Here is a 57,671-nt window from a genome sequence, read left to right as displayed (position 1 = left end):
GAATTATAAAGTTAAAAGGAGAGGTTCTAGGCATGGATAAACAATGGTTAGAAATTGAAATTGTTACTAGTAGTGAGGCAGCTGATGCTGTAACAGGTATATTGTACAATACTGGAGTTCAAGGAGTAGCTATAATAGACTCTAAAGATGTAGAGGAAAAAAAGCAAAGCTCAGATGGATTTGATTGGGTAGAAGTAGATTTCTTAGAAATAAAAGATGGAGCTATAGTAAAAGCTTATTATAAAGAGGATGAAAAATTTAATGAATATCTTCAATATGTGAAAGAAAGCGTTATGAATCTAGAAATGTTTGGGCTAAATAAAGGAGAAGGAAAAATCACAGTTAAGAAGGTAAATGAAGAGGACTGGGAAAATAACTGGAAGGTATATTATAAGCCTACTAAGGTTGGGAAGAGAATAGTAGTTAAACCTACATGGGAAGAATACGAAAAATCAGAGGATGAAGTTATAATAGAATTAGATCCTGGTATGGCTTTTGGAACAGGAACTCATGAAACTACTAGACTTTGTATGCAGGCTCTTGAAAAATACGTGAAGAGCGATTCTACTGTGTTTGATATAGGAACAGGATCTGGAATACTTGCTATTACTGCTGCAAAACTAAATGCAAAGAAGGTTATAGGAGTAGACCTTGATCCAGTGGCTGTAGACGCAGCTAAAGAAAACGTAGGTTTAAACAATTTAAGTAATATAGAAATACTTTACGGAAACCTAATGGATGTTGTAGATGGCAAAGCAGATATTGTAGTAGCAAATATTCTTGCTGATATAATCAAAATACTAGCAGAAGATGTTAAAAAATTTGTGGTAGAAGGCGGATGTTTTATAGCCTCAGGAATCATTTTGGATAGAAAAGATGATGTAATAGAAAAACTTAATGAATGTGGATTTAGCATAGAAGAGGTAAATACAGATGGTGAATGGTGTTGTATAGTTGCTAAGGCTTAAGAAAAGGAGAATTCAGCCATGCATAAGTTTTTTGTAAATATAGACAAAATATATGACAATAAAGCTATAATTGAAGGCGATGATGTAAAACATATATATAAGGTTTTAAGATTAAAAGAAGGAGAAACAGTAAATATAAATAATTGTAATGGAGAAGAATTTCTTGGTACTATAGAGAGTATAAGCAAAACTAAGGTAGAAGTTAAACTGTCAAATAAGCTAGAAATAAATAATGAAAGCCCTATTGACATTTATTTATATCAGGGCCTTCCAAAGTCTACTAAGATGGATTTGATAGTGCAAAAATGTACAGAATTAGGAGTGAAAGAAATTACTCCTGTAATAACTGAAAGAGTTATATCTGCCTTAGGAGATATAAAAAAAGATAATAAAAAAGTAGAAAGATGGAATAGGATAGCTTTTGAAGCTTGCAAGCAAAGTAAGAGAACTCTAATACCAAATATTAATGATTCTATAGAATTTATAGAACTTTTAGATAACTTAAAAGAAATGGATTTAATAGTAGTAGCATATGAAAATGCTGAAAATTACGGAATAAAGCAAATGGTTAGAGATATAAATAAGCAAGTTAAAAAAATAGCAGTAATAATTGGACCAGAAGGTGGATTTGAGGAAGAAGAAATATTGAGTTTGAAAAATCTAGGTGCTTATATTGTAACGTTGGGTCCAAGAATACTTAGAACTGAAACTGCAGGATTTACTTGTGTAAGTTTGCTTATGTATGAATTGGGAGATTTAGGAGGAGAAATTTAATGAAGGTTGCTTTTGCTACATTAGGGTGCAGAGTAAATCAATACGAATCAGAAGCAATGGCTGAAAAGTTTATTAAGAGCGGATATGAAGTAGTATCTTTTGATGAAATAGCTGATGTATATGTAATAAATACTTGTACTGTTACAAATATGAGTGATAAAAAATCACGTCAAATGATATCAAGGGCAAAACGAAAGAACAAGGATGCTATAATTGCAGCCGTTGGTTGCTATGCTCAAATAGCACCTGATAAGATATCTGAGATAGGGGATGTAGATGTAGTTTTAGGTACTAGAAATAAGGGAGAAATAGTCTATTGGGTAAATAGAGCTAAAGAAGAAGAAAATCCTATTATTGCAGTTGGAGATGTTTTAAAAAATAGAGTATTTGAAGATTTGAGAATAGAAGAATATCAAGATAAGACTAGAGCCTTTTTAAAGATTCAAGATGGATGTAATAATTTTTGTTCCTATTGTTTAATTCCTTTTGCTAGAGGTGCAGTATGCAGTAAATCTCCTGATGTAGTGGTAAAGGAAGTAAAGGAATTAGCTAAACATGGGTTTAAAGAAATAATTCTGTCTGGAATAGATATATCCTCTTATGGAGCAGAATTAGAAGGGGACTGGAATCTATTCCGTATACTTCAAGAAATTGATAATATAGATGGTGTAAATAGAATAAGAATAGGTTCAATAGGACCAGAAGCCTTCCAGGAAGGCATAATTAAAGATATGGGCAAATTAAAGAAATTATGTCCGCATTTTCATTTGTCTCTTCAAAGTGGATGCGATGAAACATTAAAAAGGATGAATAGAAAATATAATACAGAACAATATAAGAATATAGTAAATTCACTTAGGGATAGCATTAGTGATGTTTCCATAACAACAGATGTAATTGTTGGATTCCCGGGAGAGACAGAAGAAGAATTTGATATAACCTATAAATTCTTAAAGGATATAAAGTTATCTAAAATGCATATATTTAAGTTTAGTCCAAGAACGGGGACTAGAGCAGCGCTTATGGAAAATCAAGTTGATGGTAATATAAAAGATGAGAGAAGTAAGGCTCTTATAAAACTTAATAAAGAAAATGAGAAAGAGTTTATGGAAGGTTTTATAGGAAGAAACATGGAAGTTTTGTATGAACAAAAAAGTAGTGATATAGAATCTAGTTATGAAGGATATACACCAAACTACATAAAGGTAATAGCTAAGTCTGAAAAAGATTTAAGAGGAAAAGTTATACCTACTAGATTAAATAAAATTGCTGATGATTATATTGCTGGAGAAATAATTTAAGAAAAAAGTAAATTTTTTAGAAGGAAAAATAATAATAATGTTGAATATAAAACACATGGGTAAGGAGGTGATCAGCATGGAAGATTGCATCTTCTGTAAAATTATTAATGGAGAAATCCCTTGTAAAAAAGTGTATGAAGATGATATAGTGCTAAGCTTTGAGGATATTAATCCAGCAGCACCAGTGCATGTCCTCGTAGTACCTAAAAAACATATAAAGGATTTAAATGAATTAACAAGTGATGACTTAAACATAATGTCTCATATTTTAGGAGTAATTAAGGATATTGCAAAAAAGATGAATATCTGCGAAAATGGATATAGGGTAGTTGTAAATTGTGGCAAAGACGGAGGTCAAGAAGTACCACATATTCATTTTCATATATTAGGTGGAAAAAGTTTAAGTTGGCCACCAGGCTAGCTATATGAAAATTGAGTTAAGCTGTGAAAATAGTTGACAGGTTGTAAAATAATGTTGTATAATTACCAATGTGCTATTTTGCCCTCGTAAACTTCGAATACTTAGGTTTCAATACTGCTAGGGAGGGAGGGATAATCGGTGTCAGAAGTTAAAATAAGAGAAAATGAATCATTAGAGAGTGCACTTAAGAGATTTAAAAGATCTTGTGCAAAAGCAGGTGTTTTATCAGAAGTTAGAAAGAGAGAACACTATGAAAAGCCAAGCGTAAAAAGAAAGAAAAAATCAGAAGCTGCAAGAAGAAGAAAAACAAAGGTAAGATAAGAATTATTGAAAGAGGGTATCTCAAGTATGTCTCTTAAAGAAAGATTACAAGAAGACTGGAAGAACTCAATGAAAAGTAGAGATAAGTTCAGAGCCAGTACTATAAGCATGGCAAAAGCCGCTATTTTACAAGCTGAAAAAGTTGATAATAGAAGCTTAGATGATGATGAAATTATTGATATTTTATCAAAAGAAGTAAAACGTAGAAAAGAAGCTGCTGCCGAATTTCAAAAAGCTAATAGACAAGATTTAGTTGATGAAGCTAATTCTGAAGTAGAGATATTATTGGAGTACCTTCCTAAGCAGTTGACCGAAGATGAAATTGCTGATATAGTTCAACAAGTAATTTATGAGACCGGGGCAAATAGTATGAAGGATATGGGAAAAGTAATGTCAGCTGCTATGACTAGATTAAAAGGTCGTGCAGACGGATCACTTGTAAGCTTAATTGTAAAACAAAACTTAAATTAAAATAATGGCTGAAAAAGCTTGTTTTAAGGTCCAGTGAAAACTGGATCTTTTTATTTTGCGCTAATTTAGTAATTTATTATAACTGAAATTCATAAATTATTATGGAAGAAATTATTAGGGGAGCATAAATGAAAAATAAATTTTATAGGACGAAGGAAAATTTTGCACAAAAACTCGGCTTGCCAAGAGATGTTGTTTTGGATATTCCTAAAATAATTATAACTGGTGATAATGAAATAGTTATCGAAAATCATAAAGGAATAATAATGTTTAAAGAAAATGAAATTAAAATAAATTCAAATGTAGGTGTTATATCGCTTCAAGGTAAAAGTTTAGAAATACTATTTATAGGGGGAAGTACTGTAATTATAGGTGGTAAATTTAAAGATATAAAATATGAGGGGAATATGTTATGAGTAAGTTTAATTTTAATAAATATAAAAAGGGAATAATAACTATAGAGATTAAATCTATTATTCCAGAAAAGTTTATAAATCTTTTATGGAGAAATAATGTTAGCATAAGGAATGTAACTAGAAAAGATATTACTACATTCTGTTTTGATACAAGCCTCAGCGATTATAGCACAATAAAAGATATAGCAAAAAGAACAGATACAAAAATAAAAATAGTTAATAGAAGAGGCATAGCCTTTTTCATGATAAAGAATAGAAAAAGACAAACTTTATTAGGGGGTATAATTTTATTTGTAGGAATTATATACTATCTTTCTACTTTTCTATGGCATATAAATATTACCACAGAGAAAAATATAACCCCATATGAAGTTAGAAGTCAGTTGAAAACCCTTGGAATTAAACCTGGTATAAATAAGAATAAGGTAGATGTGTATAAGCTAGAAGAGAAAATTATGAGTGAAAACGCAGATATAATGTGGGTTAGGGCAAGAGTTGAAGGCTCTAGGCTAAATATTAGCATAGCTGAAAGACAAGAACCTCCAGAAGTTTTAAATGACAAATCTCCTTGCAATGTTGTAGCTAAAAAAGACGGAGAAATAATAAGAGTATATAGTAAAGCGGGTACTTCAATTATAAAAAGTGGAGATGTGGTTAAAAAAGGAGATATTCTTGTAAAAGGGGAGCAGGGTAAAGAGGATAATATATACTTAGTACATGCAGAAGCAGAAGTAATCGCTAGAACTTTTTATGAAGAAAAAAAAGAGATACCAACAACTGTTTTAGACAGAGAAAAGACGGGGAATACAGATAAAGATATATATTTAGATATATTTGGTAAGAAAATTTATCTTAAAAAAGGTAAGAATAAATTTAAAGTTCATGATACAATATTAATAGATAAGCCTATACTAAAACAAAATGTATATTATGAGGTAAATGAAAAAAATAGAAGTTTAGATAAGAATGAGGCTATAGATAAGGCATCTAATGAACTTTTCTCAAACATAATTGTAAAGTTAGATAAATCTGTTAAAATAGTAGATAAGATAGTTGATTCTAAACAAAATGGTGATAAGTATGAGGTAAGGGTTGTTTTAGTTGTAGAAGAGAACATTGCTGAACTACAAAAGATAGATGAAGTTATAGAATATGAAAACAAAAATATTAAAGAAGAAAAAAAGCAATAAAGAAGAATAAAGTAAACATCCTAAGATAAACCTTAATATGAACAAGGACGTGATATATAAGTGGGTAATATTAAATATGCTATAGAAAATAATCATGTTAAAAAAATACTAACTTTTATATTAACCTTTATTTTCATTACTGGTATAATAATAACCTCTTTAGTTACTAAAAAGTATATCTTAAAAGAAGGAGATATAGCAAAGTCTGATATAAAAGCACCAAAAGAAGTAACAGATACACTTAATACAAAAGAAAAGCAGCAGCAAAAAGAAGAGTCTGTTCCACTACAATACAATAAGAATTTAGAGATTAAAAAAGAAGCTTTAGAGCAGATTGATAATCTATTTTTTCAAGCTAATAAATTATTGGAAACTACTTTAAATGAAGAGGCAAAGATAGAAAAGCTAAAAAAAGATGTGCAAATCAGTTTATCAGAAGAGGAAGTTAAAACTCTAGTAAGTCTTGATAAAGCACAGCTTAAAGTTCTGCAAGAAAAATTAAATGATATAATGAATAAGGTTTTAGATTTTGATATAAGAAAAGATAATGAAGAAGACTTGAAAAAAGCTCAGGACGTTATATCAGTTAAATTTAATAGTTCTAAGCTTTCAAGGACTCTTAGAGATCTAGGAATCAGAATAGGAACTTTAGAAATAAAACCTAACTTCTTTTATGATGAGGAAAAAACTAACGAATTAAAAGCTGAGGCAAGAAAATCAGTGCAACCAGTTACAATTAAAAAAGGTCAGATTATTATAAAAGAAGGAGAGCCAGTAACGGAAAGGGATCTGGTAATACTTGGAGATTTAGGATTGCTTGATAATAATGATAACAAGTACATATATATTTCTGTAATTGCATTAGTACTTTTATCTATGTTTTTACAGTGGTTCTATTTGTACAAATACTATAGATATATTTATAACGATTCAAATAAAATAGTTTTAGTTAACGTTTTAACATGTGTTTCTATACTATTGGCAAGAACACTATCCATAATTTCGCCATTTTTAATACCTCTGGCATGTGTACCAATGCTATTCACTCTTTTGATAAATTATAAGGTTTCAATAACTTCTAATATAATAAATTGTATTCTTATAAGTGCTGTTGTTCAATTTAATATTGAAATAACTCTACTAGCAATATTAAATAGCATACTTGGAGCTGTTGCATTAAAAAAACTACAACAGAGAAATGACATTCTCTATGCATCTTTATTTGTGGGAATAATGAATTTTATACTGACTTTAAGTGTAGGATTCCTATTGAGTAATAACGTATTAGAAGTACTTAAGAAGGGTGGATATTCTTTTGCAGGAAGCATAACTGCAGCTATATTGACAATTGGATTTTTACCTCTTTTTGAAACTACTTTTGATATTGTAACTACCATAAAGCTTTTAGAGCTATCAAATCCAAATCATCCACTGCAGAAAAGGTTGCTTTTAGAAGCACCGGGAACATATCATCATAGTATTCTAGTTGCAAATTTAGCTGAAGTGGCAACTGAAAAAGTAGGGGGAAATCCAGTACTTGCTAGAGTTTCTGCTTATTATCATGATATCGGAAAAATTAAAAGACCTATGTTTTTTAAAGAAAATCAGGTAGGTAAAGATAATCCTCATGATAAAATTAATTCTAATTTAAGTACTTTAATTATAACATCTCATATTAAAGATGGACTTGAATTAGCAAAAGAGTATAAACTTCCTAAAGTTATAGGAGATGCAATACAACAACACCATGGAACATCTCTTGTAAAATATTTTTATATAACTGCTAAAAATAATAGCGATAAACCTGAGGAAGTTAAGGAAGATGATTTTAGGTACCCAGGCCCAATACCAGAAAGTAAAGAAGCTGCAATTCTTATGCTGGCAGATGGAGTAGAGGCTGCAGTAAGATCAATAAGCGAGCCGACTAAAGGTAAAATAGAAGAAATGGTAAATAATATAATAAAGGATAGACTAAATGAAGGGCAATTGGATAATTGTGATTTAACTCTTAAAGAATTAAATGAAATAAGGACATCTTTTTTGAAAGCACTATCGGGAATATATCATCAAAGAATAGAATATCCTACTGAAAAGTAATATATTTCAGCAACAATCTTACAAAGGAGAATGGATATGGTATATATAGACAATAGACAAAACAAAATAGAAGTTAAAGATGAAATAATTGATAATGTAGATAAAATAATAAACCATGCTTTAAAAGAAGAGATGGTAAATATAGAGACTCAAGTAAGTGTAATATTTATTGATAATCATCAAATAAAAGAAATAAATAAAGAGCAAAGGAATATTGATAAAGTTACAGATGTATTATCTTTTCCAATGTTATATTATCCAGAAGGTAAAGTTTACAAAGAAGTCTATTTAGATTATAAATTTGGAGCTGAAGACATAGATGATGGAGAATTGGTTTTAGGGGACATCGTATTATCACTAGAGAAAGCATTAGAGCAAAGTGAAGAATATGGTCATTCTTTTATGAGAGAAGTGTGTTATCTTACAGTACATTCAATTCTGCATTTACTAGGATATGATCATATGAATGAAGAAGACAAAAGCAGAATGAGAAAAAGAGAAGAGGAAATATTAGAAAAATTTAATGTGAAGAGATAAGTATAGATAGTAATAATTTAGTAGTTAAAAGTATTTATATTGTGATTAATTATGTGACATGCACCATTGTAAGGTTGCATGTCAATATTTTACACAAAAACGGATTACTATTTAGATATTCTAACTTAATTACAATTATTTATTATACCCAAAGGATTAGGTGGTGGTTTTTATAAAAAAGGTAAAAAAACTTGTAGATAGCTTTAATTATGCTATTGAAGGAATGATATATACAGTAAGAACTCAAAGAAATATGAAAATACATATGGTATCAGCCTTAATAGTTTTAAGTGCATGTTTTTTCTATGATTTAAGCAAGTTAGAACTTTTAATTTTAACCATAACAATTACTATGGTATTGGTATGTGAAATGATTAATACGGCTGTAGAGTGTGCTATAGATGCAACTACAAACTATTACCATCCTTTGGCCAAGATAGCTAAAAATGTAGCAGCAGGAGCAGTACTTATAACAGCTATAAATTCTGTATTAGTAGGGTATATTATATTTTGGGATAGATTATTACCATTTACTTTTATAGTAATTAATAAGATAAAAGATTCTAACCCTTATATGATTTTTTTAAGCTTAGTTATTGTATCTTTAGCAACAGTTATAGCAAAAGCGATTTTTGGAGAAGGAACACCTTTAAAAGGTGGAATGCCAAGTGGACATAGTGCAATTGCATTTTCCATATCAACAACTATAGCATTACTTACGGCAGAACCTACAGTTATTATATTAAGCTATATTATGGCATTTATAGTAGCTCAAAGTAGGGTTGATTCTGAAGTACATTCTATATTTGAAGTTATTGTAGGAGGAATTTTTGGAACGCTTTTAACACTACTAATTTTTAAAATTTTATGATATTTTTTAAAATACAGTTAAACATTTTGAAATATAATTAATACGTGGTATAATTTAAATACTAAGAGAGTCAATAAAGATTAATCCTATGGAGGGATATGATGGAATATAAAGATTTAATAAGAGAAGCATTAAGATATAGAGAAAATGCGTATGTACCTTATTCAAATTTTAAAGTTGGCGCAGCTGTACTTATGGATGATGGAAAGATCTATGGAGGATGTAATGTAGAAAATGCATCATATGGCGCAACTAATTGTGCCGAGAGAACTGCTATTTTTAGAGCAATAGCTGAAGGTAATAAAAAATTAAAAGCAATTGCAGTAGTAGGAGATTTATCTACACATACGTCACCTTGTGGTATATGCAGACAAGTAATTAGTGAATTTGCAGATAAAGATACAGATATAATTCTTATTAAAAATGAAAATGAATATTTAGTGAAAAAATTAGAAGATATACTGCCAGGTGCATTTACAAAGGAAGACTTAATTAAATAAGGAGGATTTATGTTCAAATCAGGATTTATAACTATTATCGGAAGACCAAATGTAGGTAAGTCTACGCTTATCAATAATGTAATTGGAGAAAAATTATCAATAGTATCATGTAAACCTCAAACTACAAGAAATAACATAAGAGCAGTATTAACAAGAGAAGACTGTCAACTTATATTTTTAGATACACCAGGTATCCACAAACCAAGGCACAAGCTTGGAGAATATATGGTTAAAATTGCAGAAGAATCTACTAATGAAGTTGATTTAATAGTATTTATGACAACTCCCCAGGAAGAGATAGGAAAGGGAGATGAAATGATTTTAGAAGGTTTAAAAAATATAAATAAACCTGTATTCTTAGTTATTAATAAGGTAGATGAAAACCCTCCAGAATTAGTAGCAAAGACATTACAAGTATATTCCAGTTATATGAACTTTACTGAAATAATACCTATATCAGCTAAGAGAGATAAGAATGTTGACTTACTAAAAGATTTAATGATTAAATATATGCCTGAAGGTCCTAAGTATTATCCAGAAGAGATGATTACTGATCAACAGGAAAGATTTGTTATTTCGGAGATAATAAGAGAAAAAGCATTAAAGCTTTTATCAGAAGAAGTACCCCATGGTATTGCAATAGAGATTATATCAATGAAAAAGAACAATAAAGGAATGTATAATATAGATGCCAATATACTTTGTGAAAAAGATTCCCATAAAGGTATAATAATAGGTAAAGGTGGGCAAATGCTTAAGAAGATTTCAACTTATGCAAGACAAGATATGGAGAAATTTTTAAACGCTAGAGTAAACCTTCAAGTATGGGTAAAGGTAAAAAAAGAGTGGAGAGATAGTAGCTTTATGCTAAAGGAATTAGGATATAAAGACTAATATATTATAAAATATAGAAGATATTTTGTTATTTACTTTCATAATTAGGATATAATATATATAGGAGATGGTTTTCTGTCAATATTTAAGACTAGAGCTATAGTAATTAAAACTCAAGATTTTAAAGAAAATGATAAATTAATATGGCTCTTTACTGAAAAGCTTGGCAAAGTATCAGCTATAGCTAGAGGTGCAAAGCGAAGTAAAAGTAAATTTTTATCATCTACGCAACCTTTTTGCTTTGGAGAGTATATATTATATAGAGGAAAAAATTTATATAATATTAATGAAGTACAAATAATAGATTCATTTCAAGGAATACTAAAGGATATAGATACTATTACTTATGGTTCATATTTATGTGAGCTAATTTTAATTGGATTACAGGAAGAAGAGAGTAATAGAGATTTATTCAAAGACTTCATAAAAGCTTTTTACTTTATGAAAAATAATGTAGTAGATTTGCAGATACTAGCTAGAACTGTGGAACTAAGACTTTTGAAGGCTACAGGTTATGGATTTAATTTTGAAAAGTGCTGTGTATGTGGTAAAAAGATAAATAAATCAAGTTATTTAAGCATACAATATCATGGTGGAACCTGTGATGAATGTAATAAGATGAATGGTTTAAACATAAGTTATTCAGCGTATAATGTATTAAAATTTTTAGATAATACTTCAATGGAAAACATACACAGAATAAATGTATCAGAAGATATTAAAAAAGAAATATATAAAATTTTAAATATATTTATCTCGCAAAGCTATACAAAAAAACCAAATAGCTTAGAAATGTTGAATTATTTAAAAGGGAGTGAATAAAATGAGTGAGATTTCTTTAGAAAAAATCGACATAATCAGAGAGAGAACAGGAGTTAGTTATACTGAAGCAAAAGAAGCTTTAGAAATATGTAATGGCAATGTTGTTGATGCACTTATTCATATTGAGGGCAAACAAAAAAGCATGAAAGATGATTTGTATACAACAAAAGACGAATTTATGAAATGGATGAAGGAAGTAGTTAAAAAAGGAAATGTAACAAGAATAAGAATAAAGAAAGATGATAAAACAGTTACAGATATTCCAGTTAATGCAGGAGTTGCAGCTGGTTTAGTAGCTCTTATATGGCCACCGCTAATTGCATTAGGCGTATTAACTGCTGTTTTCACCAAAGTAACAATTGAAATAGTTAAGAGTGATGGATCTGTTGAAGTTGTTAATAAAATTATAAAAAACAGAGCTAAAGATGTAAAAGAAAAGGTTGATGATTTAACATATGATGTAAAAGAAAAAGTAGATGACTTAACAACTGAGGTAAAAGAAAAAGTAGAAGATATGACATCTGAAGTTAAAGAAAAACTTGATAAAAAAAATAATTCAGCGAAGGATGAAAATGTATATAAGTATACTGTAAGTTTTGAAGAGGCTGATGACGAGAAAGAGGAAAAAAATGAAGACGGCAGATGATACTGTCGTTTTTATTTTTAGATATTAGATTGGCAGATATTAGTATAATTTATATGTATAAAAAATAGGATTATTAGTAGCGTTAGAATAGCTCATTTAAGGATAGGTAACGATAAAAAAATAAGAAAATTTAAGAAAAGTATACTATTTACCGAAATAATCACAAATAATGACTCATAAATAAGAAAAAGTGATATACTATTTATATAAATACGTGGTATAATGTGAAGGTAAATGTATGAAGGAGGTAGGAAAAAATTAATTTATCAACTAGACAAAAAGAGATAATTGAGTTAGTAAAGGAAAATCAACCCATAACAAGTGAACAATTAGCAGGTAAGATTGGCGTTACCAGAGCGGCATTAAGACCAGACTTAGCAATCCTTACTATGACTGGTATACTTGAGGCTAGACCTAAGGTTGGGTATATATGTTCTCAAAAACCATCCTCAAGTTTAGTTTATGATTACATAAGAAAAATAAAAGTTAAAGACGTAATGTCAAAACCCGTTACCCTAGATGAGCAAACTACTGTATATAACGCTATAGTAAATCTGTTTTTAAATGATGTAGGTACTATATTTGTAGAAAATAATGGATGCTTAGTTGGAGCAGTTTCAAGAAAGGATTTCTTAAAAACTGCTATTGGAGGAACAGATATAAATAAAGTTCCAGTAGGAATTATTATGACTAGAATGCCGAATATAGTATATGTTGAACCAGAAGATTCTGCTTTCGAAGCTGCAAAAAAGATTATCGAGAGAGAAGTTGATAGTCTTCCAGTTATTGAAAAGGTAGCAGAAGAAAACGGGGATAAGGTAAAAGTTATAGGTAAACTTTCTAAAACAAATATAACACGTCTTTTTGTCAAATTAAGTGAAAACTCTTAAAGAATTAAATGGGGGAACCCTAATAATATAAAATTACGACAAAAAAAGGGGATGTTTGAAAATGGACAATAACAAATATGTTTACCTTTTCAACGAAGGTAATGCTAGTATGAGAAACCTTCTTGGAGGCAAAGGTGCTAACCTTGCAGAAATGACTAATTTAGGAATTCCTGTTCCTCAAGGTTTTACAATTACTACTGAGGCATGTAACAAGTACTATGAAGATGGAAAAATGATTTCTGATGACTTATTTGAGCAAATAATGAAGGCATTGGCTAAGACTGAAGAAGTTACTGGAAAGAAATTTGGAAATAAAGAAAATCCTCTTCTTGTATCAGTAAGATCGGGAGCAAGAGTTTCAATGCCTGGAATGATGGATACAATATTAAACTTAGGTTTAAATGATGAAACAGTTGAAGGCATTGCTAAACTTACTGGAAATGAAAGATTTGCATATGATTCTTACAGAAGATTTATACAAATGTTTTCAGATGTAGCTATAGGAATTGAGAAGAGAAAGTTTGAAAATATATTAGATGAAGTAAAAGAATCAAAAGGTGTTAAATATGATACAGATTTAAATTCTGATGATTTAAAGGAAGTAGTAAAGAAATTCAAAGCAATATACTTAAAAGAAATGGGAGTAGAGTTTCCACAAGATCCAAAAGAACAATTAATGGAAGCTGTAAAGGCTGTATTTAGATCATGGCAAAACCCAAGAGCTATAGTATATAGAAGATTAAATGACATACCATCTAGTTGGGGAACAGCTGTAAATGTACAATCTATGGTATTTGGTAATATGGGTGATAATTCAGGAACAGGTGTTGCATTTACTAGAAATCCTGCTACAGGAGAAAATATAATCTTTGGTGAGTATTTAATTAATGCTCAAGGAGAAGATGTTGTTGCAGGTATAAGAACTCCTCAACCAATAAGCAAACTAGAACAAGATCTTCCAGAGTGCTATAAAGAATTTATGGATATAGCTCATAGATTAGAAGCTCACTATAAAGATATGCAAGATATGGAGTTCACTATAGAACAAGGAAAGCTATATTTCTTACAAACTAGAAATGGTAAGAGAACAGTTCAATCTGCTCTTAAGATAGCTGTTGACTTGGTAGAAGAAGGAGTTCTAACAAAAGAAGAAGCACTACTTAAAGTAGAGCCAAAGCAATTAGATACTCTACTTCACCCAGCATTCGATGCAGATGAATTAGAAAAAGCTATTCCTATTGCTAAGGGGTTACCAGCTTCTCCAGGAGCAGCTTGTGGTAAGGTATATTTTACAGCACAAGATGCAAAGAATAATCATGAAAAAGGTGAAAAAGTAATTTTAGTAAGACTTGAAACTTCACCTGAAGATATAGAAGGAATGATAGCAGCTGAAGGAATACTTACAGGCAGAGGCGGTATGACATCTCATGCAGCAGTTGTTGCTAGAGGAATGGGTACTTGTTGTGTAGCTGGATGCGGAGAAATAAAAATCGACGAAGATAAAAAGATTTTCACTGTTGGTGGAAAAACTTATAATGAAGGAGATTATATATCTCTTGATGGAAGTACTGGAAATGTTTATGGTACAGCAATAAAGACTGTAGCTCCTGAAATAACAGGATATTTTGGAACATTCATGGCTTGGGCTGACCAAATTAGAAAGTTAAAAGTAAGAACTAATGCTGATACTCCAAGAGATGCAAGGCAAGCAGTTGATTTTGGAGCAGAAGGTATAGGTCTTTGCAGAACAGAGCATATGTTCTTTGATGAGGCAAGAATACCAGCAGTACGTGAAATGATAGTTTCTGAAAACGAAGAACAAAGAAGAAAAGCACTAGCAAAATTATTACCTATGCAAAGAGAAGATTTTATAGGGATTTATGAGGCTATGGAATATAGACCAGTTACAATAAGATTCCTTGATCCACCACTACATGAATTCTTACCAAATGAAGAAGAAGATATAAGAGAATTAGCAAAGGATATGGGATTAGGCTATGAAGAGCTTAAGTCTACAATAGAATCTCTTCATGAATTTAACCCAATGATGGGACATAGAGGATGCCGTTTAACAGTTTCATATCCTGAAATTGCTGAAATGCAAACAAGAGCTATAATAGAAGCGGCAATTAAAGTTAAGAGAGAAAAAGGATTCGATATAGTTCCAGAAATTATGATTCCTCTTGTTGGAGAAGTAAAAGAATTAAAATATGTAAAAGATGTCGTTGTTGAAACAGCTAATGAAATTATTGAAAAAGAAGGAATCGATTTAAAATATGTTGTAGGAACAATGATAGAAATTCCTAGAGCTGCTCTTACAGCAGATGAAATAGCAACAGAAGCTGAATTCTTCTCTTTTGGAACTAACGATTTAACTCAAATGACATTTGGTTTCTCAAGAGATGATGCTGGTAAATTCTTAAATAGTTATTATGAGAAGAATATATATGAATTTGATCCATTCCAAAAACTTGATCAAAATGGAGTAGGTAAACTAGTTAAAATGGCAACTGAACTTGGAAGAGGAACAAGAGAAGATTTAAAGATAGGAATATGCGGAGAGCATGGTGGAGATCCTTCATCAGTTGAATTCTGTCACAATATTGGTCTTAATTATGTATCTTGCTCACCATTTAGAGTTCCAATAGCAAGACTTGCAGCGGCTCAAGCACAAATTAAAAATTCAAGATAGTTAATATATAAAGTCACCTATAATTGGTGACTTTATAATTTTATTTATTGAATATGAAATTTTTTATTTATATAATTATTAAAATTATCTATAAATTCTATTTGTGAATCTAAGTTTTCAATTGATTTATTAAGCATGCGAACAAAGATTTTTTTATTGCATTTTTGTATGTTTCTATAGTAATCCCTGGATATTTTCCAGTATTTTTGAGGAAAAGCTAAATACCCTAATAGATATCTGTATTCATCAAGATTTAAAGGGTGAATCTTTTCATAGGACTCTAAACACTCTAAAACAGCATCTAGGTTCCAGCTTATTCTATCTCTTCTCAAAAATCTTCTTAAAAAGTATCCTATATCATAGATACAATAGTCTATTCTACATTTATCAAAATCAATAATCCATAAATTATCTCTATCATCAACAATTAAGTTTTTGCTTACATAGTCCATATGACAAAGGGAGATAGAGAGTTTATTGAAGTTTGTTAATCCCAATGCTTCTAATGAAGCTCTTGCTAGATAAACACCTTTATCAAAAGAATTTAAGTAAATTTTTGAAAAGTTATCTTTATATTTAAAAGCTAAATTAGAATTTAAAAGTAACCTTTCAAAGTGCTTGTTTATTGATTGGAATAAATCATTGCATCCTTTTCGGAAAGTGCTCCCTGGAATAGGGAAAAAGTTTTTAGACAGAATATGAAATTTACCTAGATTAGAGCAGGCCTTTAAAGTATGCTCTTTTAAACCATAATCGCATTTTATTCCATCTATCCAAGGAGTTAAAATAAATAACATATTTTCATACTCAACATAGCGACTCTTGTATTTATTAGGCAGTATCCTAGGTACATTTATATTGTTTCTATAAAGCCATTCTATTGCTGAATAAACAAAAAGCAATTCACCTTTATCAAAATAAACTTTTTTTAAACAATACTCTTTATTAGGAGTAGTTAATTTGTAGACAGCCCTTTGTTTATCTGTATCTTTAAATTTTATAGAAGTAATTTCAGAAGTTTCAAGATTGTAATATGGAAGTACATATTTTTTTATGTTTTCCTCAGATAATAAATTTAAATTATATACTTTAGCCGATTCAGGCATAATAACACTCCTTAAAAAAAATCTCATTATAAGCATATTAACAAACTTTATATATTATACGTGAATTTAAAAAAGGATTTATAATATTCTTATAGAAATACTACATTATAGATTATGAATGAGGACTTTATACTTTATCCGATGACTACCCGCTCTAATACTCCCATCTCCTTCAAAGTGGGAGTAAAGAGCGGCTACGTCCCTGGATAACGATTTCCCCTAAAGGATAACGACTTCTAAGGAGTGAAACTCCTAAGAATTCTGTTAATAAGCTTCAGTGGGAGTAAAAACTCCCTCTGAAGCCAAGAACTTTGTTTATGTAAGAGGAGGAGTTTCTAAATGAATGTTCGTGAAAGAATAGAGAGTAATGAAAAAAAGACTTTGATAAAATATGCAACTTTCTCTTCTGAAATTTTAGAAAGAGAAGTATTTGAGGAAAAAGATGATATAAGAACAGCTTTTATGATTGATAGAGATAGAATAATTCATAGCAAATCATTCAGAAGACTTAAGCATAAAACTCAGGTGTATATAAGAACTTGGGGAGATCACTATAGAACAAGGCTTACTCATACCCTAGAAGTTGCCCAGGTGGCAAAGACAATAGGTAGAGGTATTGGGTTAAATGAAGATTTAATAGAGGCAATTGCACTAGGACATGATATAGGACATGTACCATTTGCTCATAATGGTGAAGAGGTTTTAAATATGCTGAATCCTAAAGGATTTAAGCATAATGAGAATAGTGTAAGAGTACTCACTAAAATTGAGAAACAAGGTAAAGGATTAAACTTAACTAAAGAAGTTCTAGATGGAATATTGCATCACAGTGGATTTTCCAATGGTTCCACTAGAGCATATACCTTAGAAGGTCAGGTAGTAAGGTATAGTGATAAAATAGCCTATGTTAATCATGATATTGATGATTCTATAAGAGCAGGTTTGTTAAGTGAAGACTCTATACCAAAAAAATTTGTTGAAGTCTTAGGAAAGGATCATGGGCAAAGAATTGGATGTCTAGTAGAAGATTGCATATATGAAACTCTTAATAACATTGAACATGGAATTATAAGTGTTTCTCTAAGTAAAGAAATAGAAAATGCTCTTTCTCAGCTTAGAAGTTTCATGTTTAGAAATATATATAATGGAGAGATCCTTAAAAAAGAGAGAGATAAGGCTAAATTTGTTTTAGAACAGGTATATAATTATTTTTTAAAGAACCCGGAAACTATGCCTAAGTTTTATTTGAATATTGTGGAAAGAGATGGACTGTATACAGGAGTTACAGACTATATTGCAGGAATGAGTGATGATTACTGTTTGTATTTATTTAACGAAATATATGTTCCTAAGTTTGTTATTTATTAAATATAGGAATATTATTTACAAGTATAGGAAAAATATATTTGTCAATAGTAAATAAAGAAAAAGAAAAAAATTGAAGGATATTTGTATTTTATAAAGAATATATATATATGCAGATAAAAAAATAAAATTAAAGAAGGATAATAAGTATTTTTGTCGAATATATTTAAGGTTCATGTAAAAATTAAAATCTTAAAATGGGTGGGAATGCTTCATTGATAAGTGAAGAAATAATTCAAAAAATTAAAGAACAAAATGATATAGTTGATATTGTTTCAGAAACTGTAAAGTTAAGAAAGGCTGGAAGAAATTATACAGGACTTTGTCCGTTTCACCACGAAAAAACACCTTCCTTTAGTGTCTCGCAAGACAAACAAATATATAAGTGTTTTGGATGTGGAGAGGCTGGTAATGCTATAACCTTTGTAATGAAAACAAAAAACTTATCATTTGTTGAGGCTGTTAAATATTTAGGTGAAAAAGTTAATATTGAAGTTGACCCATATACACCGCAAAATTCTGCAATTAAGGACAAAAGTGAGAAACTTTATAAGATTAATGTTGAAGCGGCTAGATTCTACTTTAAAAATTTACAAACTAATAAAGAAGTAATTTCATACTTCAACCGGAGAGGTTTAGTAAATAAAACTATTAGGAAATTTGGGTTAGGATATGCTCTTCCTGGTTGGAAAAACTTAACAAATTATTTAAAGAGAAAAGGCTATACAGAGCTAGACTTACTAAATGCAGGATTAATTATAAAGGGCAAAAATAACACCTTTTATGATAGATTTAGAAACAGAGTTATATTTCCAGTGTTTAATCACAGAGGAAAAGTAATAGGCTTTGGTGGAAGAGTTTTAGATGATTCTAAACCTAAGTATTTAAATTCGCCAGAGACAGAGGTTTTTAAAAAAGGTATAAATTTATATGGGTTGAATTTTGCTATAAGGGAAAATATAGACAGAACTTTAATTATTGTAGAAGGTTACATGGATTGCATATCTTTACATCAATATGGGATTACTAATGTTGTAGCTTCATTAGGTACAGCATTAACTACTGAGCAAGCAAAACTTCTCAAAAGATATGCAGATACAATAATAGTGTCTTATGATGCCGATATAGCAGGACAAAGTGCTACAATTAGAGGGTTAGAAATATTGAGAAAAGAGGGATTTGACCTTAAAGTATTGACAGTACCTGAAGGTAAAGATCCAGATGAATTTATTCGAAATAATGGAAAAGAGGCTTTTATAGCTCTTATAAAAGATGCAATGCCTTTTATAGATTATAAAATTAAAATTGCAAAAAAGGGTCTTGATTTAAAAGACAATGAAATGATGATTAAATACATAGATAGGGTTTGTGGAATTATTTCAGAATTAGACCCTGTAGAAAAAGATGTATATATAAGGAAGATAGCTGAAGAAACAGAAGTTAAAGAGCAGGCTATATATGACTTATTGAACCAAAAAACTAATAAAAATGTAAATAAAATGGAAAAAGTGTATAGTAAAGATAAATTTGGACAAAAATTATACTTAGAACCAGCTTATATAAAGGCAGAGCGCAATTTATTAAAAATGATGATTGAAAATAAAGAGAACTATAATTACATTTTAAAGAATATAAGTAAAGAAGAATTAATATTAAATAGTCATAAAAAAATATTTAGATTAATTACAGAAGGTATTGAGGAAGACATTAAAAATCTAAATGCACATATAGAGGCTAAATGTGACGATGTAGAGAGTTCAAAAGAATGGATAAACATACAGCAAACAGAAGTTTTATATAGTGATAATGATAAAGAATTAATCGAGGATTATATTAAAGAAATCAAAAAATCTAAGCTAGAGGAGTCGAAGAAGGAAATCATGAAAAGAATTAAAAAATACGAAGAACAGGGACTTTTTGATGAATCTCTGAGACTGGTAAAAGAACTTGAGATAATTCAAAGGCAAATAGTAGAAATTAACAGTTGCGAAAGGAGGTAGCTTCATGTCTGATAAGAAGAAGGATAGTATGAAAAAGCCAAGTGTAAAAGATAATAGTGAGAAAATGAAAATAATAAAGAATCTAATTGATAAAGGAAAGAAAAAGGGCAGTTTATCATATAAAGAAATAATGGATGAATTGGACAATGTAGAATTAAGCCCTGAACAAATAGAAAAAATTTATACTGTTCTTGAATCAATGGATATTGAAATTATTGGTGATATGAAAGACATGGAAATAGAAGAGGAAGAACTTGATCTCTCTATACCAGAAGGAATTTCAATAGATGATCCTGTTAGAATGTATTTAAAAGAAATAGGTAAGGTACCACTGTTATCTCCAGAAGAAGAAATTGAACTAGCCAAAAGGATAGAAGATGGAGAAATGGCTGCGAAAAAGAAATTAGCAGAAGCTAATTTAAGACTGGTTGTAAGTATTGCAAAGAGATATGTAGGTCGTGGAATGCTTTTCCTTGATCTTATTCAAGAAGGAAACTTAGGATTAATAAAGGCAGTAGAGAAATTTGACTATAGAAAAGGTTATAAATTCAGTACTTATGCTACATGGTGGATAAGACAAGCGATTACAAGAGCTATTGCAGATCAGGCTAGAACTATAAGAATACCTGTTCATATGGTAGAAACAATAAATAAACTTATAAGAGTTTCAAGACAACTTCTTCAAGAGTTAGGTCGCGAACCTCAACCAGAAGAAATAGCTGAAATCATGGAAATGCCAGTGGATAAAGTAAGGGAAATTATGAAGATAGCACAGGAACCAGTTTCCTTAGAGACACCAATAGGGGAAGAAGAAGACAGCCATTTAGGAGATTTTATCCCTGATGACGAGGCACCAGCACCAGCAGAAGCTGCAGCTTTTACAATGTTAAAAGAACAACTTATAAATGTACTTGATACTCTAACACCTAGAGAAGAGAAAGTTTTAAGATTGAGATTTGGTCTTGATGATGGAAGAGCTAGGACTCTTGAAGAAGTGGGTAAAGAATTTAATGTAACAAGAGAAAGAATAAGACAAATAGAAGCAAAGGCATTAAGAAAGCTAAGACACCCAAGTAGAAGTAAAAAGCTTAAAGATTATTTAGACTAGTATAAAAGGCATAAAAATAGGAGTAAAGTTTAACTTTACTCTTTTTTTATGATATAATATCTAAAAAAGAGGGTGATAAAATGGAGTTTTGTAAATTTGAAAAAGGCATAAGTCCTTCTGTAATACTTCTTTCAATGATATTTATAGACTTTGCAGTGTTTTTTCTAAGTAGTTTTATTGATTTATATATGACTTTGTCTTTAATTAGAATTTTCTTAGTAGTATTTAATATTTACGGAATCTACTATTTTTTATTATCTATATCCATAAGATATACAATTGATGAAGAAAACTTGTATATTGTAGGTATTTGGGGATTGAAAAAAGTTAAAATTCCATTTAGTGATATAGAAGGTTATAAAACATCTAGAGGAATAATAAATGGAGTTAAGCTATCAGGAGTGGGAAAAGATAAATTTGCATTCGGAAGGTACGTATTAGAGAAGATTGGGACTACACGTATGTTTGTTACTTCAAAAAATGATGTCGTATATTTGAAAACTCGAGACATAAATTATGCAATTTCACCAGAGTCTATTGAAAATTTTACAAAGGTTTTAAAATCGAAAAACATAAGCCCGATAGAATGGGAATATTTAAATAAAAAAGAAATAAATCTACATAAAAAAAAGGATTTTATGATTCCTTTTATAATTGTTAGTGTAATTATTGTTTTATTTACCATTACTCCACTATTTTTATACATAAAAAATCTTATTCCAAATGAAATGCCATTAAGCTTTGATGCTAAATTCCAGCCGGTAAGAATGGGGACAGGCAAGCAATTTGCATTTAAACAGACTACATATGGTGTTTTAAATATGGCTATTTTGTTTTGTATGTATTATGCAGCTCATTTTCATGCAAAATATGATAGAAAGAGTGCTAATAGATACATATACGCATCATTAATAATATCAATTGTATTTTTTGTAATGCAGATAAAAACAATTTTAAATTTTATACTCTAGGAGACAAGCAATGAATATAAGTACTAGATTAAAAACAATAGCATCATTAGTAGATAAATGTGATAAAATTGCTGATATAGGAACTGATCATGGATATCTTCCAATTTTCTTAATACAAAATGGAGTATGTAAAGAAGCTATTGCTTCAGACATTAATAGAGGACCAGTAGAAAGAGCAAAAGATAATATAATTAGAGAAAAATTAGATAGAGTTATATCCTGTAGATTAGGTCCAGGATTCACAACTATTGAGCCTTTTGAAGTCGATGGAGCTATTATTGCTGGAATGGGCGGAAACTTAATTAGGGATATTATAGAAGAAAAGAAGGATGTTTTTAAAAGCCTTAAATTTCTAATTTTGCAGCCAGTGCAAAATCCTGACATACTAAGAGAATATCTTTATAAAAGTGGATATAGTATATTAGATGAAGAACTTTGCTTAGATGAAGGTAAGTATTATGAAATAATAAAGGTAAAATATGGTACTAATATTCAAGTTGTAGATAGCATATACTATGAGATTAGTAAGAAGCTAATTGAAAAAAAGCATCCTCTAATTAAAGATTATATAAATTATAAAATAGAAAAATATAGTAACATATTAGGATACATATCAGAGGATACAGAACTAGCGGATAATAGAAAAGCTGAATTAAATGAAAAAATTAAAAAGTTGGAGGAAATATTAAAATGTCTTTAAAGGTTAAAGATATAAAAAATATAGTGGAAAAAATGGCTCCAGTAAATCTTAAAGAGAGCTATGATAATGTTGGGTTAATGGTAGGTGATTTAAACAAAGAAATCACCTCTATACTTTTAGCATTGGATTGTACTCTTGATGTTATAAGAGAAGCATCAGAAAAAGGTTGTAATTTAATTTTTACTCATCATCCATTACTATTTATAAAACCTTCCTCCATTACTTATGAAACTCTTAGTGGAAGAAAGATAAATGAACTCATTAAAAATGATATAAATCTATATTCAGCACATACAAATTTGGATGCAGCTGAAGACGGAATAAATGAAATATTAATGAAGATGTTAGGGTTTAATGATTATATAACTATGGAACTTTCACCTAATAGAAATTCTAAAGAAAATAAAAGTGGTATTGGAAGAATTGCTGCTTTAAATGAGCCTGTTACATTAATAAGTTTATGTAATAAAGTTAAAGAAACATTGAATATTCCATATCTAAGATATGCTGGAGAAGATTTAATGGGAATAAGTAAAGTTGCTGTAGTAAATGGCAGCGGGCAAGATTATTTTTCACTGGCAAAGAATATGGGAGCAGATTGCATTATAACAGGGGATACTACTTATCACTATGTTAGCGATTATTCAGAAGATGGAATTGGAATAATTGATGCAGGACACTTCGGAACAGAATGGCCAGTATTTAAGTTGATGGGAAAAGTCTTGCAGGACAAAATAAGGGGATTAGGATATGATAATACTGTTATTATATCAGAAAGCTTAAAGGATCCATATAAGATAATTTAAGGGGAAGTCATGAGGTAAGAGCTAAGAAATAATAGTTGTGGTGAAAATTCAGCCTTGCTGAATTTTTTCATAAACTCTTACTTTTTACCTATTACCTATTAGTTCTTACCTAAATAGCAAATTGTATAGGGAATCATTTCTTAGCATGGAATTAAAATAAATTTGATTTTTATAAAATAATGTGTTAATATAAAATCTGCGAGTAAGCCAGATGATCGCTGCTGCACAATGTGCAGGAGAGGAAAGTCCGAGCTCCATAGGGCAGGGTGCTGGGTAATACCCAGTGGAGGCAACTCTAAGGAAAGTGCAACAGAGATATACCGCCCTTCTTATGAAGGGTAAGGGTGGAAAGGCGAGGTAAGAGCTCACCAGCGCAATGGCGACTTTGCGGCTATGTAAACCCCACCTGGAGCAAGATCGAATAGGAAGACATATGGGGCTGCCCGTCCTGTCTTCGGGTAAGATCGCTTGAGCCCATTGGTAACAATGAGCCTAGATAGATGATCGTCAAATACAGAACTCGGCTTATAGACTTAGTCGCATATTGAAAACACTACCTTTGTGGGTATGTGTTTTATTTTTTTACAGACTTTTTCATTGTTTTCTTTAATATAATTTTCAATCCAAATAGATATATAATTCTGTTATAATAGAAATGCATGTATTATTTTGTATTTTGTTAAACTAAATGATAAAAATATATGCAATCTTTTTTACTTAATAAGCGATAGTAAAATATGAGGAAACAGATAATATTTATGAAAGGGTAATAGGAACATGGATATAAGAATAATATCGCCTGAAAACAGGAAACAAATTAATGATTTTATTAGTTCCCATTGGTTTTCCACTGATATGGTAATTAGAGGAGAATTAGTTGATATGACAAAATTGGACGGTTTTGTTATATATGATAAAGAAACCATTATTGGATTAATTACATATACAATTAAGAGCAATGAATGTGAAATTATGTCTTTAGACAGTTTGAAGGAAAATCAAGGAATTGGCACTAATCTTGTAAATAAAATTATTGAAATAGCAAGTGAGAAGAAATGTACGAAAATAAAATTGATTACAACAAATGATAATATAAATGCTATACGTTTTTATCAAAAACGAGGATTTGATATGGTAAATATATATCGTAATGCATTGGATACTTCGAGAGAATTAAAACCATCAATCCCTTTACTTGGGGATTTTAATATACCTTTAAAACACGAAATTGAATTTGAAATGGATTTGTTTAAGTAATTATTATTTTTAAGATGGTAAGATCGTATTATTCAAATTGTGACTGATAAAAAATTTTGTTGGTTGGAAGATATTACAGCATGACAAAATATATTATAATAAATTATCAATTAGGATAGGTGAAAAATGAGAATAAGATACGTAATAATTAGCTCAGTAGTTGCATGCATAGTATTATATTTTGTTGAACAATTTCTTCAGGTAAACTATGCGTTAAAAACAGTATCAAAAATTATATTATTTACTATGATACCGTATATGTATATAAATTTATTTGAAAATAATAGTTTAACTAAAGCTATAAATATTAAAAAAATAGATAAAAAACATTTGAAATTAGGATGCCTATTTGGAATAAGCTCATTTTTAATTATATTAATAGCTTATTATTTTTTAGGTCACTTTATAGATTTTCAGAGCATATCAAAAGAATTACAAAACAAGTCTAACATTACTCCAGCAAATTTTGCTTTTATAGGAGCTTATATTACTTTTGGAAATTCTTTTTTAGAAGAGTTTTTCTTTAGAGGGTTCATATTTTTGAATTTATATAAACTAAAATATAAAAAGATAGCTTATGTCTATTCTTCTATACTTTTTGGACTTTATCATATTGCTATTTTTAAAACTTGGTTTAACATATGGATAATAGGATTGGCCCTGTTAGGGCTTATAGCTGTAGGATTTATATTTAACTGGCTTGATACTAAGTCAGAAAACTTTATAAATTCTTGGATAGTTCACATAATGGCAGATAGTGCAATTATATTTATTGGACTTAAAATGTTTAACATAGTTTAACAGTAGTAAAGTTTTTATAAAGCATAATTTACTATAGGCTTATTTATGAATTTAATTCTTATAAGAAATGGATACCCAATAACCGTTATAAAAATGGAAGAAAGAAATAAATATATGGTTGCTCTTGAAAAGGCCAGTATTGAAAACACTATCTAAAAGGTATGTGTTTTATTTTTTACAGATTTTTTTTATTAAGTATTCGATTATATTTGTTATAGATATTTATTTCATTGTTTTCTTTAATATAATTTTCAATCAAAGTTAGTATATAATTTTGTTATAATAGAAATACATGCATTGATTGGTGTTGCATGGTATTAATACATGATAGCTTTATGCTATGTAGCAGTATATAAAAACTCAAACAAATTTTAGTTGGGCAAACTAAAGAAGGAGATGATTTTAATGAAATATAGGGAATCAGGAATGCCGTCAGAAGAGTTATGGCAATCATTTTTTAACCCAGTAGATACTCTTAAACAAATGGGTGTAGAAAAAAATATAAGAACTTTAATTGATATAGGATGTGGCTACGGAACATTTTTAATACCAGCTGCTAAGCTTGTAAGTATGAATGTTATTGGCATAGATGTTGATGAAAAAATGGTAGAAAGTTGTACAAGCAAGATACAAGCTAATCATATTCAAAATGTTTACTTAATTCACGGTGATATATCTACAGAGAGCACTATAGAAGAATTAAAAAAATATAAAACTGAAATTGATTATATAACATTATTTAATATCCTCCATTGTGAGAATCCACTAGATTTGCTTCAAAGTGTTTATGATGTCTTAAATAAGAATGGCAAAATAGGAGTTATACATTGGAGACATGAAGAAACTCCAAGAGGACCATCAATGGAAATTAGGCCTAAATCTGAAACTATAATAGAATGGGCGTCAAAAGTAGGATTTACTTTAGAGAAGCGGATTGAACTTCTACCTTATCATTTTGGTTTAGTGTTTGAAAAATAAAAATAAATAGGGGGTAAAAAGTATGAAAGTTGGGCTTATTAGATGTATGCAAACAGAAGATATGTGCCCTGGTACTACTTGTTTTAGGGTTATGCGAGATAAAAAACTTGCTTTTGATGGAATTGAAGGAGATATTGAGGTAATTGGCGTAAATACTTGTGGTGGCTGTCCTGGAAAAAAAGCAGTAACAAGAGCTGCTGAAATGGTAAAAAGAGGTGCTGACACTATTGTATTAGCTTCCTGTATTAAAAAAGGAACTCCTATAGGATTCGCTTGCCCTTATGCAGAAAGAATGAAGGAATCAATTGAAAAAAGATTAGGTAATAATATAAATATTATCGATTATACTCATTAATAAAAAAACATTCTTGCGTCGTGATTTTCTTATTATAACAAATCCTATCTGATATTATGAAAAGTATGGGTATAAGTATATTGGTACGGGATATCATCCATGGGGAGATAATTCTCGTATATATGTTGCAAATTTATATCAGATTTTTTAATTAATGACGAATTCTATGATTCTTTACTAATGGGATTACTGATTGATTAAATTTCTTCATAATATTCTTTTAATGCAACATAGAAAAGATGTAAATTAACTTAATAAATAGTAATTTAAGTGACGCTCTAAATCTTTGATTTAGCTAGCGGAACTTACTCCTACGTAGAGTAGCGAAGTAGGAGTTTCTTTTAGTTTATGATACTATAAATGCCTATATATCAAGTTTTTTATCGTTATTTATAAATGAAACACCTACTCCATTTCATTACGCAGGTGTAAGTTCGACTGGCCAAATATAAAATTTGGAGTCTCACTTAAATTTCAATTTGTATATTTGATGTAACATAATTTCATATTCAGTTTTGTCATATCTTTCTTATGTTACGCCACAACAGTATTTTATTATGCAACAAATAGTATTTATACAATGATAGGGAGTAGTGATATGAAAATCAGGAAACCAGAACTTGAAGATTTAAATATAATCATAGAAATCTTTAGGAATGCAATTAATATAATAAATGAAAATAATATACACCAAATCACCATTCTTCTTATAGTGAGCTGTGGCAGTAAAAAATGAAGTGAGGATTTTTAATATAATTTGGAGGTATAAAATGAATAGATTGAAATTAGTTTTACCATCACCGGAATATAAAGAAAAACTTCTAGATTACAAAGATGTTAGGACTAGCTTTAGAAGAATGTGCGAATTTAAGATAGATAACTATTGCAACAACTTTTATTAAATGATAATATTTAACTGTTGTAATTTAGATTGATTTAAAATATAAGGGGAACTGTGAAGTACATATTTAATTTGGGCATCTGATATGTATGGAGTTATTGATGCAACCCACCCTATATTCATATTTTTTATGAATATAGGTTTTTTATTTTATACAGAATAACTTATTCCATAATTAAATAGGAGGTATAGTTAAAATGAATATTTTAATTATTGACGATTCTGCTTTTTCCCAAAGAGTAATAGCTAACTTAATTGTGAAATATTTGGATAATGTAAATACTTATTTTGCAAAGGACGGAGAAGAAGGCTTAGAAAAATTCAAAAGTATTAAGCCAAATTATACATTTGTGGATTTATTGATGCCTAAATTAAATGGAGAAGAGCTAATAAAACAAATAAATGAATATGATCCTAATGCAAAAATAATTGTAGTTTCTGCAGATGTTCAGAAAAGTATAAAGGAAGAAATAGATTCATATGGGGTAATGGCATTTATAAACAAGCCTTTTACTGAAGAAAAAGCAAAATCTGTATGTGAAATAATAAGGAATAGTGAAAATGGAATATAGAGTAGAAAGAGAAGACATATTAAAAGAATTATTTAATATAAGTGTAGGTAAATCAGCAAGTATACTGTCTGAAATAATTAATAAAAAAATATTATTAAATGTGCCTAATTTGGAGATTTTAGATTTAAATGAAAAAATAATAGACATGGATAATTATCTTCCAAAGGCAGTACAGGGAAATATAATGGTATCCTCTATATCATTTAAAGATGAACTAAGAGGAAGGGCAAATTTGATATTCCCAGCTGATAAAATGAGAACATTTATAAACTTGTGTTTAAATGAAAATGATGAAAACCAATTAGGCAATATGAATTTTACAGATGTAGATTTCGATATTATAAAGGAAATTGGAAATATAATATTAAACTCAGTTATAGGTGAAATAGGAAATTATCTAAAAATAAAATTAAGTTATACTTTGCCAGAAGTAAAAATATTTAATAAAATAGATTTTGAAAAAAATATAAAGAGTAAAGAGTTTACTCATCTTTTAATGTTATATATAACCTTCAAAATAGACGGCTCAGAAATAGCAGGAGCTATAATAATTAATCTTACTTTAAGTTCATTAAGTGAGCTATTAAATAAAGTAGATAAGATAGAAGATGATTTCTGTGGATAGAATTTTATATGATATATTAAACAATATAAATGAAGGAATAATAATATTAAATGAAGATTTAAAAATTTTATTTTGGAATAGTCATATGGAGCATTTAACTCATATTATTGAGGAAAAGGTAATAAATAATTGTATATATGATGTTATTCCAAGTCTAGATAAAGGTTATTTTAGAGAGATAATGAATTGTGTAATTAATGATGGAAGAAAAATGTTTTTTTCAGCAGCTATGCATAAAGATTTGCTAAATAGTAATAAAAATTTAAATTTGAAGATAAGCAGAATAGATAAAGAGAATTTGAACTTTATACTTGTTGAATTTATTGATGTGACTAATCAATTTTTACGCATTAATCAATTAAAAAAATATGTTAATAAATTATATATTTTAAATAAAGAATTAAAGGAAAAAGAAAGAACTATTAATAAATTAGCTTATTATGATGGACTAACAGGTGTAGCAAATAGAACATTGTTTTATAAGATTGCAGATGAATTTTATAATAATGCTAAAAGAAATAATATTCTTTTAGGTCTTATGTTTATAGATGTTGATAAATTTAAATATATAAATGATACATATGGACATAAAAAAGGGGACGAGGTTCTTATTCATGTAGCTAAAATATTAAGAGAATCCACTAGAAAAGGGGATATAGTTGCTAGACTTGGCGGAGATGAGTTTTTAATATTATTACCATTTATAAAAAATTACAATGATTGTAAAGCTATAGCCTCAAGAATTGTTAATAATACTAAAGTTTTATATTGTAAGGAAGAACAAATAAAAATATCTTTAAGCATAGGTATTAGTATACTACCTAATGATGGAAATGATATTGATGAACTAGTATTACAGGCAGATAGGGCAATGTATAAAGCTAAAAGCCAAGGAGGAAATAGATACTATTCATTTTCCTAATAGTAATTTAAGTTATGTTAAAAATGAAGAAATGGAGCATTATTTTGCTCCATTTCTTTATTTTTGTTTTAGGCTAGCTTATGATAAGTAGTAGGTTATTTTAATTTCAATATAGATTGATATATTTCTATTTAGTAAAAATTACATAATTTTGTTATAATAAGTTTACTGGTATTATGTGATGTTTTGTAATAGTAATTTAGTGTGAATGATATTTGTATAAAATCAATGAGTAAATTTGGCTTATAAACATAGGCTGAATATGTGATATATGGAAACAGAAGGAGAAAATATGATTAAGCAACTAGAAAGCTTTGAAATAGAAGAAGTTATGAATATATGGTTAAAGACTAATATTACTGCTCATAGTTTTATATCAGAGCAGTATTGGATTAAAAATTATAATGTTGTTAAAGAGGAATACATGCCAATTTCTACAACTTTTGTTTACAAAGAGGATGGTATAATTAAAGCATTTATAAGTATTATAAACAATTCATTTATTGGTGCATTATTTGTTTTAAAAGATTACCAAGGACAGGGCATAGGAAGAGAACTGTTGGATTATTGTAAATCTCTATATTCAAGTTTAGAATTGGGAGTATATGAAGAAAACATGGATGCAGTTAACTTTTATAGGAATTGTGGTTTTGTGATTAGAAAGAAGCAGATCAATGAAGATTCTGGATTTATGGAATATATAATGTCATGGACAATTTAATATTAATAATACTACTGGAGGCAATATATGATTATAGAAAACAAAATAATAGAAGGAAAAAGCCTAACATGGACACTTCGTTGTCCAACAAAATATGATGCAATTGAATTGTCAAAATTAAGAGTTAAAATTGATGGGGAAACAGAAAATCTTGATAGGGAATCTGGTGAAGATTTATTAACGCCAAAAGATTTTGAAAAACTTATTTATGAAGATTAAATAGCGGAAAAAACTATATTTTTAGTTGCAGAAGTAGAAGGTAAAATTGTTGGATTTACTCGTTGCCAAGGAAGTAAATTAAGCAGATTTAGACATAAAGCAGAGTTTGGAATATGTATATCAAAGGAGTACTGGAGCTATGGAATTGGTAAAGTACTACTAGAAAATGTTTTGATGTGGGCAGATAATGTGGGAATTAAAAAAATTTCATTAACTGTGGTACAAGCAAATACAAAGGCAATTCAATTATATAAAAAGTATGGGTTTGCAGAGGAAGGACTATTAATAAATGATCGTATTCATAAAGATGGAAAATATTATAACACAGTTATAATGGGCAGGGTGTTTGATATAGAGGGAGGACTCAAATATGAATAATATTGTGGTAGTTGAAAGAAAGCCATCGGTTGAGGAATATATTCAATTAAGAAGTTCCATTGGTTGGAAGATATTACAACATGACAAAATTCAAAAAGGATTGGATAATTCCATTTACTGTGTTTGTGTGGAAGACCAAGGTAATATAATTGGACTGGGAAGAATTATTGGAGATGGCGGAACAGTTTTTTACATACAAGATATAATGGTTGCACCATCATATCAAAAGAAAAACATTGGCACATTAATTATGAGGAAAATTGTGGATTACATTAATGATAATTGTATGGATGGGGCTATTGTCGGCCTAATTGCAATAAGTGAACTTGATAATTTCTATAAAAAATTTGGGTTTGTATATAATCAGAATAATCGTTTTTATAGATATGATGGTTAAATTTTATAAATAGTTTAACTCTCTCAAGTTATGGGATAACAATAAATAAAGATGGGGTGAAGGGGAAATATGTTAGAAAAAATATTAACCATGAGATTATTAAAAGAAAAATATGGAGTTTGCAGGTTGGATAAAACTGATTTAATTCCTGAATGGACAAAAGATAGTGACTTTTTTTCTATAACAAAAACATCAGATGAATTATCAATTGTATGTTTTCAAGATAGTATTCCGAATGATGTAAAGTGTGAAAGAGATTGGAGAATATTAAAGATTGAAGGACCATTAGACTTTTCTTTAATAGGGATTCTTGCTTCAATTAGTGCAATATTAGCACAAAAAGGAATAAGTATTTTCGCTATTTCTACCTATGACACAGACTATATTCTTGTTAAAGATAAGGATATAAATAATGCTATAGAGGCATTGGTTAACGAAAGGGATGAAGTTATTACTAGAGAGTAAGGGGTTATTAAATGCCAAAATACATTATAATAAATTTGAAAGATATTCAACCAAGCCAATTTTATAACCAATAATAAATATTTTACTTGTAATATATTTCTCCATGGAGTATAATTTATTCGAAATATACAATGCAATAAAGGCAGAGTAGGTATTTGCGCGTTAAGTGCTAGTGGAACGGGAAGTTGTCCGCTAGACGAAAAATGAACTATCATTTGCGGTGCATTTATCGCATTCCGCTGCCATAAAAGGGACTAACTTATCCCTCTTTTTGGCATATTGCAAACATTGCAAAACAGAAAGGAGGGGAGTTAAATGAATAAAATAAACAAAATAGTCTATATGGGACTACTTATTTCGCTGGAAATAATATTAACTAGATTTTTATCCATTCAAACTCCAATTGTAAGAATAGGTTTTGGTTTTTTGCCTATTGTTGCAGCAGGTGTTATGTTTGGACCTATCCTAGCAGGTATTACAGCAGCAATTGCAGATGTACTTGGAATGCTTATTTTTCCACAAGGAGCATATTTTCCAGGATTTACACTAAGTGCCTTCATAGGCGGAGTAGTATATGGAAACCTGTTTTATAAAAAATCAGCTACTATAATTAGAAGTGCCATAGCTGTTGGTATAATAATAGTTTTTGTTGATTTAGTATTAAACACTTATTGGTTAACATTTATAACAGGTAAAGCAGCTACTGCTTTAATTATTCCAAGACTAACTAAGTCAGTCATAATGTTTCCAATACAAACTACTTTGATATACACCTTATGGAAATTAATAATTAGACTGAATTTTATGCCGAAATTTAATAAAGCGTAATATATAAATAGAAAGGTCATTGACCTTTCTATTTTTTTATCTAATTATAAAAATGCCATGATATTTTTAGCAAAGGGAAAGAAAGTCAGCTTCTAAAATATGGCATGTTAATTGCTCCAAATACTACTGTAATAACAAGGAATTATTAGGTTTTAAAGAGCACTATGTTAATAGAAAAGGAGTAAATTATTGGTATATACCAGGAGTATGATTCAAAAGTCTTATAAATTGAAGGTGATTTTATGAGTAAGATAAGTAGTGAAATAAATGATTTAGAACACTATAAGCTAATATTTGATGAAATTCTAGATATGACAGAAGATGGATTTGTTGTAACTTCTCTTGATGGAACTATATTAGATATAAATAATTCATATTGTGATTTTATTGGAACTACAAAGGAGAAGGCTATTGGACATAATATAAGTGAGTTTATTAAGAATACTAAAATGCCTAAAATAGCAAAAACAGGCATTAAAGAGGTTGATGAAATCCATGAACTGGTAGATGGACAGCATTATAAAGGAGATAAGTTTCTATTTGTTACTAGGTCACCGGTAAAAAAGAACGGGAAGGTTATAGCAGCTGTTGCGCAGGTAAAGTTTAGAATACATACTTTAAAATTAGCTCAAAACCTTTTAAAGCAAGATAAAGAACTTAAATATTATAAAGATGAACTGCAAAGATTGGGAGAGAGTAAATTTAATTTAGAATCTATCATTGGAGAAAGTGATAGTTTCATGGAAGCAAAGGAACTAGCCAGAAAGGCTGCTAAGAGTAATTTGCCTGTACTAATTAATGGAGAAACAGGTACAGGAAAAGAGGTTTTTGCAAATGGAGTCCATTATGCTTCAGATAGAAAAAATAATCCCCTAATAAGAATAAATTGTGCTGCAATTCCAGGGGAACTTTTAGAATCAGAGTTGTTTGGGTATGAGGAGGGTTCTTTTACGGGGGCGAAGAAAGGGGGCAAAAAAGGTAAATTTCAACTTGCACATAAGGGAACAATATTTTTAGATGAAATAGGGGATATGCCTCTTCATATGCAAGCAAAGCTTCTTAGAGTACTTCAAGAGAATGAAATTGAAAAAATCGGAGGTTACGAACCTATACCAATAGATGTAAGGGTTATAGCAGCAACTCATCAGGACTTAAGAAAGCTAATTAAGGAAAAAAAGTTTAGGGAAGATCTTTACTATAGATTAAATGTTATAAATATAAAAATACCACCTTTAAGACAAAGAAAAGAGGATATATTATTATTTATCAATCATTTCTTAAAAGAATTAAATAAGAAGTATAAAACCGACATAACTATATCTCAGAGAGGGAAGGAATTGCTATTAAATCATAAATGGCAGGGTAATATAAGAGAACTAAAAAATGTAATAGAAAGTGCCTATGTTCTAGCGGAAAAGGATATTATAGGAGTTAAGCATTTGCCTTCTAACTTAATCACTTCTTCTCCTATAACATCTAAAGATGATAAAAGTAGTTCACTAGATTTAATATTAGATGAATTTGAAAAAGATATTATTTTAGAAACTTTAATGGAAAATGATTATAAAATTTCAAAGACAGCTAAAGATTTAGGGATACACAGAACTACATTATACAAAAAGATGGAAAGGTTAAATATTAAACTTTCAAGGTCAGTTGAAAGTTAACTTCAAAACTAAAGTGTAGATTATTTTCTACACTTTAATTTTATTTATTAGTAATATATATTTTTTCCTAAATAAATCTAATAGAAATAGAGCGTTGGCAGGAGTTTGAAATTTCTGTATACTTTTTTCTACACTTTATAATTTTTTCTACATAATTTCTTTCATATAAAACCCAACATCTTATTAAGTAGATTTTGTATTAATTTTAGAATAACTATTTTCCCTTGAGTTATCTATACTTACAGAGGTGTTTTTAAAATATTCTTATAATTTGGCATGCTATATGCAATATGTATGTATAATAAATTTTAATTAGGAGGATATATTTATGGATTTTATGTTATCAGAGAATCATCAACTTATTCAAAAGACTGCAAGGGAATTTGCTAAAAAGGAACTATTACCAATTACAATCGACAACGACGAAAAAAGTGAGTTCCCTATGGAAGCATATAAAAAGCTGGCGCAAATGGGCTTTATAGGATTACCTTATCCAAAAGAATATGGTGGTTCAGGTGCTGATTATCTTTCTTATGCTATAGCTATTGAAGAGATATCAAAGGTGCATGCTTCATTAGGAATTGCCTATTCGGTAACTACCTCATTATGTGCAGGATCAATTTATAATGGTGGGACAGAAGAGCAAAAGAAGAAATATATTCCGGATCTATTATCAGGTAAAAAAATAGGAGCATTTGGTCTAACAGAACCAAATGCAGGTTCAGATGCTAGCAATGCTGAAACTGTTGCAGTTAAAGAAGGGGATTATTATATATTAAATGGCCTAAAATGCTTTATTACTAATGCACCTATAGCTGATGTTTTTGTAGTATATGCTATGACAGATAGGAGTAAAGGGGTAAAAGGACTTTCAGCTTTTATTGTTGAAAAGGACTATCCGGGTTTTTCTATAGGTAAAATTGAGGATAAGTGTGGAATAAAAGCTGCTCAGGTATCTGAAATAGTGCTTCAGAACGTAAAGGTACCAGTGGAAAATTTAATTGGTGGAGAAGAGGGAAAAGGATTTGCTCTTGCAATGAAGAGTCTTGATAGTGGAAGAATTGGAGTTGCCTCTCAAGGCCTTGGAATAGCAGAGGGAGCTTTTGATATAGCAAGAGACTATATGAAGCAAAGAATTCAATTTGGAAAGCCTATATATAAAAATCAATATTTAGCATTTAAGATGGCAGAATTAGAAGTTGAAATAGAAAAGGCAAAATACCTATTATATAAAGCAGCTACGGATAAAGATGCTGGAAGACCTTATTCAGTTCCAGCTGCAAAAGCTAAGCTTGCATGTACAGATGCAGCTATGCTAGTAACTGTTGAAGCAGCTCAAATGCTTGGAGGAAATGGATACATGAAGGAATATCATGTAGAAAGAATGATGAGAGATGCTAAGATTACTCAAATTTATGAAGGGACTAATGAGATACAAAAACTAATCATTAGCGGAAATATATTTAAATAAAATTTACTTATATTTAAGCTTCATAGTAAATAAATAGAGCCAATGGGAAATTCACTTCCTATTGGCTCTATTTGTTTAAGCAAATGCTCATGAAAATAATTTAATTAAAAATATAAATTATGTAATTGTGTACTATGTTATTTTTTTGGCAAGGGTTTTGCTAGTATATAGAAATGTAGAAAATATAGGAGGTCGATTTTTATGAAAAACACAAAATTAAAAGATTTAAACCTTGAAAACATTAAAGTGAATATTGAAGGAGTTGTTGCAATCGTTACCATGAATAGACCAAAGGCTCTCAACGCACTAAACAACCAAACCTTAGACGAGTTGAATGCTATCATTGATAGTATAAGTGCAGATGAAGAAATCTTAGGGGTTATTATAACTGGCGAGGGAAAAGCTTTTGTTGCGGGAGCTGATATTGCTCAAATGAGACCTTATAAAGCAGAAGAAGGCAGAAACTATGCTGAGTATGCTCAAAATACATTTAACAAAATTGAAGCTCTTGGAAAGCCTGTAATTGCAGCTGTAAATGGATATGCTCTTGGTGGTGGCTGTGAATTATCAATGAGCTGTGATATAAGAATTGCTTCTGAAAAGGCTATTTTCGGACAACCAGAAGTTAATTTAGGAGTTATACCTTGTTTTGGAGGAACACAAAGATTACCTAGGCTTATAGGCAGCGGACGAGCAAAAGAGCTCATTTTTACAGGCAGAATGGTAAAAGCTGATGAAGCACTCTCTATAGGTCTTGTAAATAAAGTAGTTCCTGCTGATGAGCTTTTAAATGAAGCAAAGAGCATGATGGATGGAATAATGGTAAAGGCTCCAATGGCTGTTAAATACTCTAAAATAGCTATTAATAGAGGAATGGATTTAGACTTAAATAATGCTTTAGAACTTGAGAAAGACTTAGCAGCACTTACTTTCGCTTCAGAAGATAAAGATGAAGGTATGACAGCATTCTTAGAAAAGAGAGATGCAAAATTTATAAATAAATAGCTGATAAAAATTAAATTATCATTTATGAGACAATAAAATTCCATAATAAGGAAAATAATTAATGTATATATGCTAGCAGAGTAGGAAAAACGGGTTTTTGAATCAAAGCTTTGATGAAAAAAAGTATTATTATCAAATTTGAGACGAGTGACTAAAAAAAGAGACGTAAATAATGTGAAAAAAATATCTTTTTTATGACACTTTATTAATTAATAAAAATAAATGAATAATAAAAAATGGAAGGAAGGTTAGTGTATGTCAAGCTCAGAAATAATAAGTTTAATTGGTATTATAGGTGCACTCGCATTATTGATGGTTTTGGTAATGAAAGGTGTTAACATTTTCATCATAGCGATAACCTGTTCAGCTATTGTTGCTTTAACAGGAGGAATTAATTTATATGATGGCTTAAAATCAGATTATATGGGAGGCTTTGTAGGCTTCTTCAAAAACAATTTCTTGATTTTCTTAACCGGTACTTTAATGGGAAAAATGTATGAGGTCACAAATGGTGCTAAAGCAATAGCAAAAATGATTGTTAAGATCTTTGGTAAAAACATGGCTTTAATCTCAATACCTTTAGCTTGCGGTATTATCTCTTACGGTGGAGTTAGCGTTTTCGTTGCAAGTTTTGCTGTTTTCCCTATTGCTATTGAAGTTTTCAAAGAAGCAGATTTACCTAGAAGATTTATTCCTGCTGCATTAACTTTTGGATGTTCTACCTTTGCCATGGTTGCACCTGGCGCTCCACAGATTCAAAATGCTATTCCAGCTCAAGCATTAGGAACAGACTTAATGGCTGGTACAGTAGTCGGTTTCATCTCATGTGGTGTAATTCTTGTACTTGGAGCATTCCTTTTATATAGAATGGTAAACAAAGCAAAAGCTAATGGTGAACACTTTGTTGCAAAATCTGTAGATAGCTTCCATGATGAAGCAGAACTTCCAAATGGAATTATGGCTTTGATTCCATTAATTATCACAATTATATTAATTAACGTTAAAATTGGAGGAAAAACAATACTTCCTCTTGAAGCCGGTGTGTTTGCTGGTTCTGTAATAGTATTTATTATTCTAAACAAACATCAAGATAATAAGAAAATCTTGGACAACGTAGGAGAAGCTTGTAGAACATCTGTATTTGCAATTAGTAATACTTGTGCCGTTGTAGGTTTTGGTGCAGTGGTTAAGGCTTCACTAGCCTTCCCAGTTGTTGTAAATGCAATGGTAAATATCCCAGGACCAGAATTTGTAGGTGTTGCTGTAGGTACAACAGTTATAGCTGGTATAACTGGTTCTGCATCAGGTGGACTAGGAATTGCAGCTCCTCTATTAGGACCTGTTTATTTAGCAAAAGGCGTTGCAGCTGCTGCATTGCATAGAACAATGTCTATTTCATCTGCAGCACTTGATTCACTACCACATAATGGATACATCGTTACAGTTACAAATGGTCTATGTAATGAAACACATAAAGATGCATATGGTCCAGTGTTCTGGCTTACAGTATTTACCCCAGCAGTAGGTACCGTGGTTGCGGTTATATTGTTCTCATTATTCCCTATGCTTCCATAGGAAATAAATAGAAAACATTTAAGATAAAAAATAACTTTATTTAATTTGAGGAGGGTTATGTTATGAGTAAAATAATTACACGTGAACAAGCAGCTGAAATGGTAAAAGACGGTATGACGATTGGTATTGGTGGATTTGTTGGTTTTGGACTTCCAGAAGATTTATTAATTGCATTACAAAATAGATATATTGAAACAAAGTCTCCTAAAGATCTTACAGCTTTTCACTGTGCAGGTATTGGTGATGGAAAAGAAAGAGGAGCAAACCATTTAGGAGAAGAAGGTTTAGTTAAAAAGCTTGTTTGTGCTCATATTGGACTAGAACCAAGACTAAATAAGTTAGCTGTTGAAAATAAATTGGCAGCTTACATGATTCCTCAAGGGGTTACTAGCCAAATGCTTAGAGCAATAGCAGGAAAGAAACCAGGAGTATTAACTCATGTTGGATTAAAGACTTTTGCAGATCCAAGACTTGAAGGCTGTAAAGCAAATCAAGCAGCTGTTGATTCTGGAGAAGAGGTTGTTTCTTTAGTAAATATAGAAGGTAAGGACTATTTACTATATAAATCTTTCCCTATAGATATTTGTTTCATTAAAGGTTCAATTGGTGACGAAAGTGGAAATATTTCCTTATGTAAAGAAGCTGTTTTCTCAGATCAATTGGAAATGGCTGCTGCAGTTCACAATTCTGGAGGTATTGTAATCGCTCAAGTTGATCAAATTGTTGCAAAAGGAACTTTGAAAGCACACGATGTTAAAGTTCATGGCTTTATGGTTGACTACATTGTAGAAGGCAAGAGAGAAAATAGTTTCCAGTCACTTACAGCTGACTACTATAGACCAGAATTATCTGGAGAGACAAAAGTGCCACTAGCAGCTATTGATCCTATGGAATTGGATCAAAGAAAAGTTTGTGGAAGAAGAGGAGCTTTAGAATTAAAACCTAATAGTCTTGTTAACTTAGGAATTGGTATTCCAGAAGCAGTTGGAGCAGTAGCAGGTGAAGAGGGACTTGCAGACCAGATAACCCTTTCTATCGAGTCAGGAGCTCTTGGAGGAGTACCTACAGGAGGACTTGGTATTGGCGGTACAGTAAATCCTGAATCCATATACAAGCAACCAGATATATTCGACATTTATGATGGCGGCGGAATAGACATGTCATTCCTAGGAGCTGCTGAAATTGACCCTATGGGTAATGTTAATGTTTCCAAGTTTGCAGGAAGAGTTGTAGGACCAGGCGGATTTATAAATATTTCTCAAAATGCTAAGAAGGTTTGTTTCACAGGAACTTTTAAAGCAGGAAAAATGGAGATGGAAATTAAAGATGGAAAACTTAATATCATAAAAGATGGAAAAGGTATAAAGTTTAAGAAAGAATTAGAGCAAGTAACTTTTTCAGCTGAATATGCAAATGAAAGTGGACAACAAGTTTATTATATTACAGAAAGAGCTGTATTTAAATTAACTGAAAAAGGAATTATGCTAGTTGAAATTGCTCCAGGAGTGGATTTAGAAAAAGATATACTTGCAAACATGGAGTTTAAACCATTAATAGCAGAAGACTTAAAGTTAATGGATGAAAGAATATTTAAAGATGAAAAAATGGGACTATCATTTTAAATCTTTATTAGCTGAATAAAATGTGGGAGTGGGAGTGAAAATTTCAGTAAAATGAAGGGCTTCCATAGTCATGGGAGCTCTTATCTATAATTAGAAAACAAGGGGGATTTAATATGGATTTTAAATTTACAGATGCGCAACTGATGCTACAGAAGGTTGCAAGAGAATTCGCTGAGAATGAAGTTGGACCAATTGCAGCAGAAATTGATAAAACAGGAAGATTCCCAAGGGAAACATTTGATAAGATGACTAAAATAGGTTTTGCCGGAATTGGCACACCTGTAGAATACGGCGGTTCTGGTGGAAATGATATTGATAAGGTTATTGTTGTTTCTGAAATTGCAAAAAAATGTGGAGCTACAGCAGCTATACTTTCTATACACACTATTTTTGCTCAAGTTCTTCAAAAGTTTGGGACTGAAGAACAGAAACAGAAATACCTACCACAGGTAACAAGTGGAGGATGCCTTGGAGCTTTTGCTTTAACAGAACCTAATGCAGGTTCAGATGCAGGTGCTGCTAAGACAACAGCTATTTTAGATGGAGATGAATATGTTCTTAATGGAACTAAATGCTTTATCTCTGGTGGAGGACAGGCGCAACATTTACTTATTTTTGCATTAACAGACCCTACTAAAGGACTTAAAGGCTTATCTTGTATTCTTGTGGAAAAAGGGACTCCAGGATTTACTATAGGAAAGATTGAAGAAAAAATGGGTATCCATGGTTCAGAGACTGTAGAGCTTATTTTTGACAACTGTCGTGTTCCGAAGGGAAATCTTGTTGGTAAAGAAGGAAAAGGCTTTATGATGGCTATGACAGCTCTTGATGGCGCAAGAATTGGTGTTGCTGCCCAGGCTCTTGGAATTGCTGAAGGTGCTTTAGAGGAAAGTGTTAAGTATATGAAGGAAAGAGTTCAGTTTGGAAAACCGCTTACAGCGCTTCAAGGTCTTACTTGGTATATATCTGATATGGCAACTAAGATTGAAGCAGCTAGATGGCTAGTTTACTATGCAGCACACTTGAAAGCAACAGGACAGCCTCATACTAAGGAAGCAGCTATGGCTAAAATAAATGCAGCAGAAACAGCTAGATTTGTTACAAACCTTGCATTACAAGTTCATGGAGGATATGGCTATATGAAGGACTATCCATTAGAAAGAATGTATCGTGATGCAAAGATTACTGAAATTTATGAAGGTACTTCTGAAATTCACAAGCTAGTAATTTCAAGAGCAGTATTAAGCTAGGAGGGAAAGAGATGAATATAATTGTATGCTTAAAGCAGGTTCCAGATACAAACGAAGTTAGAATTAATCAAGAGACAGGAACACTTATAAGAGATGGTGTGCCTAGTATTATAAATCCAGATGATAAAAATGCCCTTGAGGCAGCTCTTACAATAAAAGATGAAAAAGGCGGGAAGGTTACTGTAATAAGTATGGGACCTCCTCAAGCAAAAGAAGCCTTAAGAGAAGCTCTTGCAATGGGAGCTGATGAAGCAATTCTTGTTAGTGATAGAGCCTTTGGAGGTTCTGATACTTGGGCAACTGCCACAGTACTTGCTGCAGCTATTGAAAAGGTTGGAAATTATGACATTATTCTTTGTGGAAGACAGGCTATTGATGGAGATACAGCACAAGTTGGTCCTGAAATCGCTGAATTTTTAAATGTTCCACAAATAACTTACGCAAAAGAAATTAAGGTAGGAGAAGATAAGGTAACAGTTACAAGATTCACAGAAACAGGAGACTATGTAATAGAATCTAAGTTACCTGTACTTTTAACAGCTATTAAAGAATTAAATGTGCCAAGATATCCAAGCGTAAAAGGTATTTTTAAGGCTTATGCACCTGATGTAGATGAAATAGTGGTTTGGGGTATAAATGATCTAGTAATTGATCCAACACAAATTGGACTTAAAGGTTCTCCTACTAATGTATACAAATCCTTTGTACCAACAAAGTCTAAAACAGCAGAAATTATTGAGGGAATCAACGGAAAAGAAAAAGCAGCTGTTTTAATTAGCAAGCTTGCTGATCTGAAGCTTATATAGGAGGTAGGTGCAGATATGAATAGAGCAAAAGTAAATCAGAATATTAATTTAAATGATTATAATGATATATGGGTAATTGGTGAGCAGAGAGAAGGAAAAATTCATCCTGTAACTATTGAATTAATTGGCGAGGCTAAAAAGCTTGCAAGTGAGATTAACAAAAAGGTAGTTGTAGTTGTGGCAGGACATGAAATTGATGAGGAAGTAAATAAGCTCCTTCATTATGGTGTAGATAAGGTTTTATATATATCAAGTCCATTATTAAAGACTTTTTCAACAGATGGTTATTCAATTTCAATTTCTAACCTTATTCTTGAGAGAAAACCTGAAATAGTCCTAGTTGGAGCTACATCCATAGGAAGAGATATAGGTCCTAGAATTGCAGCAAAGGTTGGTACAGGATTAGTTGCCGACTGTACAAAGCTTGAGATTGATCCTACAGATGGAAAAATTCTTCAAACAAGACCTGCCTTTGGTGGAAATTTAATGGCTACTATTATATGTCCAATTAATAGACCTCAAATGGCTACAGTAAGACCTGGGGTTATGCAAAAGGCAGCTCATACAGATGATCCAGCAGGAGCTGTAGAAGTAATAACTCCTAGCCTTAATGAAAAAGATATTATAGCTAATGTAGTTGAAATTATAAAGAGTGGTAAAAAGAGAGTTGACCTTACAGATGCAAAGATCATTGTATCTGGCGGACGTGGTGTAAAAGGACCTGAAGGCTTTGAATTAATTAGAGCTCTTGCAGAAAAATTAGGTGGAGAAGTTGGATCTTCTAGAGCTTGTGTTGATGCAGGATGGATTGATGGTATGCACCAAGTAGGTCAAACAGGAACAACAGTAAGACCAGAAATTTATTTCGCTTGTGGTATCTCTGGTGCTATTCAGCATTTAGCAGGTATGAGCGAATCAAAATATATTGTAGCAATAAATAGTGACCCAACAGCTCCTATTTTTAAGGTTTGCGACTTTGGTATTGTAGGAGATTTAAAAGAAGTTATTCCAGCTATGATTGAAGAGATTGAAAAAAATAACTCCTTTGAAGTTTAAAATATAAATGAAAGTGGGGTAAATAGTATGAGTAGTATGATAGATGATAACAGCTTAAATATGAGTGGCTATAGTATAGAGGAAATGTACATTGGACAAAAAGCTAGCATAAGTAAGACTATTACTGAATCAGATATTAATACCTATGCAGGATTAATTGCAGATTTTAATCCTGTGCACATTAACGCTGAATATGCAAAGACCACGAGGTTTGGAGAAAGAATTGCTCATGGAATGTTTACGGCTTCCTTTTTTTCAACAGTAGTAGGTATGTGTATTCCAGGAGCTGATGCTATTTACCTAGGACAAACATTGAAATTTTTATTACCAGTTAAAATTGGTGATACAATAACAGCTACAGGAGAAGTTACTAAAATAATTAAGGAAAAAAGGATTGCATACTTAAAGACAACTATAGTTAATCAGAGAGGAGAAATGGTTATTGAGGGAGAAGGAACTGTAATGGCTACAAAGTAAAACTAAATTACGAAATCCAGTTATAAACCATTTTAATTAATCTCTTTAAAAATTAGATATCCTTGCTAATAGTCTAATTTGAAAGTATAATAAAATTATATAGTAGCTTAGTAATAAGCAAATAGGCAGACAGCTACGTCTGCCTATTTAAATTTAGTTCACAAACAGGTAGGAGTGTAACGATTATGAAAAATGATTTAGATAGATATAAATACATATTCGATGAAATACTTACTATGACTGATGATGGATTTATCGTTGTTGACAAGGAAGGTATAGTTACAGACATTAATGACCAGTATTGTGATTTTTTAGGAACTAGCAAAGAGAAAGCAATAGGAGGAAGCATAAAAGAAATTATATCAAATACAAAAATGATTGATATTGTAAAAAATGCTTATAGAGAAGAAGGAGCTATACATAAGTTTGTAGATGGTGAGACAAAAGAAAGTGATAACAGCTTTCTTTTGGTTAGCAGATCCTGCGTTTTTGATGAAAAACATGAAGTAATTGCTGGTGTAGCTCAGGTAAAATTTAGATTGCAAACCCTGGATTCTGCACAAAAATTAATGAAAGAATATTCAGAGCTTGAATTTTATAAAGAAGAATATAATAAAATTACTGCAAATCAGTATTCATTTGATGGAATGATTGGAAGCAGTAAAAATTTCTTAGATATTAAGAAAACGGGAATGAGAGCTACTAAAAACTTATTTCCAGTTTTATTAACTGGAGAGACAGGAACAGGAAAAGAAGTATTTGCTAGAGCAATTCATAATGGCAGTGATAGAAAAAATAAACCTATGGTTAGCATTAACTGTGGTGCAATTCCTTCTGAACTTTTAGAATCCGAGCTATTTGGATATGAAGAAGGTTCCTTTACAGGTGCAAAAAAAGGCGGGAAAAAAGGAAAGTTCATCCAAGCAGATGGGGGAACTATATTCTTAGACGAAATTGGTGATATGCCGCTGGATATGCAGGTTAAGCTTTTAAGAGTATTACAGGAGAAAGAAGTTGAGAAGATAGGAGGAACTACCCCAACTTCTGTAGATATTAGAGTTATAGCAGCTACAAGAAGAAACTTAACTGAAATGGTGAAGGATGGCAAGTTTAGAGAAGATTTGTATTACAGACTTAATGTTATTAATATTGAGATGATTCCGCTAAGAGAACGAAAAGAAGATATACTGATATTTGCAAACTATTTCTTGAATAAAATTAACATTGAGTATAGAACTTCTGTTACGCTAAGTAATGAGGTTAAAAAATGCTTCCAAGACTATTCATGGCCAGGGAACATAAGAGAATTAGATAATGTGATTAAGAGTGCATACGCATCCTGCGATGAGTTTATAATACAGTTAACAGATCTGCCAGCTAAAATAGTATCTAGTCATAAGGTGAACAGTTTTTCTGGTTCTGATGAAAAGATGCTAAAGAATATGGTAGATAGTTATGAGTGTTCTATAATAAAAGAAGTTTTAAAAAAATGTAATTGGAATTGTCAATTAGCAGCTAATGAGCTTGGTATTCATAGGAGTCTTTTATATAAGAAGATGGACAAGTTTGGAATTAAGATAAAAAAATCAATTTAAAATTGCAGAAAAATTTTGTATAATTAATTTGAACTGACTATAATTTTGTAAAGGAGATAATATAATGGGCTCAGGAATGAATATTCTATTACTTATTTTAGGCGTTATAGAAATAGTTTTTGGTATTTTTATGGAAAGGTTTACTAGAGCAAAGTACGAAAATGAAAAAATTAAAAATTTAGAAGGTTTAATAAAGTGGGAAAAATACACAAGTATTTTGATAGGTATTTTAATATTAATCTTTTCTATACTAGGTTTTATTGGTGGATATGAAAAATACGGTAATATATTTATTACAGTAATATTGGTATTATTAATTGTTACCTATGGCGGTAAAAAGAGATATAAAAAATAATATTATTATATTAAAAAGAAATAGTTATAAGGACTATTTCTTTTTTTACGAAAAATAGTATTGTATTAACGCATAATTTTTATTATAATATAAAACAAAATAGAATAAACAAAAGAAGCGTTCGGATGAAGGTAGCGGGAGAGAGATGGTTTTCCATCCACCGAAGAGGTCAATCTTTCAGGTAGCTATATTTTAGCAGATGACCGTTACTGGACGAGCCTCTGGAGAGACCCATTTTAATGGGCACCGAAGGAGAAAAATAGCTTTTCCCAAAAGGCTATTGAAACTCTCAGGTAAAAGGACAGAGGATAGAATTATTTTGGAATAATTCATATTCTCCTCCCTTATTAAAACAAATCATAGGAGGATGATAACATGTCAAAAGTTTTAGAAGTTTTCAACAAAGTGGATGGAATTGTTTGGGGACCACCACTACTAATTTTACTAGTCGGTACTGGTATTTTTCTAACCATAAGACTAGGTCTATTACAAGTTTTCAAATTACCTTTAGCACTAAAATATGTTTTTGCAAAAGATGATGAATTGCAAGAGGAAGGCGATGTATCAAGTTTCGCAGCACTCTGTACAGCACTTTCTGCCACAATAGGTACTGGTAATATTGTAGGAGTTGCTACAGCCATTAAAGCAGGAGGACCAGGAGCATTATTCTGGATGTGGATGGCAGCATTTTTCGGTATGGCTACAAAATATGCAGAAGGCCTATTGGCAATAAAATTTAGGGTTGTAGATGACAATGGACAAATGGCTGGAGGACCTATGTACTACATTGAAAGAGGGCTAGGCAAAAAATGGCTTGCAAAAATGTTTGCCGTTTTTGGTGTAGGAGTAGCTTTCTTCGGAATAGGAACATTTCCACAAGTTAATGCTATAACAGAGGCGGTAAAAATAACCTTTGACGTTCCTGTTATATTAACAGCCTTAGTAATTACAATTTTAGTAGCATTAGTAACACTTGGAGGAATAAAGAGCATTGCAGCTGTTTCAGAAAAAGTAGTGCCTTTTATGGCTATATTTTATATATTAGGATCTATTGCAATTTTAGTTGCTAATGCAGGAGCATTGCCAGAAACAATTAAGTTGATAATGAAAGGAGCATTTACTCCTACTGCAGCAGCTGGCGGATTTCTTGGTGCAACAGTAATGAAAGCTATTCAAAGTGGTGTAGCAAGAGGTGTTTTCTCAAATGAATCAGGGCTTGGTAGTGCACCTATAGCAGCGGCAGCAGCTAAGACTAAATCTTGTGTTCGTCAAGGACTTATATCTATGACAGGTACATTCTTTGATACTATTGTAATTTGTACAATGACAGGATTAGTATTGATATTAACTGGCACATGGAATTCTAATTTACAAGGTGCTGCTATGACAAATGCAGCTTTTAGATCAGGATTATCAGTTCCAGTAGTTGGAGAGATGATAGTAACAATTGGTCTTATTTTCTTTGCATTTACCACAATACTTGGTTGGAATTATTATGGAGAAAGATGTATAGTTTATCTATTTGGAGTTAAAGGAATATTACCATTTAGAATTATTTATATAGTTTTAGTTGCATCAGGAGTATTCTTAAAACTAGATTTAATTTGGGTAATTGCCGATATAGTAAATGGTTTAATGGCTATACCTAATCTGATAGCATTAGTTGGACTAAGCGGAATCATTGTAAATGAAACAAGAATATTTTTTAAGGAATTATCAGAAAGTAAAAAGATAGATAAAACTGCTTAACTATATAAAAGAGCAAAATACACTATAGTTCGTGACATAACGAACTATAGTGTATTTTATTTACGTAAAGTTTCGTTAAATACGAATAATATAGCATAAAAATATATATAATATATTGACTTTTAAATACTCAAGTGCTATTATTGAGGCATAGAGAATGGCGAACAATAAAAACATATTAAATATTAATATTCTGATATATTGCAAATACATATTTAAATTTACTAATTAAGATTCGTTAATTCATTTATTAAATTCAAGGAGGGAATTACTTTGAAAGTAGCTATTATTTTTGGTAGTAAGTCAGATGTGAATAAAATGAAAGGTGCTGCAGGCATATTAAAGGAATTTAATATAGAGTATAAAGCCTATATACTTTCTGCTCATAGAGTTCCAGAAGAATTATCAAAAACGCTTGAGATAGTAGAAAATGAAGGATACGAATGTATAATAGCCGGAGCTGGGCTTGCAGCTCATCTTCCAGGAGTAATTGCATCTCAAACAATTTTACCGGTTATAGGAGTTCCTATAGATGCTGCAGTAAATGGATTTGATTCACTTCTTTCAATGGTACAAATGCCAAAACCAATCCCAGTAGCTGTAGTAGGAATAAATAATAGTTTCAATGCTGGAATGTTAGCAATTCAAATTTTATCTTTAAAATATCCCAAACTAAAAGAAGAATTAATAGAATATAGAAAAACAATGAAAGAACAGTTCATAAAAGAAAATTCAGAAGGAGTGGAGTTTTAATATGGAAAGAGAAATGTTATATGAAGGAAAAGCAAAGAAAGTATTCAAGGCAGAGGATAATGAAAATGTTATAATTTATTACAAGGATGATGCTACAGCTTTTAACGGCATAAAAAAGTCCCAAATAGATCATAAAGGAATATTAAACAATAGCATAACATCTGCAATATTTGAAATGTTACATGAAAATGGCATAAAGACACACTTTATTAAAAAGCTAAATGATAGAGAACAACTTTGTAGAAAAGTTGAAATAGTTCCTGTTGAAGTAATAGTAAGAAATGTGGCTGCAGGCAGCATGGCAAAGAGACTTGGAGTTGAAGAAGGAACAGAATTAAAGACAACTATATTTGAAATATGCTATAAAAATGATGAACTTGGAGACCCGTTAATAAATGATTATCATGCAGTTGCATTAGGACTTGCTACTTTTGATGAACTTAAAGAAATTTATAATATTACAGCAAAAGTAAATGAAATACTTAAAGAATTCTTTATAAAACAAAATATTAAATTGATTGACTTTAAATTAGAGTTTGGAAGATATAATAATGAAATAATTCTAGCTGATGAGATATCTCCAGATACATGTAGATTTTGGGATGCAACAACAAATGAAAAGCTAGATAAAGATAGATTTAGAAGAGATTTAGGAAATGTAGAAGAGGCATATATAGAAATATTAAATAGAATATCTAATGTTAAATAGTAACTAAAAGTGGAGGATATTATGGTTAACATTGAAAATGACAAGTTTAAAGAAGAGTGCGGTGTTTTTGGTGTTTATTCAAAGTCAAAATTAGACGTAACCACTTTAACTTATTACGGATTATATGCACTTCAGCATAGAGGCCAAGAAAGTGCTGGTATAGCTGTGGCAGATGGGAAAAAATTAATTTGTCATAAGGATATGGGGTTAGTTTCAGATGTATTCGAAGAATCAGTGCTTACAAGCATGGTAGGAAAAGCAGCTATAGGACATGTTAGATATTCTACAACTGGTTCTAGTAAAGCTGAAAATGCTCAACCTATTGTAAGCCAATTTAAGCTTGGTTCTATTGCTATAGCTCATAACGGAAATTTAGTTAATGCTGATGTTATAAGAGAACTTCTAGAAGATGCTGGAGTTCTATTTCATACATCAATTGATTCCGAGGTAATATTAAACTTAATAGCAAGAAAAGCTAAAAAGGGTATAGAAGCGGCTGTAGTAGATGCTATTCAAGCTGTAAAAGGATCATATGCAATAGTAATGCTTACTGAGAACAAGCTTATAGGAGTAAGAGATCCTAATGGTATAAGACCTATGTGTATTGGAAAAATTGGAGAAGACTATATAATGTGTTCTGAAAGCTGTGCACTGGATTCAGTTGGAGCAGAGTTCATAAGAGATGTGGAACCAGGTGAAATAGTAATTATTGATGATAGCGGAATAAAATCAATACAATTTGCAGAGAAGACAAAATGTATGACATGTTCTTTTGAATATATATATTTTGCAAGACCTGACAGTACTATTGATGGAATAAGCGTATACAATGCAAGGGTTGAAGCTGGAGGAGAACTTTATAAAGAGGCTCCAGCAGAAGCAGATATAGTTATTGGAGTACCTGATTCAGGGATACCTGCGGCTGTAGGATATGCAAAGGCTTCAGGAATACCTTATGGTATAGGACTAATAAAAAATAAGTATGTAGGAAGAACCTTTATTTCTCCATCTCAAAAGATGAGAGAAAGGGCTGTTACAGTAAAACTTAATGTATTAAAAGTAAATGTTGAAGGCAAGAGAGTTGTTTTAATAGATGATTCTATAGTAAGAGGGACTACAAGTAAGAGGCTTGTTGAAATTTTACGTAGGGCAGGAGCTAAAGAAGTTCACTTCAGAGTATGCTCACCAATAGTAAAATATCCTTGTTACTTTGGAATTGATACGCCATATAGAAAAGACTTAATTGGAGCTCAAAATAAAGTAGAAGAAATAAGAGAGCTTATAGGAGCAGACAGCATTGGTTATTTAAGCATTGATGGATTATTAAATAGTTTAAAGGAAAAAAGTGGATTCTGTCTTGGATGTTTCAGTGGAGAATATCCTATGCCAGCGCCTATTGAAAACTCAAAAGACTATTTAGAAAGGTAGGTACTATTATGGCAAATTATAAAGAAGCAGGAGTGAATATAGAAGAGGGATATAAAGCAGTAAGCCTTATGAAGGAACATGCGAAGAGAACCTATAATTCAGCTGTACTTAATAATTTAGGAAGCTTTGCAGGAATGTATGAACTTCCTAAATATAAAAACCCAGTTCTTGTATCTGGTACAGATGGTGTTGGAACTAAGCTAAAGGTAGCTTTTGATATGAACAAATACGACACAGTAGGAATTGATTGTGTTGCTATGTGTGTAAATGATGTATTATGCCACGGTGCTACACCACTATTTTTTCTAGATTATATTGCTTGTGGTAAATTAGAAGCAGAAAATGCAGCGGAAATTGTTAAAGGTGTTAGTGATGGATGTGCTGATGCTGGATGCTCACTAATTGGGGGAGAAACAGCTGAAATGCCAGGCTTTTACAGTGAAGGAGAATATGATATAGCTGGTTTTTGTGTAGGAATCGTAGAAAAGGATAAAATAATCGATGGAAGTTCCATAAGTGAAGGGGATGTACTTATAGGTATAGAATCTTCTGGACCTCACAGCAATGGATACTCTCTTATAAGAAAATTAATAGTTGACCTAGATAAAGATTTCAATGGAGATAAAATAGGAAACGCTATATTAACTCCAACAAAGATATATGTAAAAATGGTTTTAGAACTAATGGAAAAGTACAATATTAAGGGAATGGCTCATATAACTGGGGGCGGATTTTATGAAAACATTCCAAGAATGTTTAAAGGAGACTTTAAAGCTGTTATAAATAAAGATAGCTTTATTGTACCTGAAATATTTAAATATATTATGTCTTTAGGTGTTGAAGAAAGCCATATGTATAATACATTCAATATGGGCATAGGTTTTGTACTTTGTGTTAACAAGGAAGATGCTAAAAATATAGTTAATGATATAGAGAAAATGGGAACTAGAGCTTACGAAATAGGACATGTAGAAGCTGGAGGAAAAGGAGTATGTTTAAAATAGCAGTACTCATCTCTGGGGGTGGAAGCAATCTTCAATCTATAATTGATAGCATAGAAAATGGATATTTAAAGAATTGTAATATAGAAATGGTCATTAGTGACAGAGCCGGGGCTTTCGGAATTGAAAGGGCAAGAAAATGTAACATTACAACTTTTGAATTAAACAGAAAAGAATATGGGGATTCAATCTCAGATAAAATATTAGAATTAATAGATGAAAAGGTTGATTTAATTGTCCTTGCAGGATATTTATCCATATTAAAGGGGGATATCTTAAATAAATTTAAAAATAGAATTATAAATATTCACCCATCTCTTATACCTGCCTTTTGCGGTAATGGCATGTATGGAATAAAAGTTCATGAAAGTGCTTTAGAATATGGGGTAAAGATATCAGGGTGTACTGTTCATTTTGTAGATAGAGGAACTGACACAGGGAGCATTATAATTCAAAAAGCTGTAGAGGTTTATAATGATGATACTCCAGAATCATTACAAAAAAGAGTGTTAATTGAAGAACATAAGGCATTACCAGAGGCAATAAAGCTAATCTCTGAAGGAAAGTTATCTATGGAAGGAAGAAAAATAAAATGTTAAAGGGGGAAGCTAAATGCTAAAAAGAGCATTAATAAGTGTATTTAACAAAGAAGGCGTAGTTGAACTAGCGCAATTTTTAGTAAATAAAGGTGTAGAAGTAATATCAACAGGTGGTACATATAAGCACCTAAAAGAAAATAACATTCCAGTTATTGAAGTTAATGAAGTTACAGGTTTTGATGAAATATTAGATGGAAGAGTTAAAACTCTACATCCATTAATCCACGGCGGAATACTAGCTATAAGAGAAAATGATGAACATATGAAAGTAATTAAAGAAAAAGGTATACAGCCTATTGATATTGTAGTTGTAAATCTATATCCTTTCTTTGAAAAGGTTAAAGAAAATCTTGAATTTGAAGAAAAAGTTGAGTTTATTGACATCGGCGGGCCAACTATGATAAGAGCTGCTGCTAAGAATTTTAAAGATGTAATAGTTCTTACTGATACAGTGGATTATGAAGATGTAATAAATCAAATTGGAAACAATGGAGACGTTGATTTTAACACAAGAAAAAAACTTGCAGGAAAAGTATTTAATCTTATGTCTGCATATGATGCAGCAATAAGCAATTTCCTTTTAGAAGAAGAATATCCAGAGTATTTATCTCTTTCATATAAAAAGTCAATGGATTTAAGATATGGTGAAAATTCTCATCAAACTGCTGCTTACTACACTGCAACAAACGGAAAAGGTGCAATAAATAATTTCGAAATTTTAAACGGAAAACAACTTTCATATAACAACATAAAGGATATGGATATAGCTTGGAAGACGGTTTGGGAATTTGATGAAATAGCTTGCTGTGGACTTAAGCATAATACACCTTGCGGAGTAGCAATTGCTGATAATGTTTATGATGCTTATGTAAAAGCTTTTTCTTGTGATCCTGTTTCAATATTTGGAGGAATTGTTGCCTTAAATAGAAAAGTTGATAAGAAAACAGCAGAAAAAATGGTAGAAATATTCTTAGAAATCGTAGTAGCACCAGAATATGATGAAGATGCTGTAGAAGTTCTAAGAAGTAAGAAAAACTTAAGAGTAATTAAGTGCAATGTAAAACCAGAGGATAATTTTAATATAGCTAAGGTTGATGGCGGAATTTTAGTTCAAAGTGAAGATACATTATTTGCAGAAAAGATGGAAGTAGTTACAAATAAAAAACCAAGTGAAGATGAGATGAAAAATCTAGTATTTGCAATGAAGGTTTGCAAATATGTAAAATCTAACGCTATTGTTGTAGCAAAGGATGGTATGGCTATAGGAATAGGTGGAGGACAAGTTAATAGAATATGGGCTGCTAAAGAAGCTCTAGAGAGAGCAAAGGATGGAGTAGTTTTAGCTTCAGATGCTTTCTTCCCATTTGATGATGTGGTAAAAACTGCTGCAGAGTTTGGAATCAAAGCTATAATTCAGCCAGGGGGCTCAGTTAGAGATGAAGATTCTATAAAAGCATGCAATGATAATGATATAGCTATGGTGTTTACAGGAATTAGACATTTCAAGCATTAATTATGAATTAGAGAGTTTAGAGTTTACTATGTAAACTATATAAACTCTCTAACTTTATCCGATGTTTTCATCGATTCTACATATGTTAGTAAGGAGTGTGGGTATATGAAAATTTTAATTATAGGCTCAGGTGGACGTGAACATGCTATTGCATGGAAAGTATCTCAAAGCAACTTAGTAGAAAAAATATACTGTGCACCTGGAAATGGTGGCACAGATAAAGAAGAAAAGTGTGAAAATATAAATTTAGAAAAAATTGATCAGCTTCTAGAGTTTGCTAAAAATGAAAATATAGATCTAACAATTGTAGGTCCAGAGACACCTTTAGTTGAAGGTATTGTAGATATATTTAAAGAAAACAATTTAAAAATATTTGGACCATCTAAAAAGGCTGCTGCTCTTGAAGGAAGCAAAAGTTTTTCAAAGGATTTTATGAAAAAGTATGGAGTTAAGACAGCAGAATATGAAGTTTTTGAAGAGGTAAATGGAGCACTATATTACTTAAAAAAATGTAACTACCCTGTGGTAATAAAAGCAGATGGACTTGCAGCAGGAAAAGGTGTTGTAATATGCCAAAGTGAAGATGAAGGGAAAAAAGCTATAGAAGACTTCATGATTAATGATATATTTAACGGAGCTGGACTTAGAATAGTTATTGAAGAATTCTTAGAGGGAGTAGAAGCCTCCATATTATCAATAACTGATGGAAATACAATAATTCCTTTCATATCTAGTAAAGATCATAAACAGATATTTGATGGCGATAGAGGTCCAAACACAGGTGGAATGGGAGCTATAGTCCCTAATTTTTATTGTAGTGAAGAAATTTTAGAAAGTTTTAATAAGGAAATTTTAGAACCTACACTAAGAGGAATTAGTGAAGAAAATATGGATTATATAGGCACTATATTCTTTGGAGTTATGATAACTAAAAAAGGAACCTATCTTTTAGAATATAATGTTAGAATGGGAGATCCAGAAACTCAGGGAGTCTTACCTCTTATGGAAAGTGACTATGTAGAAGTTATATTAAAGGCTTTAGATAAACAATTAGATAGCTGTAAAATAATTTGGAAGAATGCCCATGCTTGTTGTGTTACAGCAGTATCAAAGGGATATCCTGGAATATATGAAAAAGGTTTCGAGATAACAGGAGTTGAAAATGTAAATTGTAAAGTATTTATAGCTGGAGCAAAAGAGGAAAATGGAATACTATTAACTTCTGGTGGAAGAGTATTAAATGTTGTAGCTGTAGGAAATACCATTGAAGAAGCTAGAAAAACAGCTTATGAAGAGATAAAGAAGATTAACTTTGAAGGCATTTATTATAGAAGTGATATAGGTGAAAAAAGAGTTCTAATATAAAACTAATTTTGCCAGGGAGGAAGTTTAGATGAAAAATAAAGTTAGAAGAATATTTGTAGAAAAAAAACCTCCTTTTGATGTAGAAGCAAAAGGACTACTAAAGGATCTTAAGGAAAACTTGAATATAAATTCTATAGAAAGTTTAAGAATATTAAATCGCTATGATGTATCTGGAATATCAGAAGAGGAATACAATAAGGCGGAAGGCACAATTTTTTCAGAGCCTGTAGTAGATTATATATATGAAGAAGAGATAGATATAGAAGAAAATCAAATTGTTTTTGCAGTAGAATATCTTCCAGGGCAATATGATCAAAGAGCTGATTCAGCTTCTCAGTGTATACAAATATTAACGCAAAATGATATGCCTATAGTAAGATGTGCCAAAGTAATAATACTAAAGGGAAACATTTCTAGTGAAGAATTAGACAAGATTAAAAATTACTATATAAACAGTGTAGACTCTAGAGAAGCTTCTCTAGAAAAGCCAGAAAGTCTAGATATGGAATGGGAAGTTCCAAAGGATGTTGAAGTAATAGAAGGATTTATAGATAAAAACCATGATAATCTTAAAGAGTTTATGGATGAACATGGACTTGCTATGAGTTTTGAAGATTTAAAGTTCTGCCAAGAGTATTTTAAGTATACTGAAAAGAGAAATCCTACTATAACAGAGATAAAAGTTATAGACACTTATTGGTCAGATCATTGCAGACATACAACCTTCCAAACTAAAATTGAAAATGTAGAGTTTGAAGAAGGGGACTTTATAGCTCCAATAAAGGATGCTTATGAGGAATATATAAATTCAAGAAATTATGTATACCAGGATAGAGAGAAAGATATATGTCTTATGGATTTAGCTGTAATGGGAATGAAAGAACTAAGAAAAAGAGGGCTTTTAGATGACCTAGAAGAATCTGATGAGATCAATGCTTGTAGTATTGAATGTGATGTAGATGTAAATGGAAAACCTGAAAAATATCTTATAATGTTTAAAAATGAGACTCACAACCATCCTACAGAGATAGAGCCTTTTGGAGGAGCAGCAACTTGTTTAGGGGGAGCAATACGTGATCCTCTATCTGGAAGATCTTTTGTATATGGAGCTATGAGAGTAACTGGAAGTGCAGATCCTAGAAAGTCTGTTGAAGAAACACTTCCTGGAAAGCTTCCACAAAGACAAATAACCATAAAGGCAGCTAATGGATATAGTTCTTATGGTAATCAAATAGGACTTGCCACAGGACATGTAACTGAAGTGTATGATGAAGATTTTGTGGCTAAGAGAATGGAAGTAGGAGCTGTAATTGCAGCTGCACCTAAAGAAAGTGTTCTTCGTGAAGAACCAGTTAAAGGAGATTCTATAATACTTGTTGGAGGAAGAACTGGCCGTGACGGATGCGGTGGTGCAACAGGATCATCTAAAGAACACGATGAATCATCTATATTAAACTGTGGTGCTGAGGTTCAAAAAGGAAATGCTCCTACAGAGAGAAAGCTTCAAAGACTTTTTAGAAATAGTGAAGTCAGCAAACTTATTAAAAGATGCAATGACTTTGGTGCTGGTGGAGTGTCTGTTGCTATAGGAGAATTAAGTGAAGGTCTTAATATAAATCTTGATTTAGTTACAAAAAAATATGAAGGATTAGATGGAACAGAACTTGCCATATCAGAATCCCAGGAGAGAATGGCTGTTGTAGTAAGTAGTGGAAATGCAAAACAGTTCATAAAATATGCAAATATAGAAAATTTAGAAGCTATTGAAGTAGCTAGAGTTACTGATGACAGAAGATTAAAGATGAACTGGAGAGGAAATACAATAGTTGACATAAGCAGAGACTTTTTAGACACTAATGGAGTTAAGCAAAAGATAAATATAAAGGTAAAAAATCCAACTGAGATTTTAGAAGTTGAAAGAAAAGACTTTAATAATATAAAAGATAAGTGGATAGAAACTATACAAGATTTAAATGTATGCAGTCAAAAAGGATTAGTACAAAGATTTGATAATTCTATAGGAGCATCCACGGTATTAATGCCTTTTGGAGGTAAATACGGAAGCACTCCAACAGAGAGCATGTGTTTTAAAGTGCCTGTATTAGATGGAGAGACAACAACAGGAACATTAATGTCCTATGGATATAATCCTAAAATAGGTAAATGGAGTCCTTTCCATGGAGCATTATATGCTGTAGTAGAAGCAGTTACTAAAATAGTTGCAGCAGGTGGAGATTATAAAAATATTAGACTCACTCTTCAAGAGTATTTTGAGAAATTAGGAAATGATCCAGTTAAATGGGGAAAACCTTTCAGTGCATTACTTGGTGCTTTCCATGCGCAAAAGGAGCTTGGAATACCAGCAATTGGTGGTAAAGATAGTATGTCA

Annotated in this window: 57 protein-coding genes, 1 other RNA gene, 1 pseudogene and 3 riboswitches (1 of these 62 running past the window's edge); of the genes and pseudogenes, 58 read left to right on the top strand and 1 reads right to left on the bottom strand. The window is 31.0% G+C overall.

What is annotated here, in order from left to right:
* The first annotated feature begins 32 nt into the window (after positions 1 to 32).
* The 17 genes from prmA (at position 33) to ppdK (ending at position 15,811) form a co-directional block, all read left to right on the top strand.
* Positions 33 to 968 (top strand): 50S ribosomal protein L11 methyltransferase, encoded by a 936-nt coding sequence (gene prmA, locus ACWW38_RS02325; RefSeq protein ID WP_456259215.1) that lies wholly within the window; start codon positions 33 to 35, stop codon positions 966 to 968.
* A gap of 18 nt (positions 969 to 986) precedes the next feature.
* Complete coding sequence (locus ACWW38_RS02320) at positions 987 to 1,742, top strand: 16S rRNA (uracil(1498)-N(3))-methyltransferase (protein WP_456259214.1); 756 nt, start codon at positions 987 to 989, stop codon at positions 1,740 to 1,742.
* Entirely contained in the window at positions 1,742 to 3,043 is a 1,302-nt protein-coding gene (gene mtaB, locus ACWW38_RS02315; protein ID WP_456259213.1) for a tRNA (N(6)-L-threonylcarbamoyladenosine(37)-C(2))-methylthiotransferase MtaB, read from the top strand. Before ACWW38_RS02320 ends, mtaB begins: the two co-directional genes overlap by 1 nt.
* Positions 3,044 to 3,119: 76 nt before the next feature.
* The gene (locus ACWW38_RS02310) at positions 3,120 to 3,464 is read left to right on the top strand and encodes a histidine triad nucleotide-binding protein (protein ID WP_456259212.1); all 345 of its coding nucleotides are present in this window, start codon (positions 3,120 to 3,122) and stop codon (positions 3,462 to 3,464) included.
* A gap of 138 nt (positions 3,465 to 3,602) precedes the next feature.
* Complete coding sequence (rpsU, locus tag ACWW38_RS02305) at positions 3,603 to 3,785, top strand: 30S ribosomal protein S21 (RefSeq protein WP_456259211.1); 183 nt, start codon at positions 3,603 to 3,605, stop codon at positions 3,783 to 3,785.
* A gap of 27 nt (positions 3,786 to 3,812) precedes the next feature.
* Positions 3,813 to 4,256 carry a GatB/YqeY domain-containing protein gene (locus ACWW38_RS02300; protein WP_456259210.1) on the top strand — a complete coding sequence of 148 codons (444 nt, stop codon included), beginning with the start codon at positions 3,813 to 3,815 and terminating at the stop codon, positions 4,254 to 4,256.
* A 128-nt stretch (positions 4,257 to 4,384) separates the two neighbouring features.
* Entirely contained in the window at positions 4,385 to 4,672 is a 288-nt protein-coding gene (gene yqfC, locus ACWW38_RS02295) for a sporulation protein YqfC (RefSeq protein WP_456259209.1), read from the top strand.
* Positions 4,669 to 5,862 (top strand): sporulation protein YqfD, encoded by a 1,194-nt coding sequence (gene yqfD / locus ACWW38_RS02290; protein WP_456259208.1) that lies wholly within the window; start codon positions 4,669 to 4,671, stop codon positions 5,860 to 5,862. The genes yqfC and yqfD overlap by 4 nt, the downstream gene beginning before the upstream one ends.
* A gap of 60 nt (positions 5,863 to 5,922) precedes the next feature.
* Positions 5,923 to 7,959, top strand: a complete 2,037-nt coding sequence (locus ACWW38_RS02285) for an HD family phosphohydrolase (RefSeq protein WP_456259207.1) — start codon at positions 5,923 to 5,925, stop codon at positions 7,957 to 7,959.
* A 36-nt stretch (positions 7,960 to 7,995) separates the two neighbouring features.
* Positions 7,996 to 8,496: an rRNA maturation RNase YbeY gene (gene ybeY / locus ACWW38_RS02280; protein ID WP_456259206.1), complete on the top strand. Its 501-nt coding sequence runs from the start codon at positions 7,996 to 7,998 to the stop codon at positions 8,494 to 8,496.
* Positions 8,497 to 8,659: 163 nt separating this feature from the next.
* A complete protein-coding gene (locus tag ACWW38_RS02275) occupies positions 8,660 to 9,367 on the top strand; it encodes a diacylglycerol kinase (protein WP_456259205.1) in 708 nt (235 codons plus the stop codon).
* A 101-nt stretch (positions 9,368 to 9,468) separates the two neighbouring features.
* Positions 9,469 to 9,867: a cytidine deaminase gene (locus ACWW38_RS02270; protein WP_456259204.1), complete on the top strand. Its 399-nt coding sequence runs from the start codon at positions 9,469 to 9,471 to the stop codon at positions 9,865 to 9,867.
* Between the two features lie 9 nt (positions 9,868 to 9,876).
* Complete coding sequence (era, locus tag ACWW38_RS02265) at positions 9,877 to 10,761, top strand: GTPase Era (RefSeq protein WP_456259203.1); 885 nt, start codon at positions 9,877 to 9,879, stop codon at positions 10,759 to 10,761.
* Between the two features lie 60 nt (positions 10,762 to 10,821).
* The gene (recO, locus tag ACWW38_RS02260; protein WP_456260398.1) at positions 10,822 to 11,583 is read left to right on the top strand and encodes a DNA repair protein RecO; all 762 of its coding nucleotides are present in this window, start codon (positions 10,822 to 10,824) and stop codon (positions 11,581 to 11,583) included.
* Between the two features lies 1 nt (position 11,584).
* Entirely contained in the window at positions 11,585 to 12,229 is a 645-nt protein-coding gene (locus ACWW38_RS02255) for a DUF4342 domain-containing protein (protein WP_456259202.1), read from the top strand.
* A gap of 257 nt (positions 12,230 to 12,486) precedes the next feature.
* Positions 12,487 to 13,119 (top strand): helix-turn-helix transcriptional regulator, encoded by a 633-nt coding sequence (locus tag ACWW38_RS02250; protein WP_456260397.1) that lies wholly within the window; start codon positions 12,487 to 12,489, stop codon positions 13,117 to 13,119.
* Positions 13,120 to 13,180: 61 nt separating this feature from the next.
* Complete coding sequence (gene ppdK / locus ACWW38_RS02245) at positions 13,181 to 15,811, top strand: pyruvate, phosphate dikinase (RefSeq protein ID WP_456259201.1); 2,631 nt, start codon at positions 13,181 to 13,183, stop codon at positions 15,809 to 15,811.
* Positions 15,812 to 15,855: 44 nt separating this feature from the next.
* Here ppdK and ACWW38_RS02240 read toward each other — a convergent pair whose 3' ends face one another.
* Positions 15,856 to 16,917, bottom strand: coding sequence for a CotS family spore coat protein (locus ACWW38_RS02240; RefSeq protein ID WP_456259200.1), 1,062 nt, complete (start codon positions 16,915 to 16,917; stop codon positions 15,856 to 15,858).
* Positions 16,918 to 17,256: 339 nt separating this feature from the next.
* Between ACWW38_RS02240 and ACWW38_RS02235 the strand changes: the two genes are divergently transcribed.
* The 41 genes and pseudogenes from ACWW38_RS02235 to ACWW38_RS02035 form a co-directional block, all read left to right on the top strand.
* A complete protein-coding gene (locus tag ACWW38_RS02235; protein WP_456259199.1) occupies positions 17,257 to 18,285 on the top strand; it encodes a deoxyguanosinetriphosphate triphosphohydrolase in 1,029 nt (342 codons plus the stop codon).
* Positions 18,286 to 18,497: 212 nt separating this feature from the next.
* Complete coding sequence (gene dnaG / locus ACWW38_RS02230) at positions 18,498 to 20,282, top strand: DNA primase (protein WP_456259198.1); 1,785 nt, start codon at positions 18,498 to 18,500, stop codon at positions 20,280 to 20,282.
* A 4-nt stretch (positions 20,283 to 20,286) separates the two neighbouring features.
* The gene (gene rpoD, locus ACWW38_RS02225; RefSeq protein ID WP_456259197.1) at positions 20,287 to 21,390 is read left to right on the top strand and encodes an RNA polymerase sigma factor RpoD; all 1,104 of its coding nucleotides are present in this window, start codon (positions 20,287 to 20,289) and stop codon (positions 21,388 to 21,390) included.
* Positions 21,391 to 21,470: 80 nt separating this feature from the next.
* Positions 21,471 to 22,361 (top strand): PH domain-containing protein, encoded by an 891-nt coding sequence (locus ACWW38_RS02220; protein WP_456259196.1) that lies wholly within the window; start codon positions 21,471 to 21,473, stop codon positions 22,359 to 22,361.
* A gap of 10 nt (positions 22,362 to 22,371) precedes the next feature.
* Positions 22,372 to 23,061, top strand: coding sequence for a tRNA (adenine(22)-N(1))-methyltransferase (locus tag ACWW38_RS02215; protein ID WP_456259195.1), 690 nt, complete (start codon positions 22,372 to 22,374; stop codon positions 23,059 to 23,061).
* Complete coding sequence (locus ACWW38_RS02210) at positions 23,052 to 23,867, top strand: Nif3-like dinuclear metal center hexameric protein (RefSeq protein ID WP_456259194.1); 816 nt, start codon at positions 23,052 to 23,054, stop codon at positions 23,865 to 23,867. Before ACWW38_RS02215 ends, ACWW38_RS02210 begins: the two co-directional genes overlap by 10 nt.
* Before the next feature lie 199 nt (positions 23,868 to 24,066).
* An RNA gene (rnpB, locus tag ACWW38_RS02205) (RNase P RNA component class A) lies at positions 24,067 to 24,411 on the top strand.
* A gap of 338 nt (positions 24,412 to 24,749) precedes the next feature.
* Entirely contained in the window at positions 24,750 to 25,124 is a 375-nt protein-coding gene (locus tag ACWW38_RS02200; RefSeq protein ID WP_456259193.1) for a GNAT family N-acetyltransferase, read from the top strand.
* 126 nt (positions 25,125 to 25,250) lie between these two features.
* On the top strand, positions 25,251 to 25,925 hold the full coding sequence (locus ACWW38_RS02195; RefSeq protein ID WP_456259192.1) for a CPBP family intramembrane glutamic endopeptidase: 675 nt from the start codon (positions 25,251 to 25,253) through the stop codon (positions 25,923 to 25,925).
* Positions 25,926 to 26,330: 405 nt separating this feature from the next.
* Positions 26,331 to 26,903 (top strand): class I SAM-dependent methyltransferase, encoded by a 573-nt coding sequence (locus ACWW38_RS02190; RefSeq protein ID WP_456259191.1) that lies wholly within the window; start codon positions 26,331 to 26,333, stop codon positions 26,901 to 26,903.
* 22 nt (positions 26,904 to 26,925) lie between these two features.
* A complete protein-coding gene (locus ACWW38_RS02185; protein WP_456259190.1) occupies positions 26,926 to 27,258 on the top strand; it encodes a CGGC domain-containing protein in 333 nt (110 codons plus the stop codon).
* 598 nt (positions 27,259 to 27,856) lie between these two features.
* Entirely contained in the window at positions 27,857 to 27,994 is a 138-nt protein-coding gene (locus ACWW38_RS02180) for a hypothetical protein (protein ID WP_456259189.1), read from the top strand.
* A gap of 34 nt (positions 27,995 to 28,028) precedes the next feature.
* The gene (locus ACWW38_RS02175) at positions 28,029 to 28,160 is read left to right on the top strand and encodes a hypothetical protein (protein ID WP_456259188.1); all 132 of its coding nucleotides are present in this window, start codon (positions 28,029 to 28,031) and stop codon (positions 28,158 to 28,160) included.
* Positions 28,161 to 28,197: 37 nt separating this feature from the next.
* Positions 28,198 to 28,280: riboswitch (cyclic di-GMP riboswitch) on the top strand.
* Between the two features lie 76 nt (positions 28,281 to 28,356).
* On the top strand, positions 28,357 to 28,731 hold the full coding sequence (locus ACWW38_RS02170; protein ID WP_456259187.1) for a response regulator: 375 nt from the start codon (positions 28,357 to 28,359) through the stop codon (positions 28,729 to 28,731).
* A complete protein-coding gene (locus ACWW38_RS02165) occupies positions 28,721 to 29,356 on the top strand; it encodes a chemotaxis protein CheC (protein WP_456259186.1) in 636 nt (211 codons plus the stop codon). Before ACWW38_RS02170 ends, ACWW38_RS02165 begins: the two co-directional genes overlap by 11 nt.
* On the top strand, positions 29,349 to 30,278 hold the full coding sequence (locus tag ACWW38_RS02160) for a diguanylate cyclase domain-containing protein (protein WP_456259185.1): 930 nt from the start codon (positions 29,349 to 29,351) through the stop codon (positions 30,276 to 30,278). Before ACWW38_RS02165 ends, ACWW38_RS02160 begins: the two co-directional genes overlap by 8 nt.
* A gap of 292 nt (positions 30,279 to 30,570) precedes the next feature.
* The gene (locus ACWW38_RS02155; protein ID WP_456259184.1) at positions 30,571 to 30,999 is read left to right on the top strand and encodes an N-acetyltransferase; all 429 of its coding nucleotides are present in this window, start codon (positions 30,571 to 30,573) and stop codon (positions 30,997 to 30,999) included.
* Positions 31,000 to 31,026: 27 nt separating this feature from the next.
* Positions 31,027 to 31,596, top strand: a pseudogene (locus ACWW38_RS02150) (N-acetyltransferase family protein).
* The gene (locus tag ACWW38_RS02145) at positions 31,589 to 31,993 is read left to right on the top strand and encodes a GNAT family N-acetyltransferase (RefSeq protein WP_456259183.1); all 405 of its coding nucleotides are present in this window, start codon (positions 31,589 to 31,591) and stop codon (positions 31,991 to 31,993) included. The pseudogene ACWW38_RS02150 and the gene ACWW38_RS02145 overlap by 8 nt, the downstream one beginning before the upstream one ends.
* Before the next feature lie 69 nt (positions 31,994 to 32,062).
* The gene (locus ACWW38_RS02140) at positions 32,063 to 32,458 is read left to right on the top strand and encodes an ACT domain-containing protein (RefSeq protein ID WP_456259182.1); all 396 of its coding nucleotides are present in this window, start codon (positions 32,063 to 32,065) and stop codon (positions 32,456 to 32,458) included.
* A 141-nt stretch (positions 32,459 to 32,599) separates the two neighbouring features.
* Positions 32,600 to 32,702: riboswitch (THF riboswitch) on the top strand.
* 71 nt (positions 32,703 to 32,773) lie between these two features.
* Positions 32,774 to 33,286 carry a folate family ECF transporter S component gene (locus ACWW38_RS02135; protein WP_456259181.1) on the top strand — a complete coding sequence of 171 codons (513 nt, stop codon included), beginning with the start codon at positions 32,774 to 32,776 and terminating at the stop codon, positions 33,284 to 33,286.
* 242 nt (positions 33,287 to 33,528) lie between these two features.
* Positions 33,529 to 34,953, top strand: coding sequence for a sigma-54 interaction domain-containing protein (locus ACWW38_RS02130; RefSeq protein ID WP_456259180.1), 1,425 nt, complete (start codon positions 33,529 to 33,531; stop codon positions 34,951 to 34,953).
* A gap of 328 nt (positions 34,954 to 35,281) precedes the next feature.
* The gene (locus ACWW38_RS02125; RefSeq protein WP_456259179.1) at positions 35,282 to 36,424 is read left to right on the top strand and encodes an acyl-CoA dehydrogenase family protein; all 1,143 of its coding nucleotides are present in this window, start codon (positions 35,282 to 35,284) and stop codon (positions 36,422 to 36,424) included.
* A gap of 201 nt (positions 36,425 to 36,625) precedes the next feature.
* Positions 36,626 to 37,429 carry an enoyl-CoA hydratase-related protein gene (locus tag ACWW38_RS02120; RefSeq protein ID WP_456259178.1) on the top strand — a complete coding sequence of 268 codons (804 nt, stop codon included), beginning with the start codon at positions 36,626 to 36,628 and terminating at the stop codon, positions 37,427 to 37,429.
* A 255-nt stretch (positions 37,430 to 37,684) separates the two neighbouring features.
* Complete coding sequence (locus ACWW38_RS02115; protein WP_456259177.1) at positions 37,685 to 39,004, top strand: GntP family permease; 1,320 nt, start codon at positions 37,685 to 37,687, stop codon at positions 39,002 to 39,004.
* A 62-nt stretch (positions 39,005 to 39,066) separates the two neighbouring features.
* On the top strand, positions 39,067 to 40,626 hold the full coding sequence (locus ACWW38_RS02110) for an acyl CoA:acetate/3-ketoacid CoA transferase (RefSeq protein ID WP_456259176.1): 1,560 nt from the start codon (positions 39,067 to 39,069) through the stop codon (positions 40,624 to 40,626).
* A gap of 113 nt (positions 40,627 to 40,739) precedes the next feature.
* A complete protein-coding gene (gene acrC, locus ACWW38_RS02105) occupies positions 40,740 to 41,876 on the top strand; it encodes an acryloyl-CoA reductase (RefSeq protein WP_456259175.1) in 1,137 nt (378 codons plus the stop codon).
* An 11-nt stretch (positions 41,877 to 41,887) separates the two neighbouring features.
* Positions 41,888 to 42,682: an electron transfer flavoprotein subunit beta gene (locus tag ACWW38_RS02100; RefSeq protein ID WP_456259174.1), complete on the top strand. Its 795-nt coding sequence runs from the start codon at positions 41,888 to 41,890 to the stop codon at positions 42,680 to 42,682.
* Positions 42,683 to 42,697: 15 nt separating this feature from the next.
* Positions 42,698 to 43,738: an electron transfer flavoprotein subunit alpha/FixB family protein gene (locus ACWW38_RS02095; protein ID WP_456259173.1), complete on the top strand. Its 1,041-nt coding sequence runs from the start codon at positions 42,698 to 42,700 to the stop codon at positions 43,736 to 43,738.
* A 27-nt stretch (positions 43,739 to 43,765) separates the two neighbouring features.
* A complete protein-coding gene (locus ACWW38_RS02090) occupies positions 43,766 to 44,215 on the top strand; it encodes a MaoC family dehydratase (protein WP_456259172.1) in 450 nt (149 codons plus the stop codon).
* A 185-nt stretch (positions 44,216 to 44,400) separates the two neighbouring features.
* Positions 44,401 to 45,810 carry a sigma-54 interaction domain-containing protein gene (locus tag ACWW38_RS02085; protein WP_456259171.1) on the top strand — a complete coding sequence of 470 codons (1,410 nt, stop codon included), beginning with the start codon at positions 44,401 to 44,403 and terminating at the stop codon, positions 45,808 to 45,810.
* Positions 45,811 to 45,874: 64 nt separating this feature from the next.
* Positions 45,875 to 46,165: a hypothetical protein gene (locus ACWW38_RS02080; protein ID WP_456259170.1), complete on the top strand. Its 291-nt coding sequence runs from the start codon at positions 45,875 to 45,877 to the stop codon at positions 46,163 to 46,165.
* Positions 46,166 to 46,376: 211 nt separating this feature from the next.
* Positions 46,377 to 46,480, top strand: a riboswitch (glycine riboswitch).
* 60 nt (positions 46,481 to 46,540) lie between these two features.
* Positions 46,541 to 47,914 (top strand): alanine/glycine:cation symporter family protein, encoded by a 1,374-nt coding sequence (locus tag ACWW38_RS02075; RefSeq protein WP_456259169.1) that lies wholly within the window; start codon positions 46,541 to 46,543, stop codon positions 47,912 to 47,914.
* Between the two features lie 273 nt (positions 47,915 to 48,187).
* The gene (purE, locus tag ACWW38_RS02070) at positions 48,188 to 48,667 is read left to right on the top strand and encodes a 5-(carboxyamino)imidazole ribonucleotide mutase (RefSeq protein WP_456259168.1); all 480 of its coding nucleotides are present in this window, start codon (positions 48,188 to 48,190) and stop codon (positions 48,665 to 48,667) included.
* 1 nt (position 48,668) lies between these two features.
* Entirely contained in the window at positions 48,669 to 49,376 is a 708-nt protein-coding gene (purC, locus tag ACWW38_RS02065; RefSeq protein WP_456259167.1) for a phosphoribosylaminoimidazolesuccinocarboxamide synthase, read from the top strand.
* Between the two features lie 21 nt (positions 49,377 to 49,397).
* Positions 49,398 to 50,804: an amidophosphoribosyltransferase gene (purF, locus tag ACWW38_RS02060; RefSeq protein ID WP_456259166.1), complete on the top strand. Its 1,407-nt coding sequence runs from the start codon at positions 49,398 to 49,400 to the stop codon at positions 50,802 to 50,804.
* A gap of 8 nt (positions 50,805 to 50,812) precedes the next feature.
* Positions 50,813 to 51,808, top strand: a complete 996-nt coding sequence (gene purM, locus ACWW38_RS02055; protein WP_456259165.1) for a phosphoribosylformylglycinamidine cyclo-ligase — start codon at positions 50,813 to 50,815, stop codon at positions 51,806 to 51,808.
* Entirely contained in the window at positions 51,796 to 52,404 is a 609-nt protein-coding gene (gene purN, locus ACWW38_RS02050) for a phosphoribosylglycinamide formyltransferase (protein WP_456259164.1), read from the top strand. Before purM ends, purN begins: the two co-directional genes overlap by 13 nt.
* A gap of 13 nt (positions 52,405 to 52,417) precedes the next feature.
* A complete protein-coding gene (gene purH / locus ACWW38_RS02045; protein ID WP_456259163.1) occupies positions 52,418 to 53,917 on the top strand; it encodes a bifunctional phosphoribosylaminoimidazolecarboxamide formyltransferase/IMP cyclohydrolase in 1,500 nt (499 codons plus the stop codon).
* A 105-nt stretch (positions 53,918 to 54,022) separates the two neighbouring features.
* Positions 54,023 to 55,282, top strand: a complete 1,260-nt coding sequence (gene purD / locus ACWW38_RS02040) for a phosphoribosylamine--glycine ligase (protein ID WP_456259162.1) — start codon at positions 54,023 to 54,025, stop codon at positions 55,280 to 55,282.
* A 28-nt stretch (positions 55,283 to 55,310) separates the two neighbouring features.
* Positions 55,311 to 57,671: the 5' portion of a phosphoribosylformylglycinamidine synthase gene (locus ACWW38_RS02035; protein WP_456259161.1), read on the top strand. 1,398 nt of this gene lie beyond the right edge of the window; the window shows 2,361 of its 3,759 coding nt (coding positions 1–2,361); its start codon is at positions 55,311 to 55,313; the stop codon falls past the right edge of the window.

It is taken from the genome of Clostridium sp. JNZ J1-5 (assembly GCF_053901425.1).
Note: the sequence above shows the minus strand (reverse complement) of the source record. Positions and strands in the feature narration are given on the sequence as shown.

Coding starts and splice junctions, on each gene's coding strand:
- prmA (WP_456259215.1), top strand. CDS start 33: ATGGATAAACAATGGTTAGAAATTGAAATTGTTACTAGTAGTGAGGCA.
- ACWW38_RS02320 (WP_456259214.1), top strand. CDS start 987: ATGCATAAGTTTTTTGTAAATATAGACAAAATATATGACAATAAAGCT.
- mtaB (WP_456259213.1), top strand. CDS start 1,742: ATGAAGGTTGCTTTTGCTACATTAGGGTGCAGAGTAAATCAATACGAA.
- ACWW38_RS02310 (WP_456259212.1), top strand. CDS start 3,120: ATGGAAGATTGCATCTTCTGTAAAATTATTAATGGAGAAATCCCTTGT.
- ACWW38_RS02300 (WP_456259210.1), top strand. CDS start 3,813: ATGTCTCTTAAAGAAAGATTACAAGAAGACTGGAAGAACTCAATGAAA.
- yqfC (WP_456259209.1), top strand. CDS start 4,385: ATGAAAAATAAATTTTATAGGACGAAGGAAAATTTTGCACAAAAACTC.
- yqfD (WP_456259208.1), top strand. CDS start 4,669: ATGAGTAAGTTTAATTTTAATAAATATAAAAAGGGAATAATAACTATA.
- ybeY (WP_456259206.1), top strand. CDS start 7,996: ATGGTATATATAGACAATAGACAAAACAAAATAGAAGTTAAAGATGAA.
- ACWW38_RS02270 (WP_456259204.1), top strand. CDS start 9,469: ATGGAATATAAAGATTTAATAAGAGAAGCATTAAGATATAGAGAAAAT.
- era (WP_456259203.1), top strand. CDS start 9,877: ATGTTCAAATCAGGATTTATAACTATTATCGGAAGACCAAATGTAGGT.
- ACWW38_RS02255 (WP_456259202.1), top strand. CDS start 11,585: ATGAGTGAGATTTCTTTAGAAAAAATCGACATAATCAGAGAGAGAACA.
- ppdK (WP_456259201.1), top strand. CDS start 13,181: ATGGACAATAACAAATATGTTTACCTTTTCAACGAAGGTAATGCTAGT.
- ACWW38_RS02240 (WP_456259200.1), bottom strand. CDS start 16,917: ATGCCTGAATCGGCTAAAGTATATAATTTAAATTTATTATCTGAGGAA.
- ACWW38_RS02235 (WP_456259199.1), top strand. CDS start 17,257: ATGAATGTTCGTGAAAGAATAGAGAGTAATGAAAAAAAGACTTTGATA.
- rpoD (WP_456259197.1), top strand. CDS start 20,287: ATGTCTGATAAGAAGAAGGATAGTATGAAAAAGCCAAGTGTAAAAGAT.
- ACWW38_RS02220 (WP_456259196.1), top strand. CDS start 21,471: ATGGAGTTTTGTAAATTTGAAAAAGGCATAAGTCCTTCTGTAATACTT.
- ACWW38_RS02215 (WP_456259195.1), top strand. CDS start 22,372: ATGAATATAAGTACTAGATTAAAAACAATAGCATCATTAGTAGATAAA.
- ACWW38_RS02210 (WP_456259194.1), top strand. CDS start 23,052: ATGTCTTTAAAGGTTAAAGATATAAAAAATATAGTGGAAAAAATGGCT.
- ACWW38_RS02200 (WP_456259193.1), top strand. CDS start 24,750: ATGACAAAATTGGACGGTTTTGTTATATATGATAAAGAAACCATTATT.
- ACWW38_RS02195 (WP_456259192.1), top strand. CDS start 25,251: ATGAGAATAAGATACGTAATAATTAGCTCAGTAGTTGCATGCATAGTA.
- ACWW38_RS02190 (WP_456259191.1), top strand. CDS start 26,331: ATGAAATATAGGGAATCAGGAATGCCGTCAGAAGAGTTATGGCAATCA.
- ACWW38_RS02185 (WP_456259190.1), top strand. CDS start 26,926: ATGAAAGTTGGGCTTATTAGATGTATGCAAACAGAAGATATGTGCCCT.
- ACWW38_RS02180 (WP_456259189.1), top strand. CDS start 27,857: ATGAAAATCAGGAAACCAGAACTTGAAGATTTAAATATAATCATAGAA.
- ACWW38_RS02175 (WP_456259188.1), top strand. CDS start 28,029: ATGAATAGATTGAAATTAGTTTTACCATCACCGGAATATAAAGAAAAA.
- ACWW38_RS02170 (WP_456259187.1), top strand. CDS start 28,357: ATGAATATTTTAATTATTGACGATTCTGCTTTTTCCCAAAGAGTAATA.
- ACWW38_RS02165 (WP_456259186.1), top strand. CDS start 28,721: ATGGAATATAGAGTAGAAAGAGAAGACATATTAAAAGAATTATTTAAT.
- ACWW38_RS02155 (WP_456259184.1), top strand. CDS start 30,571: ATGATTAAGCAACTAGAAAGCTTTGAAATAGAAGAAGTTATGAATATA.
- ACWW38_RS02145 (WP_456259183.1), top strand. CDS start 31,589: ATGAATAATATTGTGGTAGTTGAAAGAAAGCCATCGGTTGAGGAATAT.
- ACWW38_RS02140 (WP_456259182.1), top strand. CDS start 32,063: ATGTTAGAAAAAATATTAACCATGAGATTATTAAAAGAAAAATATGGA.
- ACWW38_RS02135 (WP_456259181.1), top strand. CDS start 32,774: ATGAATAAAATAAACAAAATAGTCTATATGGGACTACTTATTTCGCTG.
- ACWW38_RS02130 (WP_456259180.1), top strand. CDS start 33,529: ATGAGTAAGATAAGTAGTGAAATAAATGATTTAGAACACTATAAGCTA.
- ACWW38_RS02125 (WP_456259179.1), top strand. CDS start 35,282: ATGGATTTTATGTTATCAGAGAATCATCAACTTATTCAAAAGACTGCA.
- ACWW38_RS02120 (WP_456259178.1), top strand. CDS start 36,626: ATGAAAAACACAAAATTAAAAGATTTAAACCTTGAAAACATTAAAGTG.
- ACWW38_RS02115 (WP_456259177.1), top strand. CDS start 37,685: ATGTCAAGCTCAGAAATAATAAGTTTAATTGGTATTATAGGTGCACTC.
- ACWW38_RS02110 (WP_456259176.1), top strand. CDS start 39,067: ATGAGTAAAATAATTACACGTGAACAAGCAGCTGAAATGGTAAAAGAC.
- acrC (WP_456259175.1), top strand. CDS start 40,740: ATGGATTTTAAATTTACAGATGCGCAACTGATGCTACAGAAGGTTGCA.
- ACWW38_RS02100 (WP_456259174.1), top strand. CDS start 41,888: ATGAATATAATTGTATGCTTAAAGCAGGTTCCAGATACAAACGAAGTT.
- ACWW38_RS02095 (WP_456259173.1), top strand. CDS start 42,698: ATGAATAGAGCAAAAGTAAATCAGAATATTAATTTAAATGATTATAAT.
- ACWW38_RS02090 (WP_456259172.1), top strand. CDS start 43,766: ATGAGTAGTATGATAGATGATAACAGCTTAAATATGAGTGGCTATAGT.
- ACWW38_RS02085 (WP_456259171.1), top strand. CDS start 44,401: ATGAAAAATGATTTAGATAGATATAAATACATATTCGATGAAATACTT.
- ACWW38_RS02080 (WP_456259170.1), top strand. CDS start 45,875: ATGGGCTCAGGAATGAATATTCTATTACTTATTTTAGGCGTTATAGAA.
- ACWW38_RS02075 (WP_456259169.1), top strand. CDS start 46,541: ATGTCAAAAGTTTTAGAAGTTTTCAACAAAGTGGATGGAATTGTTTGG.
- purC (WP_456259167.1), top strand. CDS start 48,669: ATGGAAAGAGAAATGTTATATGAAGGAAAAGCAAAGAAAGTATTCAAG.
- purF (WP_456259166.1), top strand. CDS start 49,398: ATGGTTAACATTGAAAATGACAAGTTTAAAGAAGAGTGCGGTGTTTTT.
- purM (WP_456259165.1), top strand. CDS start 50,813: ATGGCAAATTATAAAGAAGCAGGAGTGAATATAGAAGAGGGATATAAA.
- purN (WP_456259164.1), top strand. CDS start 51,796: ATGTTTAAAATAGCAGTACTCATCTCTGGGGGTGGAAGCAATCTTCAA.
- purH (WP_456259163.1), top strand. CDS start 52,418: ATGCTAAAAAGAGCATTAATAAGTGTATTTAACAAAGAAGGCGTAGTT.
- purD (WP_456259162.1), top strand. CDS start 54,023: ATGAAAATTTTAATTATAGGCTCAGGTGGACGTGAACATGCTATTGCA.